Annotated in this window: 54 protein-coding genes (2 of these 54 running past the window's edge); 24 read left to right on the top strand and 30 right to left on the bottom strand. The window is 66.4% G+C overall.

What is annotated here, in order from left to right:
• From ACVRRC_RS01575 to ubiE, 9 genes are all read right to left on the bottom strand, one after another.
• A protein-coding gene (locus ACVRRC_RS01575; RefSeq protein WP_472996549.1) for a 16S rRNA (uracil(1498)-N(3))-methyltransferase crosses the window boundary here: on the bottom strand, positions 1-340 show its beginning. Its footprint begins 368 nt before the window's first position; only the first 340 of its 708 coding nucleotides appear in the window; its start codon is at positions 338-340; the stop codon falls past the left edge of the window.
• Positions 337-1,140, bottom strand: a complete 804-nt coding sequence (tatC, locus tag ACVRRC_RS01570) for a twin-arginine translocase subunit TatC (protein ID WP_011911571.1) — start codon at positions 1,138-1,140, stop codon at positions 337-339. The genes ACVRRC_RS01575 and tatC overlap by 4 nt, the downstream gene beginning before the upstream one ends.
• Positions 1,137-1,556: a Sec-independent protein translocase protein TatB gene (gene tatB / locus ACVRRC_RS01565; protein ID WP_279647389.1), complete on the bottom strand. Its 420-nt coding sequence runs from the start codon at positions 1,554-1,556 to the stop codon at positions 1,137-1,139. Before tatB ends, tatC begins: the two co-directional genes overlap by 4 nt.
• Positions 1,557-1,623: 67 nt before the next feature.
• The gene (tatA, locus tag ACVRRC_RS01560) at positions 1,624-1,854 is read right to left on the bottom strand and encodes a twin-arginine translocase TatA/TatE family subunit (RefSeq protein WP_011911573.1); all 231 of its coding nucleotides are present in this window, start codon (positions 1,852-1,854) and stop codon (positions 1,624-1,626) included.
• 20 nt (positions 1,855-1,874) lie between these two features.
• Positions 1,875-2,207 carry a phosphoribosyl-ATP diphosphatase gene (locus ACVRRC_RS01555; RefSeq protein ID WP_011911574.1) on the bottom strand — a complete coding sequence of 111 codons (333 nt, stop codon included), beginning with the start codon at positions 2,205-2,207 and terminating at the stop codon, positions 1,875-1,877.
• Entirely contained in the window at positions 2,200-2,595 is a 396-nt protein-coding gene (gene hisI, locus ACVRRC_RS01550; RefSeq protein WP_011911575.1) for a phosphoribosyl-AMP cyclohydrolase, read from the bottom strand. Before hisI ends, ACVRRC_RS01555 begins: the two co-directional genes overlap by 8 nt.
• Before the next feature lie 49 nt (positions 2,596-2,644).
• Entirely contained in the window at positions 2,645-4,252 is a 1,608-nt protein-coding gene (gene ubiB / locus ACVRRC_RS01545) for a ubiquinone biosynthesis regulatory protein kinase UbiB (protein ID WP_011911576.1), read from the bottom strand.
• Positions 4,249-4,872 (bottom strand): ubiquinone biosynthesis accessory factor UbiJ, encoded by a 624-nt coding sequence (locus ACVRRC_RS01540; RefSeq protein WP_013981488.1) that lies wholly within the window; start codon positions 4,870-4,872, stop codon positions 4,249-4,251. The genes ubiB and ACVRRC_RS01540 overlap by 4 nt, the downstream gene beginning before the upstream one ends.
• Positions 4,872-5,642 (bottom strand): bifunctional demethylmenaquinone methyltransferase/2-methoxy-6-polyprenyl-1,4-benzoquinol methylase UbiE, encoded by a 771-nt coding sequence (ubiE, locus tag ACVRRC_RS01535; RefSeq protein WP_017244765.1) that lies wholly within the window; start codon positions 5,640-5,642, stop codon positions 4,872-4,874. The genes ACVRRC_RS01540 and ubiE overlap by 1 nt, the downstream gene beginning before the upstream one ends.
• Positions 5,643-5,828: 186 nt before the next feature.
• Between ubiE and ACVRRC_RS01530 the strand changes: the two genes are divergently transcribed.
• A complete protein-coding gene (locus ACVRRC_RS01530; protein WP_013981490.1) occupies positions 5,829-6,104 on the top strand; it encodes a polyhydroxyalkanoic acid system family protein in 276 nt (91 codons plus the stop codon).
• A 37-nt stretch (positions 6,105-6,141) separates the two neighbouring features.
• On the opposite strand, the gene ACVRRC_RS01525 is transcribed toward ACVRRC_RS01530, so the two are convergent.
• From ACVRRC_RS01525 to ACVRRC_RS01500, 6 genes are all read right to left on the bottom strand, one after another.
• Positions 6,142-8,073: a methyl-accepting chemotaxis protein gene (locus ACVRRC_RS01525; RefSeq protein WP_011911580.1), complete on the bottom strand. Its 1,932-nt coding sequence runs from the start codon at positions 8,071-8,073 to the stop codon at positions 6,142-6,144.
• A 301-nt stretch (positions 8,074-8,374) separates the two neighbouring features.
• Positions 8,375-8,749, bottom strand: coding sequence for a gamma-butyrobetaine hydroxylase family protein (locus ACVRRC_RS01520; RefSeq protein WP_011911581.1), 375 nt, complete (start codon positions 8,747-8,749; stop codon positions 8,375-8,377).
• 48 nt (positions 8,750-8,797) lie between these two features.
• Positions 8,798-10,141 carry an ATP-dependent protease ATPase subunit HslU gene (gene hslU / locus ACVRRC_RS01515; protein ID WP_011911582.1) on the bottom strand — a complete coding sequence of 448 codons (1,344 nt, stop codon included), beginning with the start codon at positions 10,139-10,141 and terminating at the stop codon, positions 8,798-8,800.
• A gap of 27 nt (positions 10,142-10,168) precedes the next feature.
• Complete coding sequence (hslV, locus tag ACVRRC_RS01510) at positions 10,169-10,705, bottom strand: ATP-dependent protease subunit HslV (protein WP_011911583.1); 537 nt, start codon at positions 10,703-10,705, stop codon at positions 10,169-10,171.
• Positions 10,706-10,825: 120 nt separating this feature from the next.
• The gene (locus tag ACVRRC_RS01505) at positions 10,826-13,198 is read right to left on the bottom strand and encodes an FdhF/YdeP family oxidoreductase (RefSeq protein ID WP_472996548.1); all 2,373 of its coding nucleotides are present in this window, start codon (positions 13,196-13,198) and stop codon (positions 10,826-10,828) included.
• A gap of 89 nt (positions 13,199-13,287) precedes the next feature.
• Positions 13,288-13,770 (bottom strand): tRNA (cytidine(34)-2'-O)-methyltransferase, encoded by a 483-nt coding sequence (locus ACVRRC_RS01500; protein ID WP_011911585.1) that lies wholly within the window; start codon positions 13,768-13,770, stop codon positions 13,288-13,290.
• Here ACVRRC_RS01500 and ACVRRC_RS01495 point away from each other — a divergent pair.
• Entirely contained in the window at positions 13,769-14,215 is a 447-nt protein-coding gene (locus ACVRRC_RS01495) for a hypothetical protein (protein WP_045157962.1), read from the top strand. The two genes, ACVRRC_RS01500 and ACVRRC_RS01495, sit on opposite strands and share 2 nt — an antisense overlap.
• A gap of 83 nt (positions 14,216-14,298) precedes the next feature.
• Here the strand turns inward: ACVRRC_RS01495 and ntrC are convergent, their stop codons facing one another.
• The 5 genes from ntrC to glnA all read right to left on the bottom strand — a co-directional run bounded on the left by ntrC (position 14,299) and on the right by glnA (position 19,735).
• Positions 14,299-15,735 (bottom strand): nitrogen regulation protein NR(I), encoded by a 1,437-nt coding sequence (gene ntrC / locus ACVRRC_RS01490; protein WP_011911587.1) that lies wholly within the window; start codon positions 15,733-15,735, stop codon positions 14,299-14,301.
• A complete protein-coding gene (gene glnL, locus ACVRRC_RS01485) occupies positions 15,732-16,814 on the bottom strand; it encodes a nitrogen regulation protein NR(II) (protein ID WP_017244102.1) in 1,083 nt (360 codons plus the stop codon). The genes ntrC and glnL overlap by 4 nt, the downstream gene beginning before the upstream one ends.
• 169 nt (positions 16,815-16,983) lie before the next feature.
• Positions 16,984-17,613: a DUF4124 domain-containing protein gene (locus ACVRRC_RS01480; protein ID WP_080965120.1), complete on the bottom strand. Its 630-nt coding sequence runs from the start codon at positions 17,611-17,613 to the stop codon at positions 16,984-16,986.
• Complete coding sequence (locus ACVRRC_RS01475; RefSeq protein WP_011911590.1) at positions 17,610-18,164, bottom strand: DUF4124 domain-containing protein; 555 nt, start codon at positions 18,162-18,164, stop codon at positions 17,610-17,612. The genes ACVRRC_RS01480 and ACVRRC_RS01475 overlap by 4 nt, the downstream gene beginning before the upstream one ends.
• Before the next feature lie 164 nt (positions 18,165-18,328).
• Complete coding sequence (glnA, locus tag ACVRRC_RS01470) at positions 18,329-19,735, bottom strand: glutamate--ammonia ligase (protein ID WP_011911591.1); 1,407 nt, start codon at positions 19,733-19,735, stop codon at positions 18,329-18,331.
• A gap of 340 nt (positions 19,736-20,075) precedes the next feature.
• Between glnA and thiI the strand changes: the two genes are divergently transcribed.
• The 3 genes from thiI to ACVRRC_RS01455 all read left to right on the top strand — a co-directional run bounded on the left by thiI (position 20,076) and on the right by ACVRRC_RS01455 (position 25,482).
• A complete protein-coding gene (thiI, locus tag ACVRRC_RS01465; RefSeq protein ID WP_019407520.1) occupies positions 20,076-21,530 on the top strand; it encodes a tRNA uracil 4-sulfurtransferase ThiI in 1,455 nt (484 codons plus the stop codon).
• A 167-nt stretch (positions 21,531-21,697) separates the two neighbouring features.
• Complete coding sequence (gene typA, locus ACVRRC_RS01460; RefSeq protein WP_011911593.1) at positions 21,698-23,518, top strand: translational GTPase TypA; 1,821 nt, start codon at positions 21,698-21,700, stop codon at positions 23,516-23,518.
• Positions 23,519-23,844: 326 nt separating this feature from the next.
• Positions 23,845-25,482: a methyl-accepting chemotaxis protein gene (locus ACVRRC_RS01455; RefSeq protein WP_095460831.1), complete on the top strand. Its 1,638-nt coding sequence runs from the start codon at positions 23,845-23,847 to the stop codon at positions 25,480-25,482.
• A gap of 75 nt (positions 25,483-25,557) precedes the next feature.
• On the opposite strand, the gene ACVRRC_RS01450 is transcribed toward ACVRRC_RS01455, so the two are convergent.
• Positions 25,558-26,871: a 2-hydroxycarboxylate transporter family protein gene (locus ACVRRC_RS01450; protein ID WP_014595592.1), complete on the bottom strand. Its 1,314-nt coding sequence runs from the start codon at positions 26,869-26,871 to the stop codon at positions 25,558-25,560.
• Between the two features lie 267 nt (positions 26,872-27,138).
• Here ACVRRC_RS01450 and dcuS point away from each other — a divergent pair, with 267 nt between their 5' ends.
• Together dcuS and ACVRRC_RS01440 are read left to right on the top strand one after the other, a co-directional pair.
• The gene (gene dcuS, locus ACVRRC_RS01445) at positions 27,139-28,746 is read left to right on the top strand and encodes a DcuS/MalK family sensor histidine kinase (RefSeq protein ID WP_019407522.1); all 1,608 of its coding nucleotides are present in this window, start codon (positions 27,139-27,141) and stop codon (positions 28,744-28,746) included.
• On the top strand, positions 28,743-29,468 hold the full coding sequence (locus ACVRRC_RS01440) for a response regulator (protein ID WP_017244096.1): 726 nt from the start codon (positions 28,743-28,745) through the stop codon (positions 29,466-29,468). The genes dcuS and ACVRRC_RS01440 overlap by 4 nt, the downstream gene beginning before the upstream one ends.
• A gap of 83 nt (positions 29,469-29,551) precedes the next feature.
• Here ACVRRC_RS01440 and ACVRRC_RS01435 read toward each other — a convergent pair whose 3' ends face one another.
• On the bottom strand, positions 29,552-29,998 hold the full coding sequence (locus tag ACVRRC_RS01435; RefSeq protein ID WP_061373814.1) for a DUF2147 domain-containing protein: 447 nt from the start codon (positions 29,996-29,998) through the stop codon (positions 29,552-29,554).
• A gap of 463 nt (positions 29,999-30,461) precedes the next feature.
• Between ACVRRC_RS01435 and ACVRRC_RS01430 the strand changes: the two genes are divergently transcribed.
• Positions 30,462-31,343 carry an alpha/beta fold hydrolase gene (locus ACVRRC_RS01430; protein ID WP_041755247.1) on the top strand — a complete coding sequence of 294 codons (882 nt, stop codon included), beginning with the start codon at positions 30,462-30,464 and terminating at the stop codon, positions 31,341-31,343.
• Positions 31,344-31,502: 159 nt separating this feature from the next.
• Here the strand turns inward: ACVRRC_RS01430 and ACVRRC_RS01425 are convergent, their stop codons facing one another.
• Positions 31,503-31,892: a DUF4168 domain-containing protein gene (locus tag ACVRRC_RS01425; protein ID WP_017244093.1), complete on the bottom strand. Its 390-nt coding sequence runs from the start codon at positions 31,890-31,892 to the stop codon at positions 31,503-31,505.
• 149 nt (positions 31,893-32,041) lie between these two features.
• Between ACVRRC_RS01425 and ACVRRC_RS01420 the strand changes: the two genes are divergently transcribed.
• The 6 genes from ACVRRC_RS01420 (at position 32,042) to ACVRRC_RS01395 (ending at position 37,987) form a co-directional block, all read left to right on the top strand.
• Positions 32,042-33,520, top strand: coding sequence for a sensor histidine kinase (locus ACVRRC_RS01420; protein WP_472996541.1), 1,479 nt, complete (start codon positions 32,042-32,044; stop codon positions 33,518-33,520).
• Entirely contained in the window at positions 33,513-34,901 is a 1,389-nt protein-coding gene (locus ACVRRC_RS01415; RefSeq protein WP_011911602.1) for a sigma-54-dependent transcriptional regulator, read from the top strand. The genes ACVRRC_RS01420 and ACVRRC_RS01415 overlap by 8 nt, the downstream gene beginning before the upstream one ends.
• A gap of 63 nt (positions 34,902-34,964) precedes the next feature.
• A complete protein-coding gene (locus ACVRRC_RS01410) occupies positions 34,965-35,423 on the top strand; it encodes a YehS family protein (protein ID WP_011911603.1) in 459 nt (152 codons plus the stop codon).
• Positions 35,424-35,575: 152 nt separating this feature from the next.
• Positions 35,576-36,844 carry a PQQ-dependent sugar dehydrogenase gene (locus ACVRRC_RS01405; RefSeq protein ID WP_017244091.1) on the top strand — a complete coding sequence of 423 codons (1,269 nt, stop codon included), beginning with the start codon at positions 35,576-35,578 and terminating at the stop codon, positions 36,842-36,844.
• A gap of 56 nt (positions 36,845-36,900) precedes the next feature.
• Positions 36,901-37,242 carry a c-type cytochrome gene (locus ACVRRC_RS01400; protein WP_011911605.1) on the top strand — a complete coding sequence of 114 codons (342 nt, stop codon included), beginning with the start codon at positions 36,901-36,903 and terminating at the stop codon, positions 37,240-37,242.
• A 70-nt stretch (positions 37,243-37,312) separates the two neighbouring features.
• Positions 37,313-37,987 (top strand): DUF1028 domain-containing protein, encoded by a 675-nt coding sequence (locus ACVRRC_RS01395; protein WP_013981510.1) that lies wholly within the window; start codon positions 37,313-37,315, stop codon positions 37,985-37,987.
• Positions 37,988-38,003: 16 nt separating this feature from the next.
• Here ACVRRC_RS01395 and ACVRRC_RS01390 read toward each other — a convergent pair whose 3' ends face one another.
• The 3 genes from ACVRRC_RS01390 to ACVRRC_RS01380 form a co-directional block, all read right to left on the bottom strand.
• The gene (locus ACVRRC_RS01390) at positions 38,004-38,483 is read right to left on the bottom strand and encodes a BCAM0308 family protein (RefSeq protein ID WP_011911607.1); all 480 of its coding nucleotides are present in this window, start codon (positions 38,481-38,483) and stop codon (positions 38,004-38,006) included.
• 126 nt (positions 38,484-38,609) lie between these two features.
• Positions 38,610-40,976, bottom strand: coding sequence for a putative bifunctional diguanylate cyclase/phosphodiesterase (locus ACVRRC_RS01385; protein ID WP_045157948.1), 2,367 nt, complete (start codon positions 40,974-40,976; stop codon positions 38,610-38,612).
• Entirely contained in the window at positions 40,963-42,048 is a 1,086-nt protein-coding gene (locus ACVRRC_RS01380; RefSeq protein WP_408103127.1) for a PotD/PotF family extracellular solute-binding protein, read from the bottom strand. The genes ACVRRC_RS01385 and ACVRRC_RS01380 overlap by 14 nt, the downstream gene beginning before the upstream one ends.
• 220 nt (positions 42,049-42,268) lie before the next feature.
• Here ACVRRC_RS01380 and ACVRRC_RS01375 point away from each other — a divergent pair, with 220 nt between their 5' ends.
• On the top strand, positions 42,269-42,937 hold the full coding sequence (locus ACVRRC_RS01375) for a phosphoribosyltransferase (protein WP_013981514.1): 669 nt from the start codon (positions 42,269-42,271) through the stop codon (positions 42,935-42,937).
• Positions 42,934-43,587, top strand: a complete 654-nt coding sequence (locus ACVRRC_RS01370) for a dienelactone hydrolase family protein (protein WP_013981515.1) — start codon at positions 42,934-42,936, stop codon at positions 43,585-43,587. The genes ACVRRC_RS01375 and ACVRRC_RS01370 overlap by 4 nt, the downstream gene beginning before the upstream one ends.
• 22 nt (positions 43,588-43,609) lie before the next feature.
• Here ACVRRC_RS01370 and ACVRRC_RS01365 read toward each other — a convergent pair whose 3' ends face one another.
• From ACVRRC_RS01365 to ACVRRC_RS01350, 4 genes are all read right to left on the bottom strand, one after another.
• Positions 43,610-44,617 (bottom strand): SDR family oxidoreductase, encoded by a 1,008-nt coding sequence (locus tag ACVRRC_RS01365; protein ID WP_472996536.1) that lies wholly within the window; start codon positions 44,615-44,617, stop codon positions 43,610-43,612.
• A gap of 93 nt (positions 44,618-44,710) precedes the next feature.
• Positions 44,711-45,703, bottom strand: coding sequence for an ArsA family ATPase (locus tag ACVRRC_RS01360; RefSeq protein WP_472996534.1), 993 nt, complete (start codon positions 45,701-45,703; stop codon positions 44,711-44,713).
• On the bottom strand, positions 45,694-45,960 hold the full coding sequence (locus ACVRRC_RS01355; protein ID WP_013981518.1) for a cory-CC-star protein: 267 nt from the start codon (positions 45,958-45,960) through the stop codon (positions 45,694-45,696). The genes ACVRRC_RS01360 and ACVRRC_RS01355 overlap by 10 nt, the downstream gene beginning before the upstream one ends.
• Entirely contained in the window at positions 45,957-47,633 is a 1,677-nt protein-coding gene (locus ACVRRC_RS01350; protein WP_011911615.1) for a carbon starvation CstA family protein, read from the bottom strand. The genes ACVRRC_RS01355 and ACVRRC_RS01350 overlap by 4 nt, the downstream gene beginning before the upstream one ends.
• A 264-nt stretch (positions 47,634-47,897) precedes the next feature.
• Here ACVRRC_RS01350 and ACVRRC_RS01345 point away from each other — a divergent pair, with 264 nt between their 5' ends.
• The 8 genes in view from ACVRRC_RS01345 to ACVRRC_RS01310 are tightly spaced (each overlapping or abutting the next) and all read left to right on the top strand, a layout consistent with a single transcriptional unit that may run on beyond the window.
• The gene (locus ACVRRC_RS01345; RefSeq protein WP_419185040.1) at positions 47,898-48,389 is read left to right on the top strand and encodes a Na+/H+ antiporter subunit E; all 492 of its coding nucleotides are present in this window, start codon (positions 47,898-47,900) and stop codon (positions 48,387-48,389) included.
• Entirely contained in the window at positions 48,389-48,640 is a 252-nt protein-coding gene (locus tag ACVRRC_RS01340; protein ID WP_013981521.1) for an MrpF/PhaF family protein, read from the top strand. The genes ACVRRC_RS01345 and ACVRRC_RS01340 overlap by 1 nt, the downstream gene beginning before the upstream one ends.
• A complete protein-coding gene (locus tag ACVRRC_RS01335) occupies positions 48,633-48,941 on the top strand; it encodes a cation:proton antiporter (protein WP_061373824.1) in 309 nt (102 codons plus the stop codon). The genes ACVRRC_RS01340 and ACVRRC_RS01335 overlap by 8 nt, the downstream gene beginning before the upstream one ends.
• Positions 48,934-49,842, top strand: coding sequence for an MnhB domain-containing protein (locus tag ACVRRC_RS01330; RefSeq protein WP_061373825.1), 909 nt, complete (start codon positions 48,934-48,936; stop codon positions 49,840-49,842). Before ACVRRC_RS01335 ends, ACVRRC_RS01330 begins: the two co-directional genes overlap by 8 nt.
• A complete protein-coding gene (locus ACVRRC_RS01325; protein ID WP_013981524.1) occupies positions 49,839-50,120 on the top strand; it encodes an NADH-quinone oxidoreductase subunit K in 282 nt (93 codons plus the stop codon). The genes ACVRRC_RS01330 and ACVRRC_RS01325 overlap by 4 nt, the downstream gene beginning before the upstream one ends.
• Positions 50,117-51,541 (top strand): complex I subunit 5 family protein, encoded by a 1,425-nt coding sequence (locus ACVRRC_RS01320; RefSeq protein ID WP_472996531.1) that lies wholly within the window; start codon positions 50,117-50,119, stop codon positions 51,539-51,541. Before ACVRRC_RS01325 ends, ACVRRC_RS01320 begins: the two co-directional genes overlap by 4 nt.
• Positions 51,538-53,034, top strand: coding sequence for a complex I subunit 5 family protein (locus tag ACVRRC_RS01315; RefSeq protein ID WP_192475584.1), 1,497 nt, complete (start codon positions 51,538-51,540; stop codon positions 53,032-53,034). Before ACVRRC_RS01320 ends, ACVRRC_RS01315 begins: the two co-directional genes overlap by 4 nt.
• Positions 53,031-54,012, top strand: partial view of a complex I subunit 5 family protein gene (locus ACVRRC_RS01310; protein ID WP_472996529.1) — the 5' portion only. 668 nt of this gene lie beyond the right edge of the window; only the first 982 of its 1,650 coding nucleotides appear in the window; its start codon is at positions 53,031-53,033; the stop codon falls past the right edge of the window. Before ACVRRC_RS01315 ends, ACVRRC_RS01310 begins: the two co-directional genes overlap by 4 nt.

Here is a 54,012-nt window from a genome sequence, read left to right as displayed (position 1 = left end):
TTTCCACCCGGTAGCTGTTGAGCAGGACCAGTCGTGGTACGCCCATGGCAGCGACGGTCTGCAGCACCCGGCGCAGCATCTTCGGTCGTGGCAGTGCCAGCAGCAGGGTCACCGGCAGCTTGGCCGGCGGCGGCTGGTCGAAGCTCACCTGCAGCTCGGCCTCGGTGGCGTCCAGGCGCAGCAGCCGACCGTTGCCCATCTGGCCGCCGAGCCGGCCGACCCTGAGGCTCTCATTGACTTCGACGCGGTGCACGTCGCGCATGTGGGTCAGGCGGCGGTCGCGCAGCCGTACCCGGTCGGCGGCGACGAAGTCGCCTTCTTCGAGCAGCAGCAGGTTCACGGGCGTGGTGCGGGAGGCTGGTCGCCGGATGGCGGGACGTCATCCTCGGCATCGCCGCGGAAATGTTCCTCGCGCTTTCGGATCATGCTGCCGCAGATCACGCCGGCTTCGAACAGCAGCCACATGGGCACGGCCAGCAGCGACTGTGAGAACACATCCGGCGGCGTCAGCACCATGCCGACGGCAAAGCAGCCGACGATCACATAGGGGCGGCTCTTGCGCAGGGTGGCAACGTCGACGATGCCGACCCAGATCAGCAGGAAGGTCGCCACCGGGATTTCGAAGGCCACGCCAAAGGCGAAGAACAGCGTGAGGACGAAATCCAGGTACTGGCCGATATCGGTCATCATCGACACGCCTTCGGGCGTCACGCTGGCGAAGAAGCCGAACATGATCGGGAACACCACGAAATAGGCGAAGGCCATGCCGGCGTAGAACAGGAAGATGCTCGACACCAGCAGCGGTACGGCGATGCGTTTCTCGTGCTTGTACAGGCCGGGTGCGATGAACCCCCAGATCTGGTGCAGGATGATCGGCATCGAGAGAAACAGCGCGACCATCAGGGTCAGCTTGAATGGCGTCAGGAACGGCGAAGCGACGCCGGTGGCGATCATCGTCGCGCCTTCGGGCAGGTAGGCCCGCAGTGGCGCGGCGACCAGCGCGTAGATCTGTTGCGAGAAGTAGAACAGCCCGGCGAAGAGCAGGGCGATGGCCACCACGCAGCGCAGCAGGCGCTTGCGCAGCTCGGTCAGGTGCGCGACCAGCGGCATTTCCTGGTCGTCGATGGAAGGCTTGCTCATGGTTCGGATGGTCTGTCGGAGCGAAGGGGCTGAGCGGTCTCGTTGCTCGGCGCGGGCGGGTTCGCAGCGGGCGTCACCGTATCGCCGGGACTGCTGCTCGCGGCATTCGCGGGCTGGCCGGCGCCCTCGCTGGGGGTCGACGGCGGCGTGGCGGCCGGCTTGCTGGCGGGCGGCGGCATGATGCTCTGCTTCATCTCCCGCTCCAGGTCGAGGATGCGCTCGTTGTGCAACTGCCGGCGGATCTCGTCGGCGCCGATTTCGCGCTCCACTTCGGCCTTGATGTTGCTGAAGCTGCGCTTCAGCCGGCCAACCCAAAGCCCGGTGGTCCGCACCGCACCCGGCAGGCGCTCCGGGCCGAGCACCATCAGCGCCACCAGGCCGACCAGTAGCAGTTCGGTGAAACCGATATCGAACATCAGGACGTGCTCACATCAATAGAGAGAGCGGTCGCGCAGCAACTGCGCGCCCGCGTCGAGCCAGGGACTAGTCTTTCTTGGTCGGTTCTTCGACCTTGCGCGCCTGCGCATCGATGGTGTGATTCTGCTTGTCTTCCACGCCAGGCTTTTCCTCGTCGGTGCCCATGGATTTGCGGAAGCCCTTGATCGCATCACCGAGGTCGGAGCCCAGGCCCTTGAGGCGCTTGGTGCCGAACAGCATGATGACGATGAGCAGGATGATCAGTAGTTGCCAGACGCTGATGCCGCCAAAACCCATGGTGATATCTCCGATGTGAATCAGGTTTGCGGACGCGCGGCTTTTTCCGCGTGTCCGGAGAGACCGAAGCGTCGATCCAGTTCATCCAGCACGGCCTGCGGGTGCTGGCCGAGGGCAGCGAGCATGACCAGGCTGTGGAACCAGAGATCGGCGGTTTCGTAGATCAGGTCGCTGGAGTCGCCACTGACGGCGGCATCCTTGGCGGCGAGTATGGTTTCCACCGATTCCTCGCCGACCTTCTCGAGAATCTTGTTCAGGCCCTTGTGATACAGGCTGGCGACGTAGGAACTGTCCGGCGCCGCGCCCTTGCGGGCCTCCAGCACCTCGGCCAGGCGGGTGAGGGTGTCACTCATGCTTGTGCTCCGCGTAGATGGCGTGCGGGTCCTTGAGCACCGGCTCGACGACTTTCCAGGCGCCGTTCTCGAACACGCGGTAGAAGCAGCTTTCGCGACCGGTGTGGCAGGCGATGCCGCCGATCTGCTCGACCATCAGGATGATCACGTCGGCATCACAGTCCAGGCGCAGCTCGTGCAGTTGCTGCACATGTCCGGACTCCTCGCCCTTGCGCCACAGCTTGCCACGCGAACGTGACCAGTAGATGGCGCGGTTTTCCTGTGCGGTCAGCTGCAGCGCCTCGCGATTCATCCAGGCCATCATCAGCACGCGACCGGTCTTGTGGTCCTGGGCAATCGCCGGGACCAGGCCATCGGCGTTCCAGTTGATTTCGTCCAGCCAGTTCATCGGATTCTCCGCTCAATGCGTCAAGTGTGCCAGCCCCCACCAGCGATGGCTATCGGCGCACCACGATGAAGGTGCCGGCGACGAGCATGATCCAGGCCGGCCAGGCGTTGAGGGCGGTAAAGCTCTCGGCGCCGGCGGCGAGCGTTGCGCCGCTGCCGAGCAGGATCGCGCCGACCAGTCGCAGCGGCCAGTGGCGGCGCTCGCGCCATGGTGGCGGCGGGTTGTTGGCGTGGGGATGCGACATGCGTTCGAGCAGTTCGCGGGTCATGTGCGCCAGGTGCGGCAGCTGTTCGATCTGCGCCTGGGCATTCTTCAGCAGCTGGCGCGGGCCCATGCGCTCGCGCATCCAGCGCTCGAGGTAGGGCTGGCCGGTGCTCCAGAGGTCGAGATCGGGATACAGCTCGCGGCCAAGGCCCTCGATATTGAGCAGGGTCTTCTGCAGCAGCACCAGTTGCGGCTGCACCTCCATGTTGAAGCGCCGCGCCACCTGGAACAGACGCACCAGCAGCTGACCGAAGGAGATGTCCTTCAGCGGCTTCTCGAAGATCGGCTCGCAGACGGTACGGATCGCCGCCTCGAACTCGTTGACCTTGGTTTCCGCCGGTACCCAGCCCGAGTCGATGTGCAGCTGCGCCACCTTGCGGTAGTCGCGTTTGAAGAAGGCCATCAGGTTGCGCGCCAGGTAGTCCTGGTCTTCCGGCGTCAGGCTGCCGACGATGCCGAAGTCCACTGCGATGTACTGCGGGCTCCAGGGCTGGTGGGTACTGACGAAGATGTTGCCGGGGTGCATGTCGGCATGGAAGAAACTGTCGCGGAACACCTGGGTGAAGAAGATCTCCACGCCGCGTTCGGCCAGCTGGCGCATGTCGGTGTTCTGCCGTGCCAGACCGGCCATGTCTGTCACCGGTACGCCATAGATGCGCTCCATGACGAGCACTTGCGACCGGCAATAGTCCCAGTACACCTGCGGCACGTAGAGCAGTGCCGAGCCCTCGAAGTTGCGCCTGAGCTGGCTGGCGTTGGCCGCTTCGCGCAGCAGGTCGAGCTCGTCGTAGATGGTCTTGGCATAGTCGTCGACCACTTCCACCAGGTGCAGGCGGCGTGCGTCGATGGAGATGCGTTCGGCGGTATTGGCCAGCATGAACAACCAGGCCAGGTCCTGGCTGATGATCGGCTTGAGGTTCGGCCGTACCACCTTGACCACCACTTCCTCGCCGGAACGCAGCTTGGCGGCATGCACCTGGGCCACGGACGCGGAGGCCAGCGGTTTGCTGTCGAAGCGGGCGAACAGTTCGCCGACCGGGGCACCCAGCTGCTGCTCGATCAGCGCCGTGGCGACGGCCGAGTCGAATGGGGGTACTCGGTCCTGCAGCATCGCCAGTTCTTCGGCGATATCCGGCGGCAGCAGGTCGCGACGGGTCGAGAGAATCTGCCCGAACTTGATGAAGATCGGCCCCAGCCCTTCCAGCGCCAGGCGCAGGCGAGCGCCCCGCGACAGCGCGCTGCGCCGCCGCGGAACCCAGCGCCAGGGCAGCAGATAGCTGGTGCCGCGCAGCCACCAGGGCATCGGCAGGTCGAGGATGATGTCATCGAGGCGGTAGCGGATCACCACCAGCAGGATGCGGAACAGGCGGCGTGCGGCGGCGAACAGCTTCATTCGGAGCGATCTGGATTCAGGTTGAGGGCGAGGCGCTCGATGCGCGCCTCGAGTCGGTCGAGGGCGAGTTTCATGTCATCCAGTTCGTCGAAGCGCGCCTGGGCTTCGGCCTGGCCGACCAGCGTGCGTGACTCTTCGCTGAGATAGTCGGCCAGATCCTGGCGCAGCGAGCCCGCGCTGTCGCGCAGCCAGTCCAGCGGGTTGCGCAGGCTGGAGCCGAGCAGCTGTGCACCGACCGGACCGAGCCAGCGGGAAATCTCGTACTCCCAGTCCAGCTCCAGGTCCTGCAGCACCTCCGCGAGGTTCATCAGCAAGCCGCTGTCGCCCTCGATCTCGACGTCCGGACCATGCAGCACCGCGGTCTTGTTGCGGCTGGCGGCCAGGCGCAGCAGGCTGCTCGCCGGCGCGCGCAGCCGGCAGTCGGCATCGCTACCCCAGGTGCCGGCCAGACGCAGTCCTTCATCGTCGGCGAGGATGAACAGGCGCCAGGCCGGGGCCGTGCAGTCGATCTCGATGACCCGGCCACTCAGGCGCGCCAGCCGCGGCAGTGCGGTCGGGTCCAGACGCAGGACGCGATTGATGCCGCGCTCGGCGCCGGCCAGCAGGGCAGCGCGCAGCATCAGGGCTTGATGCCGCGGTGCAGGGCGACGATGCCGCCGGTCATGTTGTGGTAGCTGACGCGCTCGAAACCGGCAGCTTCCATCATGCCCTTGAGGGTTTCCTGATCCGGGTGCATGCGGATCGACTCGGCCAGGTAACGGTAGCTGTCGGCATCGTTGGTGATCAGCTTGCCCATCATCGGCAGCAGGCTGAACGAGTAGGCATCGTAGGCCTTGGAGAACAGCTGGTTGGTCGGCTTGGAGAATTCCAGCACCAGCAGCCGGCCGCCTGGCTTGAGCACGCGCAGCATCGAGGCGATGGCGTCTTCCTTGTGGGTGACGTTGCGCAGGCCGAAGGCGATGGTGACCACGTCGAAATAATTGTCCGGGAAGGGCAGCTTCTCGGCATCGGCCTGGACGAACCTGACGTTGCCGGCCACGCCCTTGTCCAGCAGCTTGTCGCGGCCGACCTTGAGCATCGAGGCATTGATGTCGGCCAGCACCACTTCACCCGTGGGGCCGACGATGCGGGAGAACTGGCGGGTCAGGTCGCCGGTGCCGCCGGCGATGTCCAGAATCCGATTGCCGTGGCGCGCGCCGGACAGCTCGATGGTGAAGCGCTTCCACAGTCGGTGGATGCCGCCGGACATCAGGTCGTTCATCAGGTCGTACTTGGCGGCAACGGAATGGAACACCTCGGCCACCTTCTGCGCCTTCTGGCTTTCCGGCACGTTCTTGTAGCCGAAATGGGTGGTCGGTTCTGCGTCATGCGCTTTGCGAGGATCGGTCATGTCACTTTCACCCGAAGAATGTGCCCGGCATTCTAAACCTAAAAAGGCGGCTGATAAGCGTCGAGCAGGTAGCGGCCGGCAAAAGGTCTAGCGGCGACATGTCGCAGGGTCGAGCTCGGGGTGCCGCGGAGCAGACTTGCCACTTTGCTATAGTGCGCGCCTTTTCGGGCGCAGCCAGGAGCCGTCATGGCGCAGATCATCGTCGAACGTTCCCACAACCTCGGCCGCGACGCGGCCCGCGAAAAGGCCGACGAGCTTGCCGCACGCCTGGCCCGCGAGTTCGGCGTGAGCTGTCAGTGGCAGGGTGATGTGCTGGCGGTCAGGCGCAGTGGCGCGGACGGGCGCATCGAAGTGCGCGAGGACAGCGTGAAGGTGCTGCTCAATCTCGGCCTGCTGCTTTCGGCCATGGGCAGCAGCATTCAGGGCCAGATCGAGCGGGCACTGGACAAGGCGCTGGCCTGAACGGCGGCGCAGGGCCACGCGGCCCTGCGCCTGGCAGTCAGAGGCGGAAGCGGCCGATCTGCTGCTGGAGCGCGTTGCCCAGCTGGGCCAGTTCGGTGCTGGCGCGCGCCGTCTCGTCACTGGCGGTGGCGGTTTGCAGGGAAATGTCGCGTACGCTGACCACGCTGCGGTTGATCTCCTCGGCCACGGCGCTCTGCTGCTCGGCCGCCGCCGCGATCTGCTGGTTCATGCTCTGGATGGTCGATACGGTACGGGCGATGACGCTCAGGGCGTCTCCGGCCCGGCGGGTCAGTTCGACCGTGCTGTCACTCAGCTGCTGATTGTCGCGCATCAGTTGGCTGGCGCTCTGGGCACTGTTCTGCAGGGTGCCGATCAGCTTCTCGATCTCCTCGGTCGATTGCTGGGTGCGTTGCGCCAGGGCGCGTACTTCGTCTGCCACCACGGCGAAGCCGCGGCCGGCTTCACCAGCCCGCGCCGCCTCGATGGCGGCATTGAGCGCCAGCAGATTGGTCTGCTCGGCGACTGCCTTGATCACGTCCAGCACACTGCCGATGGCATCGCTGTCGCGGCGTAGGTGCTCCATCGCCTCGCCGGTATTGGCGACCTGCATCGCCATGCGCTCGATCTGGGCGACGGCGTCGCCTGCCAGCTTCTCGCCCTGTACCGCCTGCTGGTCCGCTTCGGCAGTGGCCTGTGCGGCATCGACCGCATTGCGCGCCACTTCCTGAACGGTGGCGGCCATCTCGTTCACCGCCGTGGCCACCTGATCGGTCTCCTGGCGCTGATCGTTGACGCCGGCGCTGGTCTGCTCGGTGACGGCAGACAGCTCCTCGGCAGCGGCGGCGATCTGCGTCGAGCTGTCGCCGATGCTGCCGATCAGCTTGCGCAGACTCTGGCGCATGTCCTGCATCGCGCTTTCCAGCTGGCCCAGCTCGTCGCGGCGTTGCGCGCTGTCCTGGCCGGAGAGGTCGCCGTCGGCGATGCGCCGGGCCATGGCCAGGGTGTGGCGCAACGGCAGAATGATCTGGCGGGCAATGAACCAGGCCGCGAGCAGGCCGAGCAGTGCACTGGCGAAGGCGGTCAGCATCGTCTGGATGCGCGCCTGCTGCGTTTCGCCGAGCATCTTGGTCTGCTGGTTGCGGTAGAGATTGCCGTTGATTTCCAGCAGACCGCCGATTTCGGAGGCCAGCGCCGTGCGAGCCTGGATGGTCGCATCCATGCCGACCTTGAAGGTCTCGATCGCTGCACGGTAGCGCTGCAGGGCGCTGGTCATGCGGTCGAGATGGCTGTGTTGATCGACGGGTAGCAGGCCGCGCAGCAGATCGGCCTGTTCACGGGAGCGATCGAGGCCGGCATAGGCGAGCTGCGCAGACTCTTCGGTGTGCTGGAAGATGTAGCCACGCACCAGGTAGCGGCTCTCCAGCACGCGCCGGGTTAGTTCGGCGAGGGCGCGGGCCTGCTGTACGACGAGCGGGTCGTCGGCGGACTGTTCGAGGGTCTGGTAGATCTGCTCTTCCAGTTCGCCGAGCGCCTTGAGGGCCTCGCCGGCGCTGCTGACCATCACGCCCCGGCTCTGTTCGCGGCTTTCGCGGGCCTGCTTCAGCTCCTGGAAGCTGCGTTCGATGCGCTCGGCATACTGGAGCGCGGAGGCGATGTCGCGCTGATCATCGGCGGCAGTCAGGGTGGTGCGGATGTCCTGCAGGTGGTTGCGGACTTCGCCGATCTTGCCGGTCACCTGCTGGGCGTGGGCGTCGCTGCCGCTTTGTTCGAACAGGGTGCGTGCGGTATCTACCGCGTAGGACGCTTCCTGGACCTGGGACAGGCGGGTCTGCTTCTGGTTGCGCTCCAGCAACCCGTTCAGGCTGGTGACGGCGATGGCGGCAACCAGAAGTGTCAGCAGGACCATGAAACCGAAGCCCAGGCCAAGCTTGCGCGTGACGGCCAGGTCGGTGAAAAAGCGGGAGATCATGTGTGAACGCTCCAGAAAGTCGAGGCAGGCGCAGTCGCAAGAACACTGCAGCGAGGCGTCTTGTGCCGGGTCGCCGCATTAGCGGCGCGTAAGTGTCCCTGCACTTAGCGGCCGGCCTCGGAGGTTTCTTAAGCGCTTGTGCGGCTCGGCTGTCGTTTTTCGACCGCAGGGTCGCGCTGTGGTCGTACGGCTCTGGAAGCGGTGGGGCAAGGCATGAAGCAGGCGGGGAGGCGCCTGCGGTTACGACTTTGAATCGGTCAGGCGCGCAAGAGCGGGAGGGTGCAATCCTCGCCGCGGCGGCTCAGAGCATCAGCTTGACCACGGACTCATCGGGGTCGCGGGACTTGCCGGCGGCCGCCAGTGCCGCGAGATAGGCGTCCCATAGCGCCTGCTGATTCAGCGCCAGGCGTTCGAGGTAGTCCCAGGTGTAGAGGCCGCTGTCGTGGCCGTCGCTGAAGGTCAGCTTCAGGGCGTACTGGCCGGCCGGCTCGATCTGCTCCAGCGCGACCTTCAGCTTGCCGGTCTGCAGCACCGGGTTGCCGTGGCCCTGGACTTCCGCCGATGGCGAATGCACGCGCAGGAACTCGGCGGGCAGCACGTAGCGCTCGTCGGCGCCGTATTCCAGTTCCAGCGTTCTGGACGCCTTGTGCAGTTTGATTGCAGTGGGGATGCGCATGCGACGCTCCGGAAAAATCGGCCGTGGGAATGGCCACGGCCGTGACGGTCAGAGGATGTAGCGCGACAGGTCTTCGTCCTGCGCCAGTTCGCCGAGGTGCTCGTTGACGTAGGCGGCGTCGATGCGGATCGGTTCGCCCTGCTGCTTGCCGGCCAGGTCGGCTGCACTGAAGGAGACCTCCTCCAGCAGGCGCTCGAGCAGGGTGTGCAGGCGCCGGGCACCGATGTTCTCGGTCTTCTCGTTGACCTGCCAGGCGATCTCGGCGATGCGCTTGATGCCGTCCTCAAGAAACTCGATGTGCAGCCCTTCGGTCTTCAGCAGCTCGCGGTACTGCTCGGTGAGCGCCGCATGCGGCTCGGTGAGGATGCGCTCGAAGTCCTGCGGTGACAGCGCCTTGAGCTCCACGCGGATCGGCAGGCGACCCTGCAGTTCCGGCACCAGGTCGCTGGGCTTGGACAGGTGGAAGGCGCCGGAGGCGATGAAGAGAATATGGTCGGTCTTGACCATGCCCAGCTTGGTGTTGACCGTGCTGCCCTCGATCAGCGGCAGCAGGTCGCGCTGCACGCCCTCGCGGGAAACGTCGGCGCCGCTGGTATTGCCGCGCTTGGCAACCTTGTCGATCTCGTCGATGAAGACGATGCCGTTCTGCTCCACCGCCTCCAGGGCGCGGGCCTTGAGGTCTTCTTCGTTGACCAGGCGCGCGGCTTCCTCGTCGCGGATGAGCTTGAAGGCTTCCTTGATCTTCAGCTTGCGGCTCTTCTTCTTGCCCTTGCCCATGTTGGCGAAGAGGTTCTGCAGCTGGTTGGTCATCTCCTCCATGCCGGGCGGGGCCATGATCTCCACCCCGGCCGGGCTCTCGGCGACCTCGATGTCGATCTCCTTGTCGTCCAGCTGGCCTTCGCGCAGGCGCTTGCGGAACAGCTGACGGGTGTTGGAATCGCCGCTCTGCACCGGCTCTTCGGAAAAGCCTACCGGGCGCGCTGGTGGCAGCAGGGCGTCGAGGATGCGTTCTTCGGCGGCGTCTTCGGCGCGGTGGCGCATCTTGTGCACCTCCTGCTCGCGCAGCATCTTCAGCGCCGCGTCGGCCAGATCGCGGATGATCGATTCGACGTCACGGCCGACATAGCCGACCTCGGTGAACTTGGTGGCTTCCACTTTCAGGAACGGCGCGTTGGCCAGCTTGGCCAGGCGGCGGGCAATTTCGGTCTTGCCGACGCCGGTGGGGCCGATCATCAGAATGTTCTTCGGGGTGACTTCCTGGCGCAGCTCGGCGGGCAGCTGCATGCGCCGCCAGCGGTTGCGCAGGGCGATGGCCACGGCGCGCTTGGCGTCGTCCTGGCCGATGATGTGGCGGTTGAGTTCGTGGACGATCTCGCGGGGCGTCATGGACATGGTGCGGTACTCCGGAACGACAGGCGATTAGACCGCGCTGTCGAGCTCCTCGATGGTCAGGTTCTGATTGGTGAACACGCAGATGCTGCCGGCGATGTTCAGCGCCGTCTCGGCGATTTCCTGGGCCGACATGTCGGCGCCGGCCTTGAGCAGCAGGGCCTTGGCCGCGGCCTGGGCGAAGCCGCCGCCGGAGCCCATGGCGATCAGGTCGTCTTCGGGCTGCACCACGTCGCCGTTGCCGGTGATGATCAGCGAGGCATCCTTGTTGGCCACAGCGAGCATGGCTTCCAGACGGCTCAGGGAGCGGTCGGTGCGCCAGTCCTTCGCCAGCTCGACGGCGGCGCGCACCAGATGGCCCTGGTGCTTCTCCAGCTGACCTTCGAAGCGCTCGAAGAGGGTGAAGGCATCGGCGGTGGCGCCGGCGAAGCCGGCCAGGACCTGGCCGTGATAGAGGCGGCGGACCTTCTTGGCGTTGCCTTTCATGACGGTGTTGCCGAGGGAAACCTGGCCGTCGCCGCCCATGACGACTTTGCCGTTGCGGCGCACTGAAACGATGGTGGTCAAAGGAAAATCTCCACACTGCGGGGCGATGAATGCCCGAATGCGGTTGATATGGGGGACTGCTGCCGGCTTTTCAACGGCTGTCGGTGAGGTTCATCGACAGCCGTGGTTCTGCACGAGGCGCTACGCAGGCCCTGGTTGTTCGCTGCGTTGCGGGCGGCTGGGCTGGCGCGGCACGTCTCCGGCTACCGCCGCGGCGATCATCTTGCGCAGCCGCACCGGAATCGACTTGGCCGCCGGCACCTTGCTGCGTTCGGCATGGTGCCAGACCGGCAGCAGGGCGTTGCATTCGGGGTAGTAGCCGGCGCAGCAGCCCTCCGGAATGCTGTAGGGCGTCACCCGCAGCGGGCCGACCGCGCGGTGTACGCCGTCATCGACCACGGTGATCGCCTCGATGCGGTCGTTCTCGGCCAGGCCCAGGCGGACGATGTCGTTGCGGTTCATCAGGATCACCGCGCGGGTGCCGTGAATGCCGCGGAAGCGGTCGTCGTACCCATAGACCGTGGTGTTGAACTGGTCGTTGCTGCGCAGCGTCATCATCTGCAGCACGTCGTGCCGTTCGTGGCCGCCTTCCTCGGTATCCGGGTCCATGCTCAGCGAAGGCGGGTTGATGAAGTTGGCCTTGCCGGTCTCGGTGTCCCAGCGCCGCTGACTGGCGCCGAGCGGGCGATGGAAGCCGCCGGGTTCCATCATGCGCACGTTGAAGTCGTGGAAGATCTCCGGGTAGCTCTCGGCGATGGCGTCGCGGATCAGACTGTAGTCCGCGACCCAGGCGTCCCAGTCCAGCATCGCATTGGGCGCGAGCGTGGCCTTGGCCAGTCGCGCGATGATCGCCGGTTCCGATAAGAGCAGTTCGCCAGCCGGCTCGGCGGCGCCGCGCCAGGCCCGGATGCAGCCGGTGCTGTCCTCGGTTGTGTGGCGTTGCTCGCCGGTGGCCTGGCGGTCGATCTCGGTGCGACCGAGGCAGGGCAAGATATAGGACACTTCGCCGGTGATCAGGTGATTGCGGTTGAGCTTGGTCGACACCTGCACCGACAACCGCAGTTTGCGCCAGGCCGGCTCCATCTGCAGGGTGTCAGGAATGGCGCGGACGAAGTTGCCGCCCAGGCCGATGAAGCCGCGGATGCTGCCGTCGAGGATGCCCTCGCAGGCCTCTACCGTATTCACGCCATCTTCGCTCGGCGGCTCGAAACCGAACTGCCGACGCAGGTTGTCCACCGGCACCTTCGCTGCCTTTTCGGTGATGCCGACGGTGCGCTGACCCTGCACGTTGGAGTGGCCGCGCACCGGCAGGATGCCCGCGCCCTCCTTGCCCATGTTGCCGCGCAGCAGGAGCAGGTTGACCAGCATCTGGATGGTCTGCACGCCGTGGCGGTGCTGGGTCAGGCCCATACCATAGGGGGCAATCACCCGCTCGCAGCGGGCATAGGCGGTGGCTGCCGCTTCCATCGCTGCGCGGGTGAGGCCGGAGCGACGTTCCAGCTGCTCCCAGGTGTAGCTGCGGATGCGTGCTTCGAAGGCCTCGAAGCCATGGGTGTGCTGCTCGATGAAGGCGACATCGAGCACCCTCTGGCGCCCTTCGGCGATGGCCAGGTCGTCCATGGCGAACAGCGCCTTGCACATCCCGGCGATGGCCGCCATGTCGCCGCCGATGGCCAGCTGGTGATACTGGGTGCTGATCACCGTGCTGTCCGGCGTCAGCATCTCGCGCGGCGACTGCGGGTTGACGAAGCGCTCCAGGCCGCGCTCACGCAGCGGGTTGAAGGTGACGATCTCGGCCCCGCGCTCGCGCGCGGCCTGCAGTTCATGGAGCATGCGCGGGCTGGAGGTGCCGGTATTCTGGCCGAAGAAGAACAATCCGTCGGTGTGCTCGAGATCGTTCAGGGTGACCGTGGCCACCGGTACGCCAATGCTTTCCGGCAGCGCCACCGAGGTGCTCTCGTGGCACATGTTGGAACTGTCCGGCAGGTTGTTGGTGCCGTACAGGCGCGCCAGCAGGCCATACATGTAGGCCGTCTCCAGCGCCGCACGCCCGGACATGTAGAACACCACCTGGTCGGGATCGTCCATGGCCTTGAGTTCGGCGCCGATCTCGGCGAAGGCCCTGTCCCAGCTGACCGGCTGGTAATGGTCACTGGCGGCATCGTAGCGCAGCGGATGGGTCAGCCGGCCCTGTTGTTCCAGGTCGAAGTCGCTCCAGTTGAGCAGCTCGCTGACGCTGTGCCTGGCGAAGAATTCCGGGCCGCAACGCAACGAGGTGTTTTCCCATGCCGTGGCCTTGGCGCCGTTCTCGCAGAACGACAGCGGCCGCGAGGGGTGCGGCTTGGCCCAGGCGCAGCTGACGCAGGCGAAGCCGTCGATGGGTTTGTTCTGCTTGAGCAGCAGGCCGATGCCGGCCGGCGAGACGCGTTCACGCAGCAGGATGTTGGCGACGGAGTAGGCCGATCCCCAGCCACCGGCCGGTGCACGGTAGGGTTTGAACTTGGTCTGGGACACGTCGTTCCTCCTTTCGCAAGGGAGCTTGTCTGTTTACGACGGGGCCCGCGCCGGATCGTTCAGGGCGCTTTGTCACAAGGTTGTGCGATTCACTCCATGGCGAAACCGTGCTGACGCCAGGCCTCGTAGACCGCGATGGCCACGGTGTTGGACAGGTTCAGGCTGCGGCTGTCGGGACGCATCGGCAGGCGCAAGCGCTGCTCGTTGGGGAGGGCATCGCGGATATCTGGCGGCAGGCCGCGGCTTTCGGGGCCGAACAGCAGGGCGTCGCCGCGCCGGTAACGCACCTCGTGGAAGGGCTGCGAGCCCTTGGTGGTGAAGGCGAACAGCCGTGGGCCGTCCGGGTTGGCGGCGTCGATGCCGATCCGCGCGAGGCAGCTCGGCAGATCGGCGTGGCGCTCCAGCGTGGCATATTCGTGATAATCCAGGCCGGCGCGGCGCAGGCGTTTATCGTCCAGCTCGTAACCCAGCGGCTCGATGAGGTGCAGGTGGCAGCCGGTATTGGCGCAGAGCCTGATAATGTTGCCGGTATTGGGCGGTATTTCCGGTTGGAACAGGATCACGTGAAACATGCGCAGCACCGAGGTTGAAGACCGGCGGCATTCTACCGGGGCGAAGGACCCGATGCGCCGCATACGCCGGACCTTTTTCGGTTCGCTGGTGCTGATCGGGCTGCTGGTGGGGCTGATGATCGGCCGGCTCACCGCGCCCGGGCCGGTGCAGCTGGAGGCGGTGCAGGTGCTGCCACAGGGGCTGTCGCTGCGCTTCGACCGCAAGCCGGAGACCTATGACGAGCATCTGGAGGGGGCGTTCGCCCTGTTGTTCCAGGCCGAGGGCGAGGCGCAATCCGGGCAGCTGCAGATCGACGGCATGCCTGTGGCCTGGCGCGTGCAGCAGACCGAGAAGGGCCTGCTGTTGCATCTGGTGGCGGCGCGGCGGCTGCAGGGGCAGTGGCATGGCGCGCGCGGCGACGGCGGCTGGCAGGTGGAGGTCAGCGTGTCGCCCTGGCGACCATGACGGATTCGCACATGGCTGGTGCGTCAGAAAGAAGAACCCCGCCAGTGGCGGGGTTCTTTGTCGCAGGTCGGATCAGCGTCTGATCAGCTGTCGTCGCCGTCGTCGTCATCGCTGCCATCGACGCGCATGCCCAGCTCCTTGATCTTGCGCGTCAGGGTGTTGCGACCCCAGCCAAGCAGCAGCGCGGCATCGCGGCGGCGACCGGCGGTGTGCTTGAGCGCGGTCTCGATCATGATGCGCTCGAAGGCCGGCACCGCCTCGTCGAGCAGGTTGCTCTGGCCGCGCGCCAGGGCCTGATCCGACCAGTTGCGCAGCGCCTGTTCCCAGTTGTGCGCCGGCTGCGCCTCGGCCTGCTGGTTGAGCAGCTCGGGCGGCAGGTCGTCGACATGCACTTCGCGCCCGGACGCCATGACCGTGATCCAGCGGCAGGTGTTCTCCAGTTGGCGCACGTTGCCCGGCCAGGGCAGATGCTGCAGGTATTCCTTGGTTTCCGGCTTGAGCACCTTGGTCTCCACCGACAGCTCCTGCGCGGCGCTGGCGAGGAAGTGTTCGGCCAGTGCCGGAATGTCTTCGCGGCGATCGGCCAGGCGCGGAATGTGGATGCGGATGACGTTCAGCCGGTGGAACAGGTCTTCGCGGAACTTGCCGGCCTGCACCAGGGTTTCCAGGTCCTGGTGCGTCGCGGCGATGATGCGCACGTCGACCCGCACCGGCGTGTGGCCGCCGACCCGGTAGAACTCGCCATCGGCCAGCACGCGCAGCAGGCGGGTCTGGGTGTCGGCCGGCATGTCGCCGATCTCATCGAGGAACAGGGTGCCGCCGTCGGCCTGCTCGAAGCGGCCGCGGCGCTGATTGGCCGCACCGGTGAAGGCACCTTTCTCGTGACCGAACAGCTCGGATTCCATCAGGTCCTTGGGAATCGCCGCCATGTTCAGCGCAATGAACGGCGATGCCGAGCGTGGGCTGTGGCGGTGCAGCGCATGGGCCACCAGCTCCTTGCCGGTACCCGATTCGCCATTGATCAGCACGGTGATGTTGGAATGGCTGAGGCGGCCGATGGCGCGGAACACCTCCTGCATCGCCGGTGCCTCGCCGATGATCTCCGGTGTGTGATGACGGTTGGCCGGCTGCTGCTGGTTCTGCTGTTCCTGGGCGTGCTGGTTGGCGCGCTTGACCAGCGACACGGCGTCGTCGACGTCGAACGGCTTGGGCAAGTACTCGAAGGCGCCGCCCTGGTAGGAAGCCACCGCGCTGTCCAGGTCGGAGTGCGCGGTCATGATGATCACCGGCAGGCGCGGGTACTGCTCGCGGATCTGCGAGAGCATGTCCAGGCCGCTGAGGCCGGGCATGCGGATGTCGGAGATGATCACATCCGGCTGCTGGCGGGCGAGGCGGGCCAGCACGCTGTCAGCGCTGTCGAAGCTCTGCGTGGCCATGCCTTCCTGTTGCAGGGCCTTTTCCAGGACCCAGCGGATGGAGCGGTCGTCGTCGACGATCCAGACGTTTTCGCTTCGGCTCATGCTGATGTGGCTCCTTGTTCCAGCGGAAGGAAGATCGAGAACACGGTGTGGCCGGGGTGGCTCTCGCATTCGATCAGACCCTGGTGCTGACTGATGATGTTCTGGGTGATGGCCAGGCCCAGCCCGGTTCCGTCCGGGCGACCGCTGACCATCGGGTAGAAGAGCGTGTTCTGCAGTTCGGCGGGGATGCCCGGGCCGTTGTCGATGATCTCGATGCGCGCCACCAGGCGATGACGGATATGGCCGATGGTGAACTGGCGCAGCGTGCGGGTGCGCAGGGTCAGGCGGCCCAGGCCCAGCTCGTTCTGCCCGGCGAGGGCCTGCATGGCGTTGCGCATGATATTGAGCACGGCCTGGATCATCTGTTCGCGGTCCATCAGGACCTCGGGAATGCTCGGGTCATAGTCGCGCACCAAAATGATGCTTCCCTGGCATTCGGCCTCGATCAGGCTGGCCACATGTTCGAGCACTTCGTGGATGTTGGTCATCGCCAGTGACGGCAGCTTGTTCGAGCCGAGCATGCGGTCGACGAGGTTTCTCAGCCGGTCAGCTTCCTCAATGATGACTTCGGTGTAGTCCTTCAGGTGTTCTTCCGGCAGCTCGCGGGCCAGCAGCTGCGCCGCGCCGCGAATGCCGCCCAGAGGGTTCTTGATCTCGTGGGCCAGGCCGCGCACCAGCATCTTGGTGGTTTCCTGCTTGGACAGCTGGGCCTCTTCCTTGGTGATGCGCAGCAGCCGGTCGCGTGGCAGCACTTCCAGCAACAGCATGGTCTCCTGGCGCGTCAGCACCGGGGTCACCGCGTAGTCGACGGTCAGCGACTGGCCGGTGGCGGAGGTCAGGGTTGCCTCGCGTTTGGTGAAGGGGTGGGCTTCTTCCACAGCCTGGCGCAATGCCGCCAGGGCTTCCGGTGATTCGGTGAACAGTTCGCTGATGAATTGCCCATGGCTGCGCTGACCGCTGACGGCCAGCAGCATTTCGGCTGCCGGGTTCATGTATTCCAGACGCAAGCGCGAGTTGAGCAGCAGCGTCGCGGTGGTCAGGTTCTCGATCAGCAGGCGTTGCAGGGCTTCGTTGATCATGGCTGGTCTGCATCCGAAGGTTCGTGCAGGAAATGCAAGAACCAAACCAAGCGCGCCATTGCGGCGCGGATCGGTGTGATGCTGCAGCCCTACGGGCTGTCCGGTGACCCAATTTGGTGACGAACGATCGGCTCGTTCATTGGGCGCACCAAACAGGTGCACTCAATGATCATAGAAAGGGCACGAAAGGAATGTCGCGTTTTTCTACCGGTTTGTCCTTGAGCGGGCATTCCGGGCGCACGCCGTAATCGGCTTTCTTGCACGGATTGACCATGCGCCGCTGGGCCAATGAGGTGCGAATCAGATGGAAGGACCGGCTTTCTGACTGTTGCAGGACCCGCTCCTGTGCGTCTACCACCGCGACCGCCAGCTGATGGGTGCCGCGATCGACATTGCTCAGCTGGAAGCTGGTCTGCTCGCCGGGGGCGCCGAATGGCTCGCCGTCAAGCAGCAGCTGGTAGAAATGGCCGGGCTGCAGCGCGGGCTCGGCCTCTACGGTGACGCTGACCGTGCCGGCGTTGTTGCGGATCGCCTCGTCTGCGGTCGGGCTGAGGATCTGCAGCTGATAGCGGATGGCTGCCGCCTGCTGCTTCGGCGGCTGGACCGCACGCGGGGCGGGTGTCGGCTGGCTTGCCATGCTGTTGGAGGGCTTCAGCTGCACCTCTTCCACTGCCTGGCCGCTAGGGCGGTCGGTAAAGACCCGGTTGCCCTCGGCATCCGTGTAGGAATAGATACCGCCCAGCGCAGGCAGGGCGGTGCCGAGCAACAGGATGGTCGTGACGTTGCGAAGGATGCTCAAGGAGCTGGTCTCGGCTTCGGTGGCGGCGGACGCAGTGCGGGGCTCGAGGTATTGACCCGCTGCACGGTGAACAACACCGGCTCGCTGCGCTGGATGATGCGCTCGCCGCTCAGTACCTCGACGTGCAGGCGATGGTCGCCGCGTTCGACGTTGTTCAGTTGCAGCGAGGTCGCCGGGCTGGGTGCGGCCTGGGGGATGCCGTCGAGCATGAAGCGCAAGGTATGGCCCGGTTGCAGCGGCGGTTCCAGCAGGGCGCTGACGACGAAGGTGCCGTTATTGGCGCGCAGTGCCTCGGCGTCGGGAATGCCGCTCAGCATCAGCGTCTGGTAGGGCGCCTGCTGGTTCTGCTGACGGTCCGGCAGAGGAGGCGGCGGCTCGGGCGTGCGGATGTTCACGGTGTTGGCCGGCGGCAGGTCCACGGTGTCGGCCTGCACGCCTTCCGGCGGCTGGTTGGTGAACACCGTATTGCCTTGCGCGTCGGTGTACTTGTAGATCTCGGCGAAGGCCGGGACGCTGAGGATGAACAGCAGGCTGAACAGGGCGCTACGCATGGGAGGCTCCGCGGAGTTTGACTGCCGAAGCCTTGCACTGCAGCGGCCTTCAGGCAAGCACGATCGCTGCGATTTGCGAGGCGTGACAAGCTGCACGGATCACGGTCGCCGGGCAGAAACGAAGAAGGCCACCCGAGGGTGGCCTTCCTGTCACGCGAACTGGATCAGACGCTGTAGTACAGGTCGTATTCCAGCGGGTGCACGAAGGTGCGCACCTTGATCTCTTCCTCGGACTTCAGCTCGATGTAGGCATCGATGAACTCGTCGGAGAACACGCCGCCCTTGGTCAGGAACGCGCGGCCCTTGTCCAGCTCTTCCAGGGCTTCCTTCAGGCTGCCGCAGACCTGCGGGATCAGCTTGCCTTCTTCCGGCGGCAGATCGTACAGGTTCTTGTCGGCGGCATCGCCAGGATGGATCTTGTTCTGGATGCCATCCAGGCCAGCCATCAGCAGTGCAGCGAAGCACAGGTACGGGTTGGCAGCCGGGTCCGGGAAGCGCGCTTCGATACGACGGGCTTTCGGGCTGGAAACGTACGGAATACGGATCGAGGCCGAGCGGTTGCGCGCCGAGTAGGCCAGCATGACCGGTGCTTCGAAGCCCGGGACCAGACGCTTGTAGGAGTTGGTCGACGGGTTGGTGAAGCCGTTCAGCGCCTTGCCGTGCTTGATGATGCCGCCGATGAAGTACAGAGCGGTCTCGGACAGGCCGGCATAGCCTTCGCCAGCGAAGGTGTTCTTGCCGTCCTTGGAGATCGACATGTGTACGTGCATGCCCGAGCCGTTGTCGCCGTACAGCGGCTTCGGCATGAAGGTGGCGGTCTTGCCGTAGGCGTCGGCGACGTTGTGCACGCAGTACTTCAGGGTCTGAACTTCGTCAGCCTTGGCGACCAGGGTGTTGAACTTCACGCCGATTTCGTTCTGACCGGCAGTGGCCACTTCGTGGTGGTGCACTTCGACGACCAGGCCCATCTCTTCCATGGCGTTGCACATGGCGGTACGGATTTCGTGGTCGTGGTCGCACGGCGGAACCGGGAAATAACCGCCCTTGACGGCCGGGCGATGGCCCTTGTTGCCGCCTTCGACGTCCTGGTCGGTCATCCAGGAGCCCTGCTCGGAGTAGATCTTGAACATCGAGCCGGAGATGTCCGACTTGAACTTGACCTGGTCGAAGATGAAGAACTCCGGCTCCGGGCCAACGAAAACGGTGTCACCGATACCGGTGGTCTTGAGGAATTCCTCGGCGCGCTTGGCGATGGAGCGCGGGTCGCGGTCGTAGCCCTGCATGGTGCTCGGCTCGACGATGTCGCAGACCAGGATCAGGGTCGGCTCTTCGGTGAACGGATCGAGTACCGCGGTCTCGTCGACCGGCATCAGGATCATGTCGGAGGCTTCGATGCCTTTCCAGCCATGGATGGACGAACCGTCGAACATCTTGCCGTGCTCGAAGAAGTCTTCATCCTGGGCATCACGAGCCGGGACGGTGACGTGGTGCTGCTTGCCTTTGGTATCGGTGAAGCGCAGATCAATCCACTTCACATCGTAATCTTTGATCAGTTGAAGCGACTTCGACATGGTGTTCTCCAAGTGGTGGAAGCGTGACAGTGAGCTTCCGAATCAGGGTGAAGCCGGGCGGCGATGTTCCGCCAAGGCGACCTGCCTCACAAGAGAGCAAATTGCATGCCAGTGCTCCTTCTTGGGACTGCAGGCCCGCAACAGCGCTGCCGCGGCGTTTGGCCGTGCTAAATGCTAGTCGTCATGGTCAAAGCGTGCGCGTTAATGGTGCGAGCGGTCGTGGCTGCGCATTGTTTTGGTGCGCGGCGCCCGGCCTCAAAGAAAGCGATTAAATCTTGAGCAGTTTCCGCTATACTCCGCGCCCCTCTTTTCCAGCCATACCGGCACCCGCGCTGTTTCCATGAAGCTGATCGTCAAGGTTTTTCCCGAAATCACCATCAAGAGCCCGCCGGTGCGCAAGGGCTTCATTCGCCAGTTGGCGAAGAACATCCGCACCGTGCTGCGCGAGCTCGACCCCGAGGTGCGGGTCGAAGGCGTGTGGGACAACATCGAGGTGGAAACCGCGCTCAGCGAGCCCAAGCCGCTGCGCGAGATGATCGAGCGCCTGCGCTGCACGCCCGGCATCGCCCATTGTCTGGAAGTGCACGAATACCCGCTGGGTGATCTCGACGACATCGTCGCCAGGTGCAAGGCGCATTACGCCGAGCGCCTGCCGGGCAGGATCTTCGCCGTGCGCTGCAAGCGCGCTGGCAAGCACCCGTTCAGCTCCATGGATGTCGAGCGCCATGTAGGCAGCCAGCTGCGTCAGCAGTGCGGTGCCGCCGGCATCTCGCTGAAGGCACCGGAGATCGAGGTGCGCATGGAAATTCGCGACCAGCGCCTGTTCGTCGTACACGAGCAGCACGATGGCATCGGCGGCTACCCGCTGGGTGCGCTGGAGCAGACGCTGGTGCTGATGTCCGGTGGTTTCGACTCCACCGTTGCCGCCTACCAGATGATGCGTCGCGGCCTGATGACCCACTTCTGCTTCTTCAACCTCGGCGGCCGCGCCCATGAGCTGGGCGTGATGGAAGTGGCCCACTATCTATGGAAGAAGTACGGCAGCTCGCACCGCGTGCTGTTCATCAGCGTGCCGTTCGAGGAAGTGGTCGGCGAAATCCTGCAGAAGGTCGACAACAGTCAGATGGGCGTGGTCCTGAAACGCATGATGCTGCGTGCCTCGACCGAAATCGCCGAGCGCCTGCATATCGACGCGCTGGTCACAGGCGAGGCGATTTCCCAGGTGTCCAGCCAGACCCTGCCGAACCTCTCGGTGATCGATTCGGCCACCGACATGCTGGTGCTGCGCCCGCTGATCGCCAGCCACAAGCAGGACATCATCGACACCGCCTTCCAGATCGGCACCGCCGAGTTCGCCAAGAACATGCCCGAGTACTGCGGCGTGATCTCCAAGAACCCCACCACCCGCGCCAAGCGCTATCGCGTCGAGCACGAGGAAAAGCAGTTCGACATGGCCATCCTCGAGCGCGCTCTGGCCAGTGCCCGTCAGGTACCGATCGACCGGGTGATCGACGAACTGGGCGAAGACATCAAGGTCGAGGAAGTCAGCGAGGCAATGGCCGGCCAGGTCATCCTCGACATTCGTCACCCCGATGCCGCCGAGGACGAACCCCTCGAACTGTCCGGCATCGAAGTTCAGACCCTGCCGTTCTACGCGCTGAACAACCGTTTCAAGGAACTGGATGAAAACCGCCAGTACCTGCTGTATTGCGACAAAGGTGTCATGAGCCGCCTGCATGCTCACCATCTGCTGAGCGAGGGGCATGTAAATGTTCGCGTCTATCGTCCGGCCTGACGCATCGGTGAAACAGCCGGGGCTATTGGGTGGCAGCATTCGCCACCGCCCTCCCGACCGCTGCTGATCGCAAGGCCCCAGTCGTAACCAATCGGACAGCCTGACGTCGTCCGGACTATTCCCAGCTTCCAGCCCGAGCTCGAAGCCATCTACAGAGAAACGAATCAGTGATCGAGAATCTTCGCAACATCGCCATCATCGCCCACGTCGACCATGGCAAGACCACCCTCGTCGACAAGCTGCTACGCCTGTCCGGCACCCTGGACCGCAAAGAAGCGGAAAACGAGCGCGTGATGGACTCCAACGACCAGGAAAAGGAACGCGGCATCACCATCCTGGCCAAGAACACCGCACTGAAGTGGAACGGCTACAACATCAACATCGTCGACACCCCCGGCCACGCCGACTTCGGCGGTGAAGTCGAGCGCGTGATGAGCATGGTGGACTCCGTACTGCTGGTGGTCGACGCCCAGGACGGCCCCATGCCGCAGACCCGCTTCGTGACCCAGAAGGCGTTCAAGGCCGGCCTGCGTCCGATCGTCGTGGTCAACAAGATCGACCGTCCGGGCGCGCGTCCTGACTGGGTCATCGACCAGATCTTCGACCTGTTCGACAACCTCGGCGCCAGCGACGAGCAGCTGGACTTCCCGATCGTCTATGCCAGCGCCCTGAACGGCATCGCCGGCATGGACCACGAGAACATGGACGACAACATGGATGCCCTGTTCCAGGCCATCATCGACCATGTTCCGGCGCCCAAGGTGGACGTCGACGGCCCGTTCCAGATGCAGATCTCCCAGCTGGACTACAACAGCTTCCTCGGTGTGATCGGTATCGGCCGCATCGCTCGCGGCACCATCAAGGCCAACAGCCCGGTGACCGCCATCGGCGCCGACGGCAAGAAGCGTAACGGCCGTATCCTGAAGATCATGGGTCACTCCGGTCTGCAGCGCGTGGAAGTCCAGGAAGCCACCGCCGGCGATATCGTCTGCGTATCCGGCATGGACGAGCTGTACATCTCCGACACCCTCTGCGACCAGAACACCGTCGAGGCGCTGCCGCCGCTGACCGTCGACCAGCCGACCGTATCCATGACCTTCCAGGTCAACGACTCGCCCTTCGCCGGCAAGGAAGGCAAGTTCGTCACCAGCCGCAACATCAAGGACCGTCTGGACAAGGAACTGCTGCACAACGTGGCGCTGCGTGTCGAGCAGGGCGACAGCCCGGAGAAGTTCAAGGTCTCCGGCCGTGGTGAGCTGCACCTGTCGGTACTGATCGAAACCATGCGCCGCGAAGGCTTCGAGCTGGCCGTCGGCCGCCCGGAAGTGGTGATCATCGAGAACGAGGCCGGCGAGAAGCAGGAGCCCTACGAGAACGTCACCATCGACATCGAGGAACAGCATCAGGGGCCGGTGATGGAACAGATGGGCCTGCGCAAGGGCGATCTGACCAACATGATCCCCGACGGCAAGGGTCGCATCCGCCTGGAGTACACCATCCCGGCGCGCGGCCTGATCGGTTTCCGCAACAACTTCCTGACCCTGACCTCGGGTACCGGCATCCTGACCTCGACCTTCAGCCACTACGGCCCGATCAAGGCCGGCGAAGTCACCAACCGCCAGAACGGCGTGCTGGTCTCCATGGCCACCGGTACCGCACTGACCTACTCGCTGGAAACCCTGCAGGCTCGCGGCAAGCTGTTCCTCGAGCCCGGCCAGGACATCTACGAAGGCCAGCTGTGCGGCATCAACAGCCGTGACAACGACCTGGTGATCAACCCCACCAAGGGCAAGAAGCTCGACAACATGCGCGCGTCCGGCAAGGACGAGGTCATCGCCCTGGTTCCGCCGATCAAGTTCACCCTCGAACAGGCACTGGAGTTCATCGCCGACGACGAGCTGGTGGAAGTGACGCCGAAATCGATCCGTCTGCGCAAGAAGATGCTGAACGAGAACGACCGCAAGCGTTACGAGCGCAGCAAGGTGTAATCCCCGTTGCGAAACTGCAAAAAGGCGCCTTCGGGCGCCTTTTTGCGTTTCTACGCACGCCGCACATCGGCCAGCGCAGCGGCGCCGGGACCTGTGAGGACGTTGCATTGAAAGTTGTACAACCCTTTTACAGCAGCATCGCTTAGCCGGATCCCTATCAGCCGGGCTCACCGCCAGCAGTTCGCGCCCGTCCAGGCGGCAATAAAACTTGTACAAGTAATGTCACAATGACATGATGTTGTACAAGTTTTGGCTCGGTGCAATGTGTCCGGGTCCTCGATGACTGACCGATTGGCTGCCGAGCAGCCTCGCAAAGGGAGTGTTCGATGAACAAGCAGATGTCGGTTTCCATGCGCCTGGGCCTGGGATTTTTCGTGATTCTGGCGTTGATGGTGGCGGTCGCCGTGGTCAGCGCGCTCAAAGTCGACGTCATCGACCGGAGCATGAGTCAGATCAGCTCGCAGGCTGGGCTGAAACAACGCTATGCGATCAACTTCCGTGGCAGCGTGCACGACCGTGCGATTGCCGTGCGCGACGCCGTCAGTGCTGCTGATCCCGCGCTCGCTCGCGGGCAGGTGGCGGAGATCGAGCGCCTGGCGCAGCTGTATGCTGACTCGGCGGCGCCGATGAAGACGATGCTCGCGCAGCCCTCTGCCGATACCGTAGAAAAGCAGCTGATGCAGCAGATCGAGACCATCGAGGCGAAGACCAATGCGCTGACCCAGCAGGTGGTCGAACTGCGCTTCAGCGAGGATTCGGCGCGTGCCCACGAATTCCTCTTGGACAATGTCGCCGGGGCCTATACCGAATGGCTGCGGCTGATCAATGCATTCATCGATCACCAGGAAGCGAGCATCAATCAGGACGTGGCCGTGGTCCGGGAAACCGCCAGCGGCTTCCTCGCGCTCATCGTCGCGGTGACTGGCGTGGCGGTTCTGCTCGGGGTGGCCATTGCCGTCGTGATCATCCGCAAGCTGCGCTCGACCCTCGGCGCCGAGCCTGACGAGGTGGCCCGCGTGATCGGCAACCTGGCCAATGGCGATCTCGGCCAGGTAATCGTTACCCCGTACCCGGACAGCGTCATGGGGGCGACCGCCAAGATGGCCAGCCGCCTCACCGCAATCATTGCCGAGGTGCGCGCTGCCGCCGACGGCGTCGGTGTCGCTTCGGGTGAGCTGCGTACCTCGTCGGCGAACAGCAATCAGCAGATCCAGCATCAGTCGGCCGAGGCCGAGCAGGTGGCCACGGCGATCAATCAGATGGCCACGACGGTGAACGAGGTGGCGAGCTTCGCCGCCCGCGCCGCCGCAGCGGCGAAGAGCGCCGACGAGCAGGTCGAGACCGGTACGCGAATCGTCGGCGAAACAGCCGTCTCCATCCATAACCTGGCCAAAGTGCTGGAAAGCGCGACCGAAACCGTCAACCAGGTCTCGGCGCAAAGCGGCGATATCGAAAAGATCCTGCAGGTCATCACCGCGATCGCCGAGCAGACCAACCTGCTCGCGCTCAATGCGGCGATCGAGGCGGCGCGTGCCGGCGAGCATGGTCGCGGCTTCGCAGTGGTGGCCGACGAGGTGCGCTCGCTGGCCAACCGCACGCAGCTGTCGTCCAGCGAAATCAGCGAGATGATCGCCTCGCTGCAGGCTGGCGCCGGCAGAGCGGTGGAGGTGATGCAGTCGAGCAAGCAGCTGGCGCAGCAGACCGTCGAGCAGACGCTGCAGGCGGAGAATGCGCTGGCCAAGATTCGTCAGGAAGTGGGTTCGATCAACGAAATGAACGCGCAGATCGCGACGGCTTCCGAGGAGCAGGGCGCAGTGGCGGAAGAGGTCAATCAGAGTGTCACGCGTATCCACGACTCCACCGTCGCCAGTTCCGCCGCCTCGAACCAGGTGGCGTCTTCCAGCCAGGACCTGACCCTGCTCGCCGAGGAGCTGAATCGCAAGGTCAACTACTTCCGCGGTTGAAGACCCGTTGGCTGGACAGAAAAGCCCCGACCACAAGGCCGGGGCTTTTCACTTTCCGACGATCTGGAATGCCGGTCAGGTAAAGAACAGCGGCACCACGACGCTGGAAATCAGCAGGATCAATGCACCGCCCAGGCGCGAGGAGATCTGCGCGAAGGGCATCAGCGACATGCGTCGGGCGGCGGAGAGCACCGCGACATCACCGGTGCCGCCCATGTTGGCCATGCACAGGCCGGCGGTGATGGCCGACTCGATCGGATAGAAGCCCACCAGTTTGCCCACCAGGCCGGCGCCGAACGCCGCACCGGCAACCACGGCGAAAACGATCAGCACATAGGTCAGCGAGATGGCGTCGATCACCTGGCCGAGGTCGGTGAAGGCCACGCCGATGCCGAACAGCAGGGCGAAGGTCCAGTTGCGTGCGACGAAGCGGAACCACTGGGAGGCGGCGTCGTTGATCGACTCGGGCACCAGGTTGCTGATCTTGAGCAGCGCCACCAGCACGATCATCAGTGCATAGGGATGCAACGGCACGAACTTGCCGAGGATCTGCCCGGCGATGAAGAAGCTCAGTGCCGCGACCAGACCGATGCCCAGCGCGGGTAGGGTGATCGGGCCTTCCTTGTCGCTGACATCCACGCCCGGCATCATCTGGCCGTTGCCGGTCAGTGACGGGTAGCGATTGCCCAGGCCGTTGAGCATTCCGGCGATGATGATCGCGAAGACGTTGCCCAGGGCCAGGGCCGGCACCAGGATCGAGATGTAGTAGCTGGCCGGCTGTCCGAGCAACTGCTCGTAGATCTGGCTCATCGGTACCGCACCGGCACCCATGCCGCCGCCCATGATCGGCATGGCGATGACCACCACCGCATCCTGCGGCGAGAAACCGAGCAGCGCGCCGACGGCCATGGCGAACAGCGCCGCGAACAGCACCGAGCAAAGCAGCGGCAGCGCATAGCGCGAGCCGACCTTGACCAGCACCTTGGCGTCCATGCCGAGGATGCTGCCGGTGATCAGCGCGGCGATATAGAAGTCGAGAAAGCCGCCGCCCTTCATGAAGCTGGCGACGTCATCCGCCACCGCCTTGGGCAGCCAGCCGAAATAGACCATGGCCGCGGCACCGAACAGCGCCAGGATCGCGCCGCCGCCCAGGTAGGTCTTGATGATCGGCAAGCGGTCGCCGGCAAAGCCGAGCAATTCGCCTAGCAGCATCATCACCAGCAACGCGCCGATCATCCCGCTGGGCAGGGTATCGGTGGCGATGGCGGCGACCATGACGAGCAGGGCGATGGCGAACAGTGGCAGCGGCAGATTGAAGATGCGCTGGGAAAACACGGACAGGGACGGGTTGCAGTCAGGCACGGCAGTGCTCAACGGGGTCCGATTCATTGTTGTACTCCTTCGAACGCGGCAGCCAGGCGGCGCGCGTACGGGTCATGGTTGCGATAGCGCCCGATGCGGGCGGACGTGCACAGCCGGACAACCGTGCGGGGCTACCTTAAGCAGAGATGCTTCGCGGCCAATGTTTGGCGAAGTTAAAAAAGCATTACGAAACTAAAAAAAGCGCCACCGAGCTTGACCCGCCGGCGCCCCGCTGGCTCGATCCAGCCCTCTATCGCGGCCCTTGAGCGGCCGCTCAGCCACTGGAGAACGACCTTGCGCCTGCGCCTGAACACCCTGATCTCGCTGCTGGTCGCCGTCATGCTGGTGCTGGCCCTCGGCCTTGCGCTCTGGCTGTTCAACGTCCAGCTGCAGGACACCCTCGAAGAAGGCCAGGCCGCGCGGGTGACCAACGTCGCACAGAGCGTTGCGGCGCGTGACGACGTGCGCCAGGCACTGGTCGGGATGACCATGGATTTCACAGCCGACAACCCGCTGCAACGCGATATCGACGATCTGCGCCAGCGGCTGGGGGTCGACTTCATCGTGGTGATGGATCGGCATGCCCTGCGCCTCACCCATCCGGAACCGGCACGCATCGGCCAGGCCTTTCGCGGTGATGATGAAGGCCCGGCGCTGGCCGGCGAAACCTACAGTTCGCGCGCCGAAGGCAGCCTGGGTACCAGCATCCGCGGCTTTGCTCCGGTGCTGGACGCACAGGGCGACGTGCTCGGCGCGGTATCGGTCGGCGTGACCCTGGCCTCCCTTGGTGAGCTGCTCAGCGAGCATCGGCGCGACGTGGTGGTCGGCGTGCTCGTGCTGATGCTGCTGACCGTGCTCGGCGCGCACCTGCTGGCGCGCTATATCAAGCGCGTGCTGTTGGGGCTGGAGCCCTACGAAATCACCCGCCTGGTGGAAGAGCGCCAGGCGATGCTGGCCTCGGTGCGCGAGGGCGTGCTGGCGGTCGACGATCAGGCGCGCATCACCTTGGTCAACCCGGCCGCGGAGCGCCTGCTGGTCAGCACCGGGCTGGGCAAGCCTCCGCTGGGGCGGCCGATCGCCGAGTACCTGCCCACCAGCGGCCTGCCCGAAGTGCTGGCCAGCGCCAGCGAGCAGCTGGATCGCGAGTTCAGCCTCAACGGCCTGGCCATCCTGGCCAACCGCGCGCCGATTCGTCACCAGGGCCGGGTGATCGGGGCCATCGCCACCTTCCGCGACAAGAGTGAAGTCAACGCGCTGGCCGAACAGCTGACCGGCGTCAGCCGCTATGCCGAAGCGCTGCGCGCGGCGACCCACGAGTTCAAGAACAAGCTGCACGTGCTGCTCGGGCTGGCGCAGATGGGTGATCTGGATGCGCTGCGCGCCTACCTGCGCGACCTCGCCGATCACCAGCTGGCGCCCGCCACGGCGCTGGTGGAGGGCATCGGCGAACCGGTCCTGGCCGGCTTCCTGCTGGGCAAGCAGAGCGAAGCCCGCGAGCGCGGCATCGTTTTCCAGGTGGAGGTCGAACATCCGGTGCCGGCCGCCGCGCCGGAACGGATCCACGGCCTGGTGACCATCCTCGGCAACCTGCTAGAGAACGCCTTCGAGGCCGTCGCCGAGCAGGCCGAGCAGCGTGTCAGTCTGACCCTCGACTACGACGAGGCGCTGCTCTCGCTGCACGTACAGGACAGCGGCGGCGGCATCCAGCCCGAGGTGCGCGAGCAGATCTTCGAGCGCGGCGTATCGACCAAGGGCGAGCGGCGCGGCATCGGTCTGGCCGCGGTGCGCGAACAGGTCGACGCCTGGGGCGGTACCCTGGCGGTCTATTCGGAAGCGGGCCGCGGCAGCCTGTTCGAGGTCGAGCTGCCCTATCGCACCGCCGCCACGGAGGGAACACCATGAAAACCGCCCTGCGCGTGTTGATCGTCGAGGACGACCCGATGGTCATGCGCCTGAACGTGGACTATCTGGCCCGTCTCGACGGCATCGAGCTGGTCGGCCAGTGTGCCAGCGTGCCGGCGGCACTCGAACTGCTGGCGGACGAGACGGTGGACCTGCTGCTGCTCGACGTCTACTTGCGCAACCGCTCCGGCCTCGAGGTGCTGCGCTACCTGCGTGCCGAGGACCGCAACACCGATGCCGTGCTGATCACTGCGGCATCGGAGATCGAGACGGTGCGTGCCGCCCAGCGCCTCGGCGCGCGGGATTACCTGGTCAAACCGTTCAGTTTCGAACGCTTCCGCGATGCCGTGGAGAGCTGCCGGCGCGCCCGTGATGCGCTATCGCGGTTGCCGGAACAGCTCGGCCAGGGCGACATCGACCGGCTGTTCAGTCAGCCTGCCGCGGCGGACGTGCGTCGTCCCGGCGACCTGCCCAAGGGGCTGACGCCGGCATCGCTGGCCCAGGTGGCGCAGGCGATCCTGGCGCTGGAGGAAGACAGTTTCACCAGCGAAAACCTGCTGACCGCCACCGGGATGTCCCGCGTCTCGGTGCGCAAGTACCTCAAGCACCTGACGGATGCGCAGCTGCTGGAGGAGTCCTTCCACTACGGGCAGATCGGCCGGCCGTCGTTCCGCTATCGCTGCCTCGACCGTGTTGCGCTGCAGCGGCTGGCACAGGGCTGACGGTGCCTATCGCCGGCCCGCCAGCCGGCTAGCCCGTTGAAGACGCCCGACCCGTGGCATGGCCAGCCGGGGCGACGGTGGCGTTACTGGCGCACCCAGGTCTGGCTGCGACCCAGCGCCTCGATGCCGATGTAGCCGCGTACCTCCAGCTTGTTGCCGCCATCCAGCAGCCTGGCCTTGGAGCGGTACGTCTTGCCCTTGGCCGGGTCGAGGATGGTGCCGTTGCTCCAGACCTGCTCGCCGTCCGGCTTGAGGTCCCAGAGAATGGTCATGCCGGTGATGGGCTGGTCCTTGCGCTCGCCTTCGCACTCGCTGCACAGCGGGTTCGGGCCATGGTCCGACTGCAGGATTTCCACCACCTTGCCGGTCAGGCTGCCATCGGCCGCCTGCTGGATCTCGACGATGGACTTGGGCTTGCCGGTTTCGTCGTCGATGGTCTGCCAGCGCCCGGCGGGCGAGTCGGCGGCTGAGGCCAGCGAAGAGAATGCGAGCGGCAGGGCCAGCAGCAGGGCGTTGAACAGTGGGCGCATGGTTTCTCCAGTGATCGAATAGGTGGCACCGACTCTATCACCGGCGATACAGCCCGGTTGCTGCTTGCCGGCTGACCGGTTGGTTCTCGTCACATACGCCCTTTTAGTCGTCCTGTTTCGGCTGGGTTCGGCATGGCTGAGGGCAAATCGGCGGTGAAGGCGATGTCGCGCCTGCGCGCGTGGCTGACTCGCGGGGCCACTAAGCTGGCCTGCAGCGCGAGTCTGCATGCCATTCCGTACCGCTAGACTGTTCCGTCGCCAGAACAAGAAGAAGAGAAACCCTCGTGACCGTCGCCCTTACGCTGTATCCGCTTCATCTCAACGAAAAGCCCCCTATCGAGGGGCAGCCCCGTATTGGTCTGCCTGCCGGTTTTCGGCCGGTCGCTGTCTACGCCTGGGAGGGCACGGCCGCAGGCGCGGGCGTGCCGGGGAGCGCTGGCAGTAGTGACGCGAGCGACCGCGTATGAGCACCGAAGGCATGGCACTGGACACGTGGCGCGCGAACGCTCGCGAATTCTCGTTCGGCGGCAAGCGCATTCGCTACTGGACGGCCGGCGAAGGTGAGCCGCTGCTGTTGATCCATGGCTTTCCCACCGCCAGCTGGGACTGGCACAAGGTCTGGCAGCCGCTGGCGGCGCGTTACCGGCTGATTGCCTGTGACATGCTCGGCTTCGGCTATTCGGCCAAGCCGCGCAGGCACACCTACAGCCTGATCGAACAGGCTGACCTGCAGCAGGCACTGCTGGCGGAGCTGGGTATCGGCGGTGCGATCCATGTGCTGGCGCATGACTATGGCGATAGCGTCGCCCAGGAGCTGCTGGCGCGGCATTGCGAAGGGCGCATCACGCTGGCCAGCTGCGTGTTCCTCAATGGCGGGCTGTTCCCTGAAACCCATCATCCGGTGCGGGTGCAGAAACTGCTGCTCGGCCCGTTCGGCTTTCTGCTAGGCCGGCTGTTCTCGCGGCGTACGCTAGGGGCGACGTTCGGCCGGGTGTTCGGTGCGCAGACGCAGCCGAGCGATGCCGAACTGGACGATTACTGGCGACTGATCGCCGAAGGCAACGGACCTGCGGTGATGCACCGGCTGATCCGCTACATGCCGGAGCGGGTCGCACAACGCGAGCGATGGGTGGCGGCCATGCAGCGCGGCGATGTGCCGATGCGGGTGATCGACGGCGCGGCCGATCCGATCTCCGGCGCGCACATGGTGGCCCGCTACCGCGAGCTGATTCCCGCGCCCGACACTGTGCTGCTGGAGGGCATCGGTCACTACCCGCAGGTCGAGGCGCCGGAGCGGGTGCTCGAACACTACTTCGCCTTCAGGCAGGGACTGCACGGGCGGTGACCGCGCCGGACCTCTGCCCAACGCTTCTCGAAGCACGCCGCTGTTGAAGCGTGGCGCATCAGGTTGTCGTTATCAAAAACCCAAAGAGCCCCGCCGGCATCGGCCGGGCGGGGCTCCGATCGTTCGGGCGAGCTGCTTTGCCAGCAGCGCCGGGACGGCTTACTGCATCATCGCAATCACGCGGTTGCGCAGCTCCGGGTCGGTCTGCACGGCTTCGTTGATGGCGTTGTATTCCTCGATGCTGATGTTGTTTTCCTCGATCACACCAAGCATTTTCTCGTTGGCCTGCTGCTGAAGGTCGCGGGCCTTGTTGGCGTCTTCGGTCTGTTGCAGCTTGCCGGTGAACTCCTCGCGGATCTGCATGATCTCGCCGAGCGACTCGGCAAAGCTCTCCAGTTTTTTCTCGCTGAACTGCTGCGCCTGAGCGCCGGCGGCGGGCTGGGCAGCCGGTGCCGGGTTGGCTGATTGGGCCGATGCGAGGGGGGCGGCCAGGCCGAGGAACAGCGAAAAGATACCGGCGAAGGCGAGACGAGCGTTGTGCTGGGTCATGTTCATTCCTGCTTCGGTTAAAGACGGGTTCGCTGGTGCAGTAGCCGTGCCAGCTTTTCGATAAAAGTTCATGTCATTGATTTGAATGGCATTTTTCGTTTCGTCGGGGTGCGGTGGACCTGTCGGGCAGCGGTCTGTAGTGTGCCGGTATGACACATGTATCACTCTGGCAGCGGCCAGCCAGTCTGCGCGGCGCGCTCTTGCTCAAGGTCATCGTGCCGCTCATGGCAATCATGTTCGGCTTCAGTTCGGTGGTGCTCTGGACGGTGGAGCGCAACAGCGAGCGGCGGCTGCAGGCCGAGGTGGAGCTGGTGGCGCGGGCGGTGCGCCTGCCGCTCAGCGCCAGCCTGGAGAAGAACCATGAGCGCACCCTGCAGCAGGTGCTGGAATCGGTGCTTGGCGTCGGCCGCGTCTATGGCGCCTACGTCTACGACCGTGACGGCAAGCTGGCTGCCTATGCCGGTGCGGTGGAACCGGATCAGGATGCGTCGGCGATCCAGCAGCTCACCGAAGGCGGCGAGCTGACCGGCGAGTACCAGCGCATCAACGGTCGCCCGGTGTATTCCTATTTCGTTCCGCTGGAAGAGAGCGGTGGGCAGATCAATGGCCTGCTGCAGGTGACCCGGCGCTGGGGTGACTTCGAACGCGACATCCGTCGCCTGCGGCTGATCGCTGCCGGGCTGGGTGGGCTGCTGGCCGGCGTGGCGCTGGTGGTGATCCTGCTTGGCCACCGTTCGGCCGTGGGCAAGCACCTGCAGCAACTGGCGCGCAGCATGGAGCGGGTCGCGGCCGGCGACCGCGAGCATCGTGCACCGCGCAGCGGGCCGCAGGAGATCATGGTGCTGTCCGGCGCGTTGAACCAGATGCTCGACAGCATCGCCGCCGCCGAACGCCAGGTCGCCGAGCAGCAGGCCCGCGAGGAGCAGTTGCAGGCGCGCCTGCGTCAGAGCCAGCAGCTGGCGGCAGTGGGGCGGCTGGCGGCCGGCGTGGCCCACGAGCTGGGCAGCCCGCTGAGCGTGATCGATGGCAAGGCGCAGCGGGTGTTGCGCGACGACGAGCTGGCCGAAACCCATCGCCGCGCGCTGTTGCAGATTCGCCAGCAGGTGGCGCGGCTCAGCGCGATTGTCCGTCAGCTGCTGGATTTCGGCCGGGCCGCCGGCTCACCCCCGCGCCGTGTGCCGGCCGAGGTGCTGGCGCATTCGGCCGCCGCCGCGGTGGCCGACGAGCTGGCCGCGCTCGAAGTCCGCCTGCAGCTGCAGGCGCCGCCGCAGACACTGCATTGCCGGGTCGACCCGCCGCGTTTCGAGCAGGCGCTGACCAATCTGTTGCGCAACGCCGCCCAGGCCAGCCCGGGAGGCGAGGTACGGCTGAGCTGGTGGGGCGACGGTCGTGAGTTGTTCATGCAGGTCGAGGATGACGGCCCGGGCATTGCCGAAAGCCATCGCGGAGCGCTGTTCGAGCCGTTCTTCACCACCAAGGCGGTGGGCGAAGGCAGCGGCCTCGGCCTGGCGGTGGCCCATGGGGTGGTCAGCGAGTGCGGCGGGCGTATCGAGCTGGTCCACGGCCGGCTGCCGGGTGCGGCATTTCGCATCGCGCTGCCATTGAGCGAGGAGGAGAATCATGACTGACGCGGTGCAGGAGCGTGTGCTGCTGGTCGAGGACGATGACAGCCTGCGCCAGCTGCTGGTGGAGGAGCTGGAGGATCGCGGGCTGCAGGTGCGTGCGCTGGCCAGCGCCGAGGAGGCGGTGGGTTCCCTGGAAAGCTGGGAGCCGGCGCTGGTGGTCAGCGACCTGCGCCTGCCCGGCGCTGATGGCATGGCGCTGCTGCGGCGGGTGAAGAGCATGCAGGCGGCACCGGCCTTTCTGGTGATCACCGCGTTCGGCAGCATTCAGCAGGCGGTGGCGGCGCTCAAGGAAGGCGCCGACGAGTTCCTCACCAAGCCGCTGGACCTCGAGCACTTCGCTCTGGCGGTCGGCCGCGCGCTGGAGACGCGGCGCCTGCGCGACGAAGTGCGACGCTTCCAGCAGCTGCTGAGCGATGATCGCTTCCACGGCATGCTCGGCCGCAGCCGGGTGATGCGCGGGCTGTTCGACCAGATCCGCCAGCTCGCCCGTGCCGAAGGGCCGGTGCTGGTGATCGGCGAGAGCGGCACCGGCAAGGAACTGGTGGCCAGGGCGGTGCACGCCGAGAGCGAGCGCGCCGGCGGCCCGTTCCTGGCCATCAACTGCGCCGGGTTGCCGGCCGAGCTCCTGGAAAGCGAGTTCTTCGGCCATGTCGCCGGTGCCTTCACCGGCGCCAATCGCGCGCACAAGGGACTGTTCCAACAGGCCGACGGCGGTACGCTGTTTCTCGACGAGATCGGCGAGATGCCGCTGCCGCTGCAGGCCAAGCTCCTGCGCGTGCTGCAGGAAGGCACGATCCGCCCGGTGGGTGCCGAGCGCGAACTCAGCGTGGACGTGCGCATCATCGCCGCCAGCAATCGCCCGCTGGAAACCGAGGCCGGGCGCGAGGCGTTCCGCGAAGACCTGTTCTTCCGTCTGGAAACCTTCATTCTGCAGGTGCCGCCGTTGCGTGATCGCGAGGAGGACCTCGAATTGCTGGCCGCCGGCTTCGTCGCCCACTTTGCCGCACGCGGCGGACGGCCGGTGCGCGGCATCGCGCCGGCGGCGCTGGAGCAGCTACGCCGCTATCCGTTCCCGGGCAACGTGCGCGAGCTGCAGAACGCCATCGAGCGGGCGGTGACCTTCTGCCACGGGCGCAGCATCGAGCTGGAGCACCTGCCCAGCCGCATCGCCAGCTACCGTGACGACAAGGCCCGCAGCGCCGGGGCCGAGCTGCTCGCCGAGCTCAGCGATGGCCCGTTGCTGCCGACCCTGGAAGAGCTGGAACTGCGTTATATCGAGCACGTGCTCAAGCTGGTGGATGGCAACAAGCGCCGCGCGGCGGCCTTGCTCGGCATCGGACGGCGCACGCTGTACAGACGCCTCGGCGAGCGCGAGGAAGGCTGATCGGGCTCGCCGCAGGGCGCCCGAAGGCGCACACTGCCGGCCTTTTCCCAGTGAGGAGCGAACATGCTCAACAACGACGTCCTGCGCAGCCTGCGCTACACCCTCAAGGTCAGCGATGCGCAGATGGCCGAAATCGCGGCCCTGGGTGGTTGCACGGTTGCCGAGGCCGAGGTTCGCGCCTGGCTCAGCCGCGAGGACGAGGACGGCTATCAGGAATGCCCCGACGAGGCGATGGCGCGTTTTCTCGACGGGCTGATCTATTTCAAGCGTGGCAAGGATGAAAGCCGCCCGGCACCGCCGCTGGAACTGCCGGTCAGCAACAACCAGATCCTGAAGAAACTGCGGGTGGCCTTCGAGCTGCGCGACGAAGACCTGCAGGCGATCCTGCATGCCGCCGATCTGCAGCTGTCGAAATCCGAGCTCGGCGCACTGTTCCGCAAGCCCGGGCACAGCAACTATCGGCCCTGCGGCGACCAGCTGCTGCGCAATTTCCTCAAGGGGCTTTCGCTGCGCCAGGGCTGAGCTGCACCGCAGGGCACCTCGAGTGGTAAATGGCCGGGCGGCCGCTACGCTGAAGCAGGCAGCTAGCCGCATGCCCGGTGCGCAGCTCGGCGCCGGGAACGCCATAACAACAAGATGACCGCCCCCTGTGGCGGTGCCCCGAGGTGCGTGCCATGAAGACCTTCCGCCTGACCCTGAGCGCCCTGCTTGCGCTGAGCTGCGCCGCTGCCATCGCGGCGCCGACCAGTGACGAAGCCCTGGAGCGCATGCGCTCGATGAAGACCACCGGCCAGTCCCTGGACATGAAGACCATTGCCCAGGACGGCCCCACCGCCGATGCCATCCGCGAGAACCTCAAACGCATCAAGCTGCCCGAAGGGTTTCGCATTGACCTCTACGCCGTAGTGCCCGATGCCCGCCATATGGCAGTCGGGCCGTCCAGCGGAGTGGTCTTCGTCGGCACCCGCAAGACCGACCTGTGGGCGGTCACCGATCGCACCAAGAACCGCACCGCCGACGAGGTGAAGCGCTTCGCCCCGGCGATCTCCTTCACCCAGCCTGGCCCCTGTTTCAGCCCGGACGGCTTTCTCTTCGTCGCCGAGCACAACCGCGTGCTGGTGTTCCCGGCCGCCGAGTTCTTCTACGAGGGGCCGGACGTGGCGGCGGACATCGTGGTGCCGACCGGCGAGCTGATCCCCAAGGATGAAGAGAGCTACAACCACGGCGCGCGGGTCTGTGCCATCAGCCCGGACAACAAGCTCACCATCTCCCTCGGCCAGCCGCACAACGTGCCGCCCAAGGACAAGCTGGAGCTGTACGAGCGGCACGGCATCGGCGGCATCGTGCGCATGGAGCGCGACGGCAGCAAGCGCGAGGTCTACGCCACCGGCGTGCGCAACTCGGTGGGCATCACCTATCACCCGACGACGAAGGAGCTCTGGTTCACCGACAACCAGGTCGACGGTATGGGCGACGACACGCCGCCAGGCGAGATCAATCGTGCACCCAAGGCCGGAATGAAGTTCGGCATGCCCTGGTACGGCGGCGGCCAGGTGCGTACCAACGAGTACGCCGACGAAACGCCGCCGGAAGGCCTGACCCCGCCGGTGGTGGAAACCATTGCCCACGCCGCCGACATGGGCCTGACCTTCTACACCGGCAAGCAGTTTCCCGAGCAGTACCGCGGCGGGCTTTTCAGCGCCCAGCGCGGCAGCTGGAACCGCACCGTGCCGGCGGGTGCGCGGGTGATGTTCACGCCGTTTGCGGCCGATGGCAGCGGTCCGTCCGGCGAGACGGTGCCCTTCGCCGAAGGCTGGCTGGACGAGGAAACCGGCGAGTACTACGGCCGCATCGTCGATGTCGCGCAGCTCAAGGATGGCTCGTTGCTGGTCAGTGACGACACCGCCGGCGCCATCTATCGCATCTCCTACCAGGGCAAGTGAGCCGCCGCGCCGGCCCGTGCCTTGCCGCGGCCCGGCGTCCATCCGAGGAGTACCGCATGCCCATCGTTTCCGATTCGCGCCGGCGCCTGTGCTGCGCGCTGCCGCTGCTGTTGTGCCTGGCGCCGTCGCTGCAGGCCGCCGACCTTGCGGCGGACAAGGCCAAGGCGAAGATGTGCGCCGCCTGTCATGGCATCGACGGCCTCGCCAAGGTCGCCGACGCACCTAACCTGGCCGGCAACGGCGAGCTCTACCTGGCCCGCCAGCTGCAGGCGTTCCGCTCCGGCGAGCGCAAGCATCCGCAAATGAGCGTGATCGCTGCGGGGCTGGGCGATGACGACATCGCCGCGGTGACGCGCTGGTATTCCTCGATCAAGGTCAGTGTCGAGCTGCCGGAATGAAACACGGGGCCGCCTGAACGTTTGCCCCTCGGCATCGGCCTAACGTGCGACCAGTCCAGAGAGCACGCCCATGACCTTTTCCATCGTCGCCCGCTGCCCGCGCACCGGGCAGATCGGTGTCGCCGCCGCCACCGCCATGCCTGCCGTGGGCAAGCTGCTGACCCACGCGGCGGCACGTGTGGGCGCGGTGGCGACTCAGGCGCAGATCAATCCGTACCTGGGCATCGATGGCCTGCGCTTCCTGCGCGAGTTCAGTCCGGCCGGCGAAGTGCTCGAGCGGCTGCGGCGCACCGATCCGTGCATGGAGCTGCGCCAGTGCGCGGTCATCGACAGTAGCGGGCGCACCGCCTGCTGGACCGGCGAGCGCTGCCTGCCCTGGGCCGGCTCCATCGCCGGCGAGCAGTTCTGCGTGCAGGGCAACCGGCTCAAGGGGCGGGAGGTATTGGAGGCGGCTTGCGAAGCCTATGTCGGCAGCGTGCAGCTGCCGCTGGTGGAGCGCCTGATGGCCGCGCTGGCGGCTGGCGACGCCGAGGGTGGCGACCGCCATGGCGAATCCTCGGCGACGGTGTATGTGGTCGACCAGGAGCAATACCCGCTGTGGGATATCCGCGTCGACCATCATCGTGACCCCTTCGCCGAGCTGCGTCGGTTGCACGAGGTGTTCGCCCGCGAGGTGGTGCCGGAAATCCTCGCCATGCCGACCCGCGCCAATCCGGCCGGGGCGGCCGGCGAGGAGACCATCTGAGCCGGGGTTCGCAGGCTCAGTCGCGCAGCCAGTGCACGTCGACGTAATACGCTTCACCGTCGTAGAGGATCTTCAGTTCGCCGTCGTAGGCGGCTTCCAGCGCGTGGCCGATGCGCTGAGCCAGGTGCAGGCCGGTGGTGGTCACGCGCAATCCATCGGGTTCGTCGCTGATGGCCATCAGGCGCTCGAGCGGATGTTCGCCCTTTTCCTTTTCTTCGGTGTTACGGATCAGTCCGCTGAGTTCGTCGGTGTGCGCTTTGACGAACGCGCCGCGCAGGCTGATGGTGCCGGCCGGCACGTCTTCGGCGATGCGCTGGCAGGCAGGGCAGAGGGCTTCCTGGGCGTTGCTCGCATCGACCAGGCCGTGCCAGGTCCAGCGTCCGGCCTGGTAGGCGGCGCCGCATCGTGGGCAGAGGGTGTCGCTGCGCTGGTGCCACGCCTTGAGGTAGGGGTCGTGGTGTTCGGGTTGTAGAAGCTTGTCGCGCGTCTTGTCCATGGCAAAGGCCTCAATGATCGGGAGGGTGCCTTTGCAGCGTAGATCAGCCCACCGCGCTCTTCCGCCTGCGGGACGTGGCGGCCGCCGGTTGCGATGATCGGTCGCGCAAGGGCTCGCGCGACTCGCTCATAAGGGTTGCGGAACCACCCGCGGCGCCAGCTGCTCCAGGCGCAGCGCACCCTGGGCGCGGTTGCGCACGGCCATCCAGTCTTCCAGTGCCGGCAATGCCCTTGGCGGCGAGATCAGGTAGCCCTGGAACAGGTCGCAACCGGCCTGCAGCAGCGCCGACTGCTTCTCCATGTCATCCACGCCTTCGGCATTCACCCGCTTGCCCTGGGCATGGCAGAAGGCGACCAGGGCGCTGAGGCTGTGCTGCATGTCCGGCCGTGTCAGCCGCGTGATGATCGCCATGTCCAGCTTGATGGTGTCGGCCGGGTACTCCAGCAATTGCTGGATCGACGTGTAGCCGACGCCGAAATCGTCGATGGCGACGCGAAAGCCGGCCCGGCGAATGGCCTGCACCACGGCCATGGTGTCCTTGTTCAGCTCGGCCGCGTAGGTCTCGGTCAGCTCGATCTCGATCCTGCCCGGGGCCACCCCGTGATGGGCGGCGCGCTCGGCCAGATAGCGGCAGATGCGGTCGTCGGCCAGTTGCGCGGAGGACACGTTGATCGCCAGGATCACCTGCTCGCCGAACAGCCGCACCAGCTGCGGGTACTCGGCCAGTGCGTGGTCGATGACCCAGCTGTCGATCTTCGGGAACAGCCCGGCACGCTCGGCAATGGGGATGAACTCGGCGGGCGAGACCGTGCCCAGCACCGGCGAATGCCAGCGCAGCAGCACTTCGCAACTGACCACCGCACCGTCGCGGTTGAGCGCCGGCATGTAGACCAGCCGCAGCTGGTCGTCGCCGTCCAGTGCGCGCAGCTGATCCTCGATCAGGCGGATTCGCTCGTTGCGCTGTTCCAGCTCGTTGCTGAATGCCACCGCCATGCACTTGCCTTCGGCCTTGGCTTGGTACATGGCGGTGTCGGCGCGGGTGAGCAGCTGGGTGATGGAGTCGGCATCGTCCGGATAGCAGGCGGTGCCGATGCTGAGGCTGACCGGGTAGGTTCGCTCCTCCAGGCGGAATCCGCCGCGGCACAGGCCGAGCAGCGCGTCGCACAGTGCGTCGAGGCCGGGCTCGGCATCGCTCAGCAGGAGGATGGCGAATTCGTCGCCGGACAGCCGGGCGAACGCCGAATAGGTGTGCGGATGCTGCTGGCGATGCCGTTCCAGCAGCGTCTGGGCGCGCTGGGCGAACAGGCGCAGCAGGGCATCGCCGGCATCGTGGCCGTGGCGGTCGTTGACCTGCTTGAAGTTGTCCAGGTCGATGAACAGCAGCGACAGGCGCTTGTCCTCCTGCAGGCATTGTTCATACATGGCGTTGGCCAGCATGCCGAAGTGCGCGCGGTTGCTGATCTGCGTCAGGCTGTCGGTCCAGGAGATCTCCTGGATGCGCTGCAGCGCGGCGGTGCTGCGATCGTGCAGGGTCTTCATGTTGACCGTCAGACGGCCGATCTCGCCGCCGTCGCTGGGCTCGTCGAGGGCCGCGCGTTTGCACAGCAGCAGGTCGGTGAGCTGGTCGTCCAGCTGGCTGATGGGCGTGGTGATGTAGCGGCGGATCAGCCACAGCAGCAGTCCGATGGACAGCAGGCCGATCAGCGAACCGCCGGCGAGAAAGGCCAGCCCGAGCTTTTGCAGGCGCTCGGCGGTGTAGTCCGGCGCCGGCGTCAGGCGGGCGTGCAGTGAGCGCGACAGCGGAATCTCGGCGGACAGGCCTACGTCCACCGGCAACTGCTGGTCGGCGATCTCCACCGGCGCACCGTATTCGCTCTCCAGTGCCCGCTTGAGCTTGATGAATCGCTCGGGGCGTACCGCCAGCTGGATGGCGAAGGCCTCACCGCGCTGGCTCGGCAGCGGCCTACTGCCGCTGGCCGGCAGGACGAAGTCGGTGTTGACCAGCAGCGGAGCGCCATCGGCCTGTTCGAGGTAGATCGTCGCGCTGGAAGCCGATTGCCGGGCCTGCTGGACGATCCGTTGCTGCGTGGCATCCATCGAGCCGAACGGCGACAGGCTGCTCTCGAAGTAGTAGGCCGGCTGGCCATCGGGCTGCACGATGGCGAAGGAAACGAACGACAGTTCGGTGTTCGACAGCGAGCGAATGCTTTGCTGCAGGCGAAGCCCGAGGGTGTCGTTGCGAAAGGCGGTGTCCGACTCGCGCAGGAAGTGCAGCAACGCCTCGCTGTCGATGATCGAGTAGAGCACGCTGCGGTTGAACGCCTCGTAGTCCAGATAGGCCGACTTCAGCGCCGACAGCTGCTGCTCCAGACGCGCCTGCTCCAGGCCCAGCAGCGAGGCGCGCTGGGTCAGGTAGGCGGTGGTCGAGGCAACCAGCTGGATGATCAGAATGACCGGGAAGATCACCAGCAGCGCGCGTTTACCGAGCGTCATGGGCGTTGATCAGTGCGCTGATGATGCGCCGCCGGGTCTGCGTGCCTTCCAGCGGCCGCTCCTCGTAGACCTGGCTGCGGGCCAGGACCGCCTCTGGCGGGTAGATGGTCGCATCCGCGCGCACGTCCTCCGGCAGCAGCGCCCGGGCTGCGGCATTCGGCGTGGCGACGCCCAGGTCCTCGGCATTCAGGGCGGCGATCTCGGGTCGGTTGAGGAAGTCCAGGAAGCGGTAGGCCAGCGCCTGGTTCGGGCTGTTGCTCGGCACCGACAGGCAGTCGACCCAGAGCAGTGTGCCTTCTTCCGGCACCACGTAGCGCCAGGGCTCGCCGTGCACGCCCTCGACCGCGTTGAGCACCTGCTGGTCGCCACTGTAGGCCAGCGCCATGTCGGCGCGGTCGAGATGCCGCTGGCTGCGCAGCGCGGTGATCACGTACTCGTAGGTGAGCACTGCCTCGGATTGGTTGCGCAGCAGCTCGAACGCTGCCTTGAGCTGGTCGAGGTCAGAGGTGTTGATCGAGTGGCCGAGCAGGATCAACGGGCTGGCGAGGATGTCCTCGTGGTCTTCCATCATCACGATGTGCGGCTCGTCCGGCCGCGCCGGTTTGAGCAGGTCCGCCCAGGAGCGTGGCGCCTGCTCGATGCGGTCGCTGCGATAGGCGATGCCCAGCGTGCCCCACAGGTACGGCACGGCGTAACGGCCGCAGCTGTCGCGCCAGCGCCGGGCCACATGACGCAGCGCCGGCAGGCGGGCTTGCTCGATCGGCTCCAGCAGTTTGCGCGCGCCGAAGCGCGACGAGCTGATCAGCTCGGTGAGGGCGATGTCGATCTGGTGGTCGGGTTTGGCGAGGATTTCGTCACGCTTGTCGCCGCTGTCGAAGAAGATCTGCTGGATCTCGACCCCGGTCTCGGCCTGCCAGCGCTCGATCACCGCCTCGCTGAGGTATTCCTCCCAGGTCAGCAGCGTCAGGCTTTGTGCCGCGTGCAGCGAGGTGGAGGGAAACAGCAGGCTGACGGTCATCAGCACTGCGCTGCGTACGCACCAGGCGACCCGGGGTTTTTTGTTGTTCGGCATGGGCATCCTTCCGCTGGCAGAGGTCGAACCAGCCGGCGTCCCGGCATGGCTGCAGTACTGGCACTTTAATGGCGCCAGACATATGACGGCAATGCCTTTCGTCGACCGCCGCTTACGCCCCGATCGGCGGCGGTTCTGCGTTGTTTGTCGCAGCGGCCGACGGACCTCCCATTCTTGAGCCAGACTCCAATGCATTCGGCAGCGTAGCGAGGAACCGGCCATGACCCTGATGATCCCTTTCCCCGATCGAATACATGCAGGCGAGGCACTGGCCGAGCGGCTGGCGCAGGAAGGCGACTGGACCGATGCCCTGGTGCTGGCGCTGCCGCGCGGTGGTGTGCCGGTGGCGTTCGAGGTGGCGCAACGCCTGGGGCTGGAGCTGGACATTCTGGTGGTACGCAAGCTCGGCACGCCCGGCAATCGCGAGCTGGCCATGGGCGCCATTGCCAGCGGTGGTGTGCGGGTGATGAACGAGGACATCGTGCGCTACGTTCACGCCTCCAGGGCCGAGATCGACGGTACCATCGCTCAGGAAAGCCACGAGTTGCAGCGCCGCGAACAGGCTTATCGCGGTGACCGCCCGCGGCCGGTGGTCGCCGGGCGTGCGGTGATCCTGGTGGATGACGGACTGGCCACGGGCGCCACCATGCGCGCCGCGGTGAAGGCGGTGCGCCAGCTGGAGCCGTCGAGCATCACCGTGGCGGTGCCGGTGGCAGCTCCGGACAGCGTCGCGCAACTGGAGCCGCTGGCCGACCGCATCATCTGCCTGCACATGCCCCATGACCTCTATGCAATCGGCCGCTGGTACCAGAACTTCGATCAGACCCCGGACCGCCTGGTGGTCGATCTGCTGCAGCGCGCCTGGAGCCGGGGAGGGCAGCCGGCATGAGCCAGTCATCCGCGACCCCGATGCGCTTCACCCTCGGCAAGGCCCGCCTGCACGGCGACCTGTGCGTGCCGGCTGCGGCGCGTGGACTGGTGGTCTTCGTGCACGGCAGCGGCAGCAGCCGGCACAGCCCACGCAACCAGAGCGTGGCGCGCTGCTTCAACGAAATGGGCCTGGCCACCCTGCTGTTCGACCTGCTGACCAAGCACGAGCAACCCATCGACGAGATCACCCGCCAGCTGCGCTTCGACATCCCCTTGCTCAGCCAACGCCTGACGGGCGTGATCGATCAGCTGAGCAGCGATGCACAACTGCGCGAGCTGCGCATCGGCCTGTTCGGTGCCAGCACCGGTGCGGCCGCGGCGCTCACCACCGCGGCTTCGCGCCCAGCCGACATCGCGGCAGTCGTCTCGCGCGGGGGGCGCGTCGACCTGGCCGAGCCGTCACTGGCACGAGTCCACGCCGCTTCGCTGTTCATCGTCGGCAGCCGCGACCTGGAGGTGCTGGAGCTCAACCGTGCCGCCGCGGCACGGCTGCAGTGCGAGCACCAGCTGGTGGTGGTGCCCGGCGCGAGCCACCTGTTCGAGGAACACGGCACGCTGGAAGAGGTGGCGCGCCTGGCCGGCGACTGGTTCGTGCGGCACCTGGTATAGCCGCACGCCGGCCACCGCCCGATCAGCCGCGGCGTCGCAGCAACGAGAACACCGTCAGCGCGCCCAGCGCCAGGGCGGCGGTGGTCGCCACCGGGTGTTGCGAGGCGCGGGTATACAGGCTGTGCTGCAGCACCACCCCGGGGTAGGCGCCATGGGCATGCCCGGCGCCGCCCTGGCTGCTGTCGGCTTCGTGCAGTTGGCCGCGACGGTTGGCATCCGGACGGCCGCTGACGATTGTCGGGGCGATGAAGCGGCGGCGCAGCCAGTCCACCAGGCGCGGCGCGTTCTGTTCGAGGCGGCTGAGCAGCTTGCCGTTGCCGATGTAGACGTCGCGCTGTGGGTGTTCGGCCGCATGCAGGATGGCCTGGGCGACCACCTCCGGCGCGTACACCGGCGGTGGGAAGTTCGGTGCGCTCTCCAGCTCGTTCTTCGAGTGATCCATGAATGGCGTATCGGTCGCCACCGGCCGCACCAGCGTCACCGAGACCGGGGCGCGATCCTGTTCCATCTCCAGCCGCAGCACGTCGGTCAGCGCCTTCACCGCGTGCTTGCTGGCGCTGTAGCTGGCGTGGAAGGGCAGCGCCACCACCGACTCCAGGCTGCCTATGTTGATGATCGAGCCGCCACGTGGGCGCAGATGCGCCGCGGCGATGCTGGAGCCATAGAAGGTGCCCCAGAAGTTGGTCTGCATGACGCGCTGGTGATCCTCGTCGCTGACGTCGCCGAGGCGACCCCAGACCGATGATCCGGCGTTGTTGATCCAGGTGTCGAAGCCGCCGAAACGCTCGATCACCTGGTCGGCAGCATTTTGCAGCTGCTCGCGCTCACCGACATCGGCCATCACGTGCATGACCCGTTCGCCGGCGCCCAGCTGTTGTTCGATCTGCGCCAGTGCTTCCTCGTTGCGGGAGATCAGCGCCACGCGGGCGCCCTGCTCGACGGCCATGCGTGCGGTGGCCAGACCGATGCCGCTGGAGCCGCCGGTGATGACGATGACCTGTTGGTTCAGGGGTTTGAGATGCAGCTTCATGGAACCCTCCTCTCGCGCTTTGCAATGGATATGGCATGGCGTATGGAAAAGGGCGCGACGAGGCCGTTCAGTCGGTGTGACGGGCGGTCCGGGTCAGTCGGCCAGCCTGTGGGCGAAGGCCTCCAGCGATGCTTCGCCGACCACATCACCGGGCAAAAGCGGCAGCTCCAGCAGTGGTAGCTGGCCCAGCGCCTGGCGCAGGGTGGCGAGATGCTGGTCCTCCAGGGCGTGGCGTTCGGCGAGAAAGGCGCCGGCATCGGCCGGCGAGCGCTTGTTCACCACCAGCGCGCCGACCGGCGTGCCGGCGCGCTGCAGCAGCGCATGCAGTTCGATGGTTTCCAGCACCGGCAGCCGCTCGGCGGCGAGCACGATGACGAACGCGCACTGCTGCGCATCACCGAGCACCTCGCGCAGCCGGTTGAAGCGCTCGCGGCGACGGTCGAGGATCTGGCGAATACGACTGTCGCGATCCGGCGCAGCCTCGCCATCGCCCTGGCCGAGTATGGACTGGCCGAAGCCGCGATCGTCCTGGCCGAGGTTCTTCAACACCTGGCTGAAGCGCGAGCCGCGCTCCTGCCGGCGCAGCAGGCCTTCGGTCCAGGCGCTCATCATTTCCGGCAGCGCCATCAGCCGTGCCGTGTGCCCGGACGGGGCGGTATCGAACACCAGCAGGTCGTAGTCGGCCAGGCCCTGCTCCAGCGTCTCGGCGATGCGTTCGAGCAGCGCCGCCTCGTGCATTCCAGGGGCATCGCGCGACAGCGCCATGTGCTTGTCCACTTCGCCGGCCAGGTGCGCCGGCATCAGCTTGCGCAGGGCGGCGCCGACGTCCTCGAGGTGCTGCTGCACGGTGAGTTCCGGGTCCAGCTCCAGGCCGTCCAGCCCGGCCGCCAGGCGCACCTTCTGCGGGCCCACCGGGCGCTGCCAGAGGTGCCCGAGGTTGTGTGCCGGATCGGTGGAGACCAGCAGCACGCGGCGCCCGGCCCGCGCCTGGGCGAGGGCGGTAGCGGCGGCCACGGTGGTCTTGCCGACGCCGCCCTTGCCGCCAAAGAACAGCACGCGACGCTCGGCTGCCAGCTCTAGCAGCATGCGATATGGTCCAGTGGCGAGTGCTCCATTCCCATGCGCCGGTGCCAGTCGTGGAAGCGCTCGTACAGCGCCGGCATCAGCTCCAGGGTGTACCAGGCGGCCGGGTTCGGCACGCCCAGGGTTTCGCTGAACACCAGCAGCATGAACAGGTCGTCCTCGTCGCGCCGGGCCCGGGCGAAGGTTCGCCGATAGGGCGCGACGTAGAACTCGCGCAGCCCCGCGGAAACCTTGCCGAGGATGCTCAGCGGCTCGCTCACGGCTGCGCCTCGAAGGCGCGCTCGGCCGGGTCGCGGCCCTTGCGCATGGCGATGATCGCCTCGAGGGTGACCCACAGTGCGGCGATCAGGATGATCACGTCCATGCCCAGCAGCAGCCAGTTTTCGGCGCGGTAGAACTGGCCCATCTGCACCAGCAGGGCGTAGATCGACATGGCCAGCAGGAACACCAGTGGCACCAGGGTGTACACCGGCGAGCGGCCGAGCTTGATCAGGATGACGGTGATCACTGCCAGGGTCAGGCCGGCCAGCAGCTGGTTGGTGGTACCGAATAGCGGCCAGATGACCATGCCGCCGGTGCCATCGGAGCCGGCGCCGAAGGCCAGCGCCATGCACACGCCGACAGCGATCAGCGTGCCCACCAGGGTATTGACCTTCATTCCGGCCAGCTCGCCGGCTTCCTGGATGACGAAGCGCTGCAGGCGCAGGCCGGTGTCCATGGTGGTGCCGGCGAAGAGAATCGCCATCACTGCGAGAATGGTCCCGCCAAGCTCGGCAGGCAGGCCCAGACCGTTGGCCAGCAGCGTGCCGCCACCCTGCACGAAGGCGGTGACGCCGCCGCTGCCGAAGGCGGTATAGACCTGCTGCCAGTCGGTCAGGGTGGCGAAGCCGGCGGTGCAGCAGATGATCGCCGCCAGCGAGAGCATGCCTTCGCCCATGGCACCGAAGTAGCCGACGAAGCGGGCGTCGGTTTCCTTGTCCAGCTGCTTGGAGGTGGTGCCGGAGGCGACCAGGCCGTGGAAACCGGAGATCGCGCCGCAGGCGATGGTGACGAACAGCAGCGGCACGATGCTCGGGGTATCGGCCGGCAGCTCCTGGTTGAAGGCCGGCGCCACCAGCTCCGGCGCGCCGAACAGCACCGCCAGGTAGAGCAGGCCGAGGCCGACGAACAGTTGCAGGCCGTTGATGTAGTCGCGCGGCTGCAGCAGCACCCACACCGGCAGCAGCGAGGCGATGGCGGCGTAGACGAACAGCAGCAGGATCCACAGCGACTTGGCCGACAGGCCCATGACCTCGTCCGGCAGCACGATGGGGTACTGGTTGCCGATCAGGATCAGCGCGTAGAGCACGATCACCCCGCCCAGCGAAGGCCAGAGCAGCTTCATGTTGTAGCGGTAGATCATCTGCCCGATCACCAGCGCCACCAGGATCGCGCCCCACACCGGAATCACCGAAGTCGGCGTGGACACCAGCAGGTTGGAGATCACCGCGGCAAAGGCGCCGTTGACCATCAGCAGCACGAGGAAGATCACCACGAGGAACAGACTGCGCCCGCGCGAGCCGATCAGCCGACCACTGAGCATGCCCACCGACTGGCCGCGGCTGCGGGCGCTGGCCCAGAGCGCGCCGAAGTCATGCACGCCAGCGAAGAAGATGGTGCCGAAGACCACCCAGGCGAAGGCCGGACCCCAGCCCCAGATCACCGCGATGGCCGGGCCGACGATGGGCGCGGCGCCGGCCACCGAGGTGAAATGGTGGCCCCAGAGCACGAATTTGTTGGTCGGTACGTAGTCCACGCCGTCGCGCATGGTGTGCGCTGGCGTCCGGTAGTTGGGATCGAGCCGGTAGATTCGTTCGGCGATGAACTTGGAGTAGAAGACGTAGCCCAGCGCCATGGCGCCCAGGCCGACCAGCAACAACGCGATTGCACTCATCTGGGGATTCCTCAGCGTGCCGCTCGCCGGCGACAACGCAGTCCTGTTTGGCCCTCATGGGGTGATTGTTATGACCGGGCGTCCACGCCGCGGCCTCAGGGGACAGACCAGCGCTCGCCACGGACGTTCCGCCCGCACGCGAGCGGGCGCGAGGGCAAGCCCAGCGGCAATCTGCTGATACAAGGCTTTTCGCCGCCGCCTGTGGACAGCGGCGAACTCTTGGCCTCGACTTGTTACAAAGATCGGACTGCCATGGAGGATGTGATGACTCAGGCCACACTGCGTCGCGGAGCCACCGACGCGCTCTTCTGGTCACTGATCTATACCGCGCTGTGGGCACTGTTCGCCGCTGGCCAGGGCTGGCTGCTGGGCGTGCCGACGGTGGCGCTGGCGGTTGCCCTGAGCCTGTGGCTGGGCCTGCGCCCGCCGGCCATGCGCCTTGGCGCGTTGCCAGGGTTTCTCACGTTCTTCCTCAGGCACATGCTGCTCGGCGGCTGGGATGTGGCGCGCCGTGCCTTGCAGCCGCGCTGCCAGCTGCAGCCGGCATGGCACCCGTATCCGCTCACCAGCCGCTCGCCACGGGTACGTCTGCTGCTGTCGGCGCTGGTCGGGCTGCTGCCCGGCACGCTGTCCTCGCGCATCGAAGGCGATCATATGCAGGTCCATGTGCTCGACGAGCGCCTGGCCTGGCAACCCACGGTCGCCGAACTCGAACGGTGGCTCGAGCGGCTGCTGGGCGGCCTGGAGCGACGCTGATGGCCCTGTACGCGGCGTTGCTGCTGCTGACCCTGATCATCGGCCTGTGGCGCGTGCTGCGCGGACCGGGGCGGGTCGATCGGCTGCTGGTCGTGCAGCTTTTCGGTACTTCCGGTACCGCGCTGCTGCTGGTGTTGGCGCAGTGGCAGGGGGCCCCGGCGCTGCGCGATGCCGCGCTGGTGCTGGCGCTGCTGGCGGCGATGGTGAGCGCCGCGCTGGTCCAGCTGCTGCGCCGGAGCCGCCATGAATGAGCTGCTCGCCGCGCTCAGCTGGCTGCTGCTGGCCGGCGGCCTGCTGTTCTTCGCCGCGGGCAGCATCGGCCTGCTGCGCTTTCCCGACACCCTGAGCCGGCTGCACGCGCTGACCAAGGCTGACACCCTCGGTTTCGGCCTGGTGGTGGCCGGGCTCGCGCTGCGCGCCGGCAGCCTGCTGGAAGTCGCGCAAATGCTGCTGATCTGGCTGCTGGTGCTGGCCTCCGGCGCCACCGCCTGCCAGCTGCTGGCACGTCAGCGCGAAGATCAGGGCGCGGGCGGGGAGCGTGATGATGACTGACTGGCTTCTGGACGGTGTGCTCGGCCTGCTGCTGCTCGGCCTGGCCGGCGGCGCCCTGCACGTGCGCCAGCTGTATGCCGGCGTGCTGCTGTTCGTCTCGTTCGGCCTGGTGCTGGCGCTGGTATGGGCGCGCCTGGGCGCTGCCGACCTGGCCCTGGCCGAGGCCGCCATCGGTGCCGGCCTGACCGGTGTGCTGCTGTTTGCCGCGCTGGCCCGGCAGCCATTGGCAGGCAGCGAACCTCGCCTGTCCGGCCGGCGCCGCCTGGCTGCGGTGCTGGTACTGCTGCCGTTGCTGATCGTCCTGTTGCCGCAGCTCGCGCCGCTGGCCGAACAGACCTCGCGGGTGCCGATGCAGATCGATGCGGCCATGGCGCAGAGCGGCGTCGACCATCCGGTGACCGCCGTGCTGCTCAACTTCCGCGCCTGGGACACCCTGCTGGAGCTGGCGGTGCTGCTGCTGGCGCTGCTCGGTGCCCGCCAGCTCGGTCCGCTGCGCATGCAGCTGAGCGAGCCCTGGCCTCTGCTGCAGGCCTGGGGCCGCACCCTGGCACCGTTGCTGGTGCTGGCGGGCGGCTATGTGCTCTGGCGCGGCGCGGCGTCGCCGGGTGGCGCCTTCCAGGCCGGCGCCTTGCTCGCCTCCGGCATCGTCCTGCTGCGCCTGGCCGGCGCGCTGCCAGTGCTGCGCTGGAGCCAATGGCCGCTGCGGCTGCTGGTGCTGGTCGGCCTGTTGCTGTTCGTCGCGGTGGCGGCGGCCTGCGCCTGGTTCGGTACGGGCTGGTTGCAGTATCCATCCGGCTGGGCCAAGCCGCTGATTCTCGTCATCGAAGCCGCGGCAACGCTGTCCATCGCCGCCAGCCTCAGCCTGCTGGTGATCGGCGACGAAACGGAGACCGAGCGATGAACGCCACGCTGTTCTGGATCGCCATCGGTTTCGCTCTCTGGCTGCTCGGCCTGCATGGTCTGCTGACGCTGCGTCATGCCCTGCGGCGGATCATCGCGATCAACCTGATGGGCAGTGGTGTGTTCCTGGTGATGATTGCTCTGGCGGCGCGTCATGACCCGAGCGACCCGCTGCTGGTGGCGCTGGTGGTCACCGGGCTGGTGGTGGCGGTGAGTGCCACCGCGCTGGCGCTGCGGCTGAGCAGTGCGCTGGCCGCAGCGAAGGAGCACGAGCGATGAACGCCGCGCTGGCCAGCCTGCTGCTGCCCCTGGGCGGCGGCCTGTTGCTGATCCTGCTGCGCCCGGCCCACGGCGGGCGCTGGGTGATTGCGCTGAGCCTCGGCGCGCTGCTGGCGGCGATCATGGCGCTGCAGGTGGTGCTCGATCATGGTGAGCGCAACCTGCTTGTTGGTGGCTGGGAGGCGGGACTGGCAATCCGCTTTCGCCTGACACCGCTGGCCGCGCTGCTGCTGGTGTTTACCGCGGGGTTGCATTTGCTGGTGGCGCTGTATGCAGCGCGCATCGCCCATGCCGCTGGCAAGGAAGATTACTGGCCGCTGTCCTGCCTGCTGCATGCGGCGCTAGCGGCGCTGTGGCTGTCGGCCGACCTGTTCAACCTCTACGTGACCCTGGAACTGCTCAGTCTGGTGGCCGTGGCGCTGGTGTCGCTGGCCGGGCGCAAAGCCTTGAAGCCGGCGCTGAACTATCTGCTGCTGTCGCTGGCCGGCTCGCTGGCCTACCTGCTCGGTGTGGCGCTGCTCTACGGGCGCTACGGGCTGCTCGATCTGGCCCTGCTGGCGCGCCTGAGCGAGGCCGACGGCGCGACCCATCTGGCGCTGCTGCTGATGAGCGTGGGGCTGATGCTCAAGGCCGCGCTCTGGCCGTTGCACCTGTGGTTGCCGCCGGCCCACGCCGCGGCGCCGACAGCGGTCAGCGCGCTGCTTTCGGCGCTGGTGGTCAAGGGGCCGCTGTACATCCTCTGGCTGATCTGGAGCGAGATTGCCCCGGCTGAATTCGGCCGCGACGCCGGCCTGCTGTTCGGCACTGCCGGGGTGCTGGCGCTGGTTGCCGGTGGCTGGTCGGCGCTGCGCGCGCCGCGGCTGAAGACGCTGGTGGCCTATTCCACGGTTGCCCAGTTGGGCTATGCGCTGCTGGCCCTCGGCCTGCTGTTGCATCTGCCCGAGCCGCGGCTGCATGCGGCGCTGTGGCTGTTCGTGCTGGCCCATGGGCTGGCCAAGGTGTCGATGTTTCTCGCCGCCGGCGAGTTGCAGACCATTCTCGGCAGCAAGCGGGTCAAGGGCATGAAGGGCGCCAGTCAGAACGTGCCGATCGCCCTGGCCGCGTTCGCCGTGGCCGGCGGCAGCCTGGTGGGCCTGCCCCCCAGCGGCGGCTTTCTGGCCAAATGGTTGCTGCTGCAGCCGCTGTTCGAACAGCCGCAGCACTGGCCGTGGGCGCTGGGCGTGCTGTTCGGCACGCTGATGTCGGCCGCCTACGTATTCCGCGTGGTGGCCCATGGCTTCGATCGCGCGCGGCCCAATCCGCCGAGCATCCATCCCGATCGCCTGGCGCAGTGGCTGGCGCTGCTGCCGGCATTGCTGGTCTGGGGGTTGGCGCTGATCAGCGAGCCGCTGCTGCTCTGGCTCGGAGGGCTCGGACGATGAACTGGCACGGCCTGCTGCCGCTCGGCATCGTACTCAGCTCGCTACTGCCGGGCCTGGTGATCTTCGCCCTGCGCGAGGACCAGCAGCGCCTGCGGGTCACGCTCAACCTGCTCGGCGTGACGCTCAAGCTGCTGCTGGTGGGCGGCATGCTCTACGGCGTCAGCCAGGGCAGTGAGTATCGTTTCAGTGTGCCGCTGCTGCCAGGCGCACCGCTGGTGTTGCAGGCCGATGCGTTGTCACTGCTGTTCGTCGCGCTGTCCTCGCTGCTCTGGGCGGCCACCACCATCTACGCCATCGGCTACCTGGAAAACTCGCCGCTGCGCTCGCGCTTCTTCGGCTATTTCAGCCTGTGCGTCAGCGCCACCGTGGGCCTGGCGCTGGCGGGCAACCTGGTCAGCTTTCTGCTGTTCTACGAGCTGCTGACCCTGGCCACCTTCCCGCTGGTGGTGCACCGCGGCACGCCGGAGTCGCTGACCGCCGGGCGCGTCTACCTGGCCTATACGGTGGGCGGCGGCACGCTGGTGCTGATGGGTGTGGGGCTGCTGCACAGCCTGGCCGGCACGCCGGATTTCCAGGCCGCCGGCTATCTGCTGGAGCAGGTCGACGAGCACGAGGTGCCGCTGCGGGTGGCCTTCGTCCTGCTGATTCTCGGGCTTGGGGTGAAGGCCGCGCTGATCCCGCTGCATGGCTGGCTGCCGCAGGCGATGGTCGCGCCGGCGCCGGTCAGCGCGCTGCTGCATGCGGTAGCGGTGGTGAAGGCGGGGGCGTTCGGTATCGTGCGGGTGGTCTATGACGTCTTTGGTGCCGAAGCGCTGACCCGGCTGGATCTCACCAGACCGCTGCTCTGGCTGGCCGCGGCCACCATCCTCTATGGCTCGCTGCGCGCCTTGCAGCAGCAGGAGCTGAAGAAGCGCCTGGCCTACTCGACCATCAGCCAGGTGTCCTACGTGACGCTGGGCGTCGCGCTGCTCGGACCGATCGCCGCGGTGGGCGGCCTGGTGCATCTGGTGCATCAGGGGTTGATGAAGGTGACGCTGTTCTATTGTGCGGGCAACTTCGCCGAAACACTGGGGATTCACCGTATCCGCGAGATGGATGGCGTTGGCCGGCGCATGCCCTGGACCATGGCGGCGTTCTCCATCGGTGCGCTGGGCATGATCGGCATTCCGCCAATCGCCGGCTTCATCAGCAAGTGGACGCTGGGCCTCGGCGCGCTGGAGGTCGGGCAGGACTGGGTGCTGCTGGTGCTGCTCGGCTCCGCGCTGCTCAACGCCGCCTACTTCCTGCCGCTGCTGTGGCGCGGCTGGTTCGCCGAGCCGGCCGACTGGCACGAGGACCGTTGGGCCGGCGAGCGCTTCGAGACTCACTGGATGCTGCTGCTACCGCCCCTGCTCACCGCGCTGCTGTCGCTGCTGGTCGGGTTGCTGGCAGCCACGGCGCTCAGCCCGCTGGGCTGGAGCCAGTTGATCGTCGAGCGGGAGTTCGCCATATGAGCGCCTGGCTCTGGCTGCTGGTGCCCTTCGCTCCGCTGCTGGGTGCGGCGCTGCTGCCATGGCTGCGCGAACGCGCCCTGCCATGGCTGTGGCTGAGCGGCCTGCCGGCGCTGCTGGCCGCGCTGCAACCGCCGGTGGCGCTGGAGCTGCCCTGGCTGTGGGAGGGGGTGCGCTGGGGCGCGGACGATGTCCTGACGCGCGCCTGGCTGGGTTTTTCCGCCGTGCTCTGGACCTGCGCGGCGATCTTCGCCAGCAGCAGCCTGGGCAACGGGGCGGGGCGATTGCGCTTCTGGATGTTCTGGCAGCTGGCCGTGGCCGGCAATCTGCTGCTGATCATCGCCACCGATGCGCTGAGTTTCTACCTCGGCTTCAGTGCCATGAGCCTGTCCGCCTACGGGCTGATCGTCCACCGTGGCGGCCCGGGACCGCGGCGCGCCGGCCGGCTGTATCTGCAGCTGGCGATCTGTGGTGAGATGCTGCTGCTCGCCGGTCTGCTGTTGCGCACCCATTCCACCGACCAGGCCTTCGACTTCGCCAGCTGGCAGGCGCAACCGATCGATCATCTGACCCTGGCCCTGCTGCTGCTCGGCCTCGGCCTGAAGGCCGGCTTCTGGCCGCTGCACGTCTGGCTGCCGCTGGCCCACCCCGAGGCGCCGGCGCCGGCCAGCGCAGTGCTCTCCGGGGCGATGCTCAAGGCCGGCATCCTCGGCATCTGGCGCTGCGTGCCGGAGACCGACCCGACGCTGACCGCCTGGAGCATGCCGTTGCTCCTGATCGGCCTGTTCGGTGCGCTCTATGCCGCGGCGCTGGGACTCTGTGCCGGCAAGTCCAAGGCCGTGCTGGCCTGGTCGTCGGTGAGCCAGATGGGCTGGCTGCTGATGGTCCTGGCGCTGGCCTGGAGCCTTGAGGCGCCGTCCCCCGCGCTGCTCACGCTGCTGGTGCTGTTCGGCGTACATCACGGGTTGGCCAAGGGTGCGC

The sequence above is a fragment of the Stutzerimonas sp. LR2 genome (assembly GCF_055755175.1).
This window is presented reverse-complemented; position numbering and strand designations above follow the sequence as displayed.

Excerpts from the sequence above, each read along its gene's own strand:
- tatC (WP_011911571.1), bottom strand. The coding sequence starts at position 1,140 with ATGAGCAAGCCTTCCATCGACGACCAGGAAATGCCGCTGGTCGCGCAC.
- tatB (WP_279647389.1), bottom strand. The coding sequence starts at position 1,556 with ATGTTCGATATCGGTTTCACCGAACTGCTACTGGTCGGCCTGGTGGCG.
- tatA (WP_011911573.1), bottom strand. The coding sequence starts at position 1,854 with ATGGGTTTTGGCGGCATCAGCGTCTGGCAACTACTGATCATCCTGCTC.
- ACVRRC_RS01555 (WP_011911574.1), bottom strand. The coding sequence starts at position 2,207 with ATGAGTGACACCCTCACCCGCCTGGCCGAGGTGCTGGAGGCCCGCAAG.
- hisI (WP_011911575.1), bottom strand. The coding sequence starts at position 2,595 with ATGAACTGGCTGGACGAAATCAACTGGAACGCCGATGGCCTGGTCCCG.
- ubiB (WP_011911576.1), bottom strand. The coding sequence starts at position 4,252 with ATGAAGCTGTTCGCCGCCGCACGCCGCCTGTTCCGCATCCTGCTGGTG.
- ACVRRC_RS01540 (WP_013981488.1), bottom strand. The coding sequence starts at position 4,872 with ATGCTGCGCGCTGCCCTGCTGGCCGGCGCCGAGCGCGGCATCAATCGC.
- ubiE (WP_017244765.1), bottom strand. The coding sequence starts at position 5,642 with ATGACCGATCCTCGCAAAGCGCATGACGCAGAACCGACCACCCATTTC.
- ACVRRC_RS01530 (WP_013981490.1), top strand. The coding sequence starts at position 5,829 with ATGGCGCAGATCATCGTCGAACGTTCCCACAACCTCGGCCGCGACGCG.
- ACVRRC_RS01525 (WP_011911580.1), bottom strand. The coding sequence starts at position 8,073 with ATGATCTCCCGCTTTTTCACCGACCTGGCCGTCACGCGCAAGCTTGGC.
- ACVRRC_RS01520 (WP_011911581.1), bottom strand. The coding sequence starts at position 8,749 with ATGCGCATCCCCACTGCAATCAAACTGCACAAGGCGTCCAGAACGCTG.
- hslU (WP_011911582.1), bottom strand. The coding sequence starts at position 10,141 with ATGTCCATGACGCCCCGCGAGATCGTCCACGAACTCAACCGCCACATC.
- ACVRRC_RS01495 (WP_045157962.1), top strand. The coding sequence starts at position 13,769 with ATGCGCAGCACCGAGGTTGAAGACCGGCGGCATTCTACCGGGGCGAAG.
- ACVRRC_RS01500 (WP_011911585.1), bottom strand. The coding sequence starts at position 13,770 with ATGTTTCACGTGATCCTGTTCCAACCGGAAATACCGCCCAATACCGGC.
- ntrC (WP_011911587.1), bottom strand. The coding sequence starts at position 15,735 with ATGAGCCGAAGCGAAAACGTCTGGATCGTCGACGACGACCGCTCCATC.
- glnL (WP_017244102.1), bottom strand. The coding sequence starts at position 16,814 with ATGATCAACGAAGCCCTGCAACGCCTGCTGATCGAGAACCTGACCACC.
- ACVRRC_RS01475 (WP_011911590.1), bottom strand. The coding sequence starts at position 18,164 with ATGCGTAGCGCCCTGTTCAGCCTGCTGTTCATCCTCAGCGTCCCGGCC.
- glnA (WP_011911591.1), bottom strand. The coding sequence starts at position 19,735 with ATGTCGAAGTCGCTTCAACTGATCAAAGATTACGATGTGAAGTGGATT.
- thiI (WP_019407520.1), top strand. The coding sequence starts at position 20,076 with ATGAAGCTGATCGTCAAGGTTTTTCCCGAAATCACCATCAAGAGCCCG.
- ACVRRC_RS01455 (WP_095460831.1), top strand. The coding sequence starts at position 23,845 with ATGAACAAGCAGATGTCGGTTTCCATGCGCCTGGGCCTGGGATTTTTC.
- ACVRRC_RS01450 (WP_014595592.1), bottom strand. The coding sequence starts at position 26,871 with ATGAATCGGACCCCGTTGAGCACTGCCGTGCCTGACTGCAACCCGTCC.
- ACVRRC_RS01440 (WP_017244096.1), top strand. The coding sequence starts at position 28,743 with ATGAAAACCGCCCTGCGCGTGTTGATCGTCGAGGACGACCCGATGGTC.
- ACVRRC_RS01435 (WP_061373814.1), bottom strand. The coding sequence starts at position 29,998 with ATGCGCCCACTGTTCAACGCCCTGCTGCTGGCCCTGCCGCTCGCATTC.
- ACVRRC_RS01430 (WP_041755247.1), top strand. The coding sequence starts at position 30,462 with ATGAGCACCGAAGGCATGGCACTGGACACGTGGCGCGCGAACGCTCGC.
- ACVRRC_RS01425 (WP_017244093.1), bottom strand. The coding sequence starts at position 31,892 with ATGACCCAGCACAACGCTCGTCTCGCCTTCGCCGGTATCTTTTCGCTG.
- ACVRRC_RS01420 (WP_472996541.1), top strand. The coding sequence starts at position 32,042 with ATGACACATGTATCACTCTGGCAGCGGCCAGCCAGTCTGCGCGGCGCG.
- ACVRRC_RS01415 (WP_011911602.1), top strand. The coding sequence starts at position 33,513 with ATGACTGACGCGGTGCAGGAGCGTGTGCTGCTGGTCGAGGACGATGAC.
- ACVRRC_RS01410 (WP_011911603.1), top strand. The coding sequence starts at position 34,965 with ATGCTCAACAACGACGTCCTGCGCAGCCTGCGCTACACCCTCAAGGTC.
- ACVRRC_RS01405 (WP_017244091.1), top strand. The coding sequence starts at position 35,576 with ATGAAGACCTTCCGCCTGACCCTGAGCGCCCTGCTTGCGCTGAGCTGC.
- ACVRRC_RS01400 (WP_011911605.1), top strand. The coding sequence starts at position 36,901 with ATGCCCATCGTTTCCGATTCGCGCCGGCGCCTGTGCTGCGCGCTGCCG.
- ACVRRC_RS01395 (WP_013981510.1), top strand. The coding sequence starts at position 37,313 with ATGACCTTTTCCATCGTCGCCCGCTGCCCGCGCACCGGGCAGATCGGT.
- ACVRRC_RS01390 (WP_011911607.1), bottom strand. The coding sequence starts at position 38,483 with ATGGACAAGACGCGCGACAAGCTTCTACAACCCGAACACCACGACCCC.
- ACVRRC_RS01385 (WP_045157948.1), bottom strand. The coding sequence starts at position 40,976 with ATGACGCTCGGTAAACGCGCGCTGCTGGTGATCTTCCCGGTCATTCTG.
- ACVRRC_RS01380 (WP_408103127.1), bottom strand. The coding sequence starts at position 42,048 with ATGCCGAACAACAAAAAACCCCGGGTCGCCTGGTGCGTACGCAGCGCA.
- ACVRRC_RS01375 (WP_013981514.1), top strand. The coding sequence starts at position 42,269 with ATGACCCTGATGATCCCTTTCCCCGATCGAATACATGCAGGCGAGGCA.
- ACVRRC_RS01370 (WP_013981515.1), top strand. The coding sequence starts at position 42,934 with ATGAGCCAGTCATCCGCGACCCCGATGCGCTTCACCCTCGGCAAGGCC.
- ACVRRC_RS01365 (WP_472996536.1), bottom strand. The coding sequence starts at position 44,617 with ATGAAGCTGCATCTCAAACCCCTGAACCAACAGGTCATCGTCATCACC.
- ACVRRC_RS01360 (WP_472996534.1), bottom strand. The coding sequence starts at position 45,703 with ATGCTGCTAGAGCTGGCAGCCGAGCGTCGCGTGCTGTTCTTTGGCGGC.
- ACVRRC_RS01350 (WP_011911615.1), bottom strand. The coding sequence starts at position 47,633 with ATGAGTGCAATCGCGTTGTTGCTGGTCGGCCTGGGCGCCATGGCGCTG.
- ACVRRC_RS01345 (WP_419185040.1), top strand. The coding sequence starts at position 47,898 with ATGACTCAGGCCACACTGCGTCGCGGAGCCACCGACGCGCTCTTCTGG.
- ACVRRC_RS01340 (WP_013981521.1), top strand. The coding sequence starts at position 48,389 with ATGGCCCTGTACGCGGCGTTGCTGCTGCTGACCCTGATCATCGGCCTG.
- ACVRRC_RS01335 (WP_061373824.1), top strand. The coding sequence starts at position 48,633 with ATGAATGAGCTGCTCGCCGCGCTCAGCTGGCTGCTGCTGGCCGGCGGC.
- ACVRRC_RS01330 (WP_061373825.1), top strand. The coding sequence starts at position 48,934 with ATGACTGACTGGCTTCTGGACGGTGTGCTCGGCCTGCTGCTGCTCGGC.
- ACVRRC_RS01325 (WP_013981524.1), top strand. The coding sequence starts at position 49,839 with ATGAACGCCACGCTGTTCTGGATCGCCATCGGTTTCGCTCTCTGGCTG.
- ACVRRC_RS01320 (WP_472996531.1), top strand. The coding sequence starts at position 50,117 with ATGAACGCCGCGCTGGCCAGCCTGCTGCTGCCCCTGGGCGGCGGCCTG.
- ACVRRC_RS01315 (WP_192475584.1), top strand. The coding sequence starts at position 51,538 with ATGAACTGGCACGGCCTGCTGCCGCTCGGCATCGTACTCAGCTCGCTA.